Source organism: Empedobacter sp. 225-1 (assembly GCF_030328185.1).
GTDB classification, from domain to species: domain Bacteria; phylum Bacteroidota; class Bacteroidia; order Flavobacteriales; family Weeksellaceae; genus Empedobacter; species Empedobacter stercoris.
Map to the genome: position 1 here is coordinate 21,732 of NZ_JACALO010000009.1, position 52,856 is coordinate 74,587.

Annotated in this window: 45 protein-coding genes and 1 pseudogene; 13 read left to right on the plus strand and 33 right to left on the minus strand. The window is 29.9% G+C overall.

The window, feature by feature from the left end:
* Positions 1-1,266 precede the first annotated feature (1,266 nt).
* Genes HX088_RS04125 through HX088_RS04135 form a run of 3 tightly spaced genes read left to right on the plus strand, consistent with a single transcriptional unit; the run spans position 1,267 to position 3,345 of the window.
* Positions 1,267-1,476 carry a hypothetical protein gene (locus HX088_RS04125; protein ID WP_225542526.1) on the plus strand — a complete coding sequence of 70 codons (210 nt, stop codon included), beginning with the start codon at positions 1,267-1,269 and terminating at the stop codon, positions 1,474-1,476.
* A gap of 54 nt (positions 1,477-1,530) precedes the next feature.
* A complete protein-coding gene (locus HX088_RS04130) occupies positions 1,531-3,021 on the plus strand; it encodes a MauE/DoxX family redox-associated membrane protein (RefSeq protein ID WP_286483513.1) in 1,491 nt (496 codons plus the stop codon).
* 48 nt (positions 3,022-3,069) lie between these two features.
* On the plus strand, positions 3,070-3,345 hold the full coding sequence (locus HX088_RS04135) for a DUF6520 family protein (protein WP_286483514.1): 276 nt from the start codon (positions 3,070-3,072) through the stop codon (positions 3,343-3,345).
* Between the two features lie 33 nt (positions 3,346-3,378).
* Here HX088_RS04135 and HX088_RS04140 read toward each other — a convergent pair whose 3' ends face one another.
* From HX088_RS04140 to HX088_RS04150, 3 genes are read right to left on the minus strand one after another with little or no spacing between them, the layout of a single operon-like run.
* Positions 3,379-5,790 carry an alpha/beta hydrolase family protein gene (locus HX088_RS04140; RefSeq protein WP_286483515.1) on the minus strand — a complete coding sequence of 804 codons (2,412 nt, stop codon included), beginning with the start codon at positions 5,788-5,790 and terminating at the stop codon, positions 3,379-3,381.
* Entirely contained in the window at positions 5,777-7,141 is a 1,365-nt protein-coding gene (locus HX088_RS04145; protein ID WP_286483516.1) for a RagB/SusD family nutrient uptake outer membrane protein, read from the minus strand. Before HX088_RS04145 ends, HX088_RS04140 begins: the two co-directional genes overlap by 14 nt.
* An 11-nt stretch (positions 7,142-7,152) precedes the next feature.
* Positions 7,153-10,152 carry a SusC/RagA family TonB-linked outer membrane protein gene (locus HX088_RS04150; protein WP_286483517.1) on the minus strand — a complete coding sequence of 1,000 codons (3,000 nt, stop codon included), beginning with the start codon at positions 10,150-10,152 and terminating at the stop codon, positions 7,153-7,155.
* Positions 10,153-11,749: 1,597 nt separating this feature from the next.
* Between HX088_RS04150 and HX088_RS04155 the strand changes: the two genes are divergently transcribed.
* The 4 genes from HX088_RS04155 (at position 11,750) to HX088_RS04170 (ending at position 17,357) form a co-directional block, all read left to right on the plus strand.
* Positions 11,750-12,007 (plus strand): helix-turn-helix transcriptional regulator, encoded by a 258-nt coding sequence (locus HX088_RS04155; protein ID WP_180906609.1) that lies wholly within the window; start codon positions 11,750-11,752, stop codon positions 12,005-12,007.
* A 296-nt stretch (positions 12,008-12,303) separates the two neighbouring features.
* On the plus strand, positions 12,304-13,014 hold the full coding sequence (locus tag HX088_RS04160; protein WP_286483518.1) for a hypothetical protein: 711 nt from the start codon (positions 12,304-12,306) through the stop codon (positions 13,012-13,014).
* 276 nt (positions 13,015-13,290) lie between these two features.
* Positions 13,291-16,527 (plus strand): hypothetical protein, encoded by a 3,237-nt coding sequence (locus tag HX088_RS04165; protein WP_286483519.1) that lies wholly within the window; start codon positions 13,291-13,293, stop codon positions 16,525-16,527.
* Positions 16,528-16,772: 245 nt separating this feature from the next.
* Complete coding sequence (locus HX088_RS04170; RefSeq protein WP_286483520.1) at positions 16,773-17,357, plus strand: SOS response-associated peptidase; 585 nt, start codon at positions 16,773-16,775, stop codon at positions 17,355-17,357.
* Between the two features lie 26 nt (positions 17,358-17,383).
* On the opposite strand, the gene HX088_RS04175 is transcribed toward HX088_RS04170, so the two are convergent.
* Positions 17,384-17,608, minus strand: a complete 225-nt coding sequence (locus tag HX088_RS04175; RefSeq protein ID WP_286483521.1) for a hypothetical protein — start codon at positions 17,606-17,608, stop codon at positions 17,384-17,386.
* Between the two features lie 111 nt (positions 17,609-17,719).
* Between HX088_RS04175 and HX088_RS04180 the strand changes: the two genes are divergently transcribed.
* The 3 genes from HX088_RS04180 (at position 17,720) to HX088_RS04190 (ending at position 19,962) form a co-directional block, all read left to right on the plus strand.
* On the plus strand, positions 17,720-18,988 hold the full coding sequence (locus tag HX088_RS04180) for a Y-family DNA polymerase (RefSeq protein ID WP_353619280.1): 1,269 nt from the start codon (positions 17,720-17,722) through the stop codon (positions 18,986-18,988).
* Positions 18,989-19,447 carry a LexA family protein gene (locus HX088_RS04185; RefSeq protein ID WP_221854660.1) on the plus strand — a complete coding sequence of 153 codons (459 nt, stop codon included), beginning with the start codon at positions 18,989-18,991 and terminating at the stop codon, positions 19,445-19,447.
* Between the two features lie 65 nt (positions 19,448-19,512).
* Positions 19,513-19,962, plus strand: a complete 450-nt coding sequence (locus HX088_RS04190) for a hypothetical protein (RefSeq protein ID WP_286483522.1) — start codon at positions 19,513-19,515, stop codon at positions 19,960-19,962.
* Between the two features lie 137 nt (positions 19,963-20,099).
* Here the strand turns inward: HX088_RS04190 and HX088_RS04195 are convergent, their stop codons facing one another.
* The 7 genes from HX088_RS04195 to HX088_RS04225 form a co-directional block, all read right to left on the minus strand.
* On the minus strand, positions 20,100-23,267 hold the full coding sequence (locus tag HX088_RS04195; RefSeq protein ID WP_286483523.1) for a type I restriction endonuclease subunit R: 3,168 nt from the start codon (positions 23,265-23,267) through the stop codon (positions 20,100-20,102).
* 1 nt (position 23,268) lies between these two features.
* Positions 23,269-25,536 (minus strand): DUF262 domain-containing protein, encoded by a 2,268-nt coding sequence (locus HX088_RS04200; RefSeq protein WP_286483524.1) that lies wholly within the window; start codon positions 25,534-25,536, stop codon positions 23,269-23,271.
* Between the two features lie 11 nt (positions 25,537-25,547).
* Positions 25,548-27,455 (minus strand): DUF262 domain-containing protein, encoded by a 1,908-nt coding sequence (locus HX088_RS04205; RefSeq protein ID WP_286483525.1) that lies wholly within the window; start codon positions 27,453-27,455, stop codon positions 25,548-25,550.
* Between the two features lie 93 nt (positions 27,456-27,548).
* Positions 27,549-27,878 (minus strand): GIY-YIG nuclease family protein, encoded by a 330-nt coding sequence (locus HX088_RS04210; protein ID WP_286483526.1) that lies wholly within the window; start codon positions 27,876-27,878, stop codon positions 27,549-27,551.
* A 192-nt stretch (positions 27,879-28,070) separates the two neighbouring features.
* Positions 28,071-29,327 carry a restriction endonuclease subunit S gene (locus tag HX088_RS04215; protein WP_286483527.1) on the minus strand — a complete coding sequence of 419 codons (1,257 nt, stop codon included), beginning with the start codon at positions 29,325-29,327 and terminating at the stop codon, positions 28,071-28,073.
* On the minus strand, positions 29,324-30,922 hold the full coding sequence (locus HX088_RS04220; RefSeq protein WP_286483528.1) for a type I restriction-modification system subunit M: 1,599 nt from the start codon (positions 30,920-30,922) through the stop codon (positions 29,324-29,326). Before HX088_RS04220 ends, HX088_RS04215 begins: the two co-directional genes overlap by 4 nt.
* 104 nt (positions 30,923-31,026) lie before the next feature.
* Complete coding sequence (locus tag HX088_RS04225) at positions 31,027-31,236, minus strand: hypothetical protein (protein ID WP_225541534.1); 210 nt, start codon at positions 31,234-31,236, stop codon at positions 31,027-31,029.
* 149 nt (positions 31,237-31,385) lie between these two features.
* Here HX088_RS04225 and HX088_RS04230 point away from each other — a divergent pair, with 149 nt between their 5' ends.
* Positions 31,386-31,805, plus strand: a complete 420-nt coding sequence (locus HX088_RS04230; RefSeq protein ID WP_225541533.1) for a hypothetical protein — start codon at positions 31,386-31,388, stop codon at positions 31,803-31,805.
* Here HX088_RS04230 and ytxJ read toward each other — a convergent pair.
* The 4 genes from ytxJ to HX088_RS04250 form a co-directional block, all read right to left on the minus strand.
* Positions 31,794-32,120, minus strand: coding sequence for a bacillithiol system redox-active protein YtxJ (gene ytxJ / locus HX088_RS04235; RefSeq protein ID WP_225541532.1), 327 nt, complete (start codon positions 32,118-32,120; stop codon positions 31,794-31,796). The genes HX088_RS04230 and ytxJ overlap by 12 nt on opposite strands.
* A 117-nt stretch (positions 32,121-32,237) precedes the next feature.
* Positions 32,238-33,224 (minus strand): type II toxin-antitoxin system HipA family toxin, encoded by a 987-nt coding sequence (locus HX088_RS04240; RefSeq protein WP_286483529.1) that lies wholly within the window; start codon positions 33,222-33,224, stop codon positions 32,238-32,240.
* 1 nt (position 33,225) lies between these two features.
* On the minus strand, positions 33,226-33,546 hold the full coding sequence (locus HX088_RS04245; RefSeq protein WP_038330354.1) for a HipA N-terminal domain-containing protein: 321 nt from the start codon (positions 33,544-33,546) through the stop codon (positions 33,226-33,228).
* On the minus strand, positions 33,543-33,752 hold the full coding sequence (locus HX088_RS04250) for a helix-turn-helix transcriptional regulator (RefSeq protein ID WP_286483530.1): 210 nt from the start codon (positions 33,750-33,752) through the stop codon (positions 33,543-33,545). The genes HX088_RS04245 and HX088_RS04250 overlap by 4 nt, the downstream gene beginning before the upstream one ends.
* 561 nt (positions 33,753-34,313) lie before the next feature.
* Between HX088_RS04250 and HX088_RS13905 the strand changes: the two genes are divergently transcribed.
* Together HX088_RS13905 and HX088_RS04255 are read left to right on the plus strand one after the other, a co-directional pair.
* The gene (locus HX088_RS13905) at positions 34,314-34,427 is read left to right on the plus strand and encodes a DUF6088 family protein (RefSeq protein WP_353619281.1); all 114 of its coding nucleotides are present in this window, start codon (positions 34,314-34,316) and stop codon (positions 34,425-34,427) included.
* 144 nt (positions 34,428-34,571) lie between these two features.
* Positions 34,572-35,363 (plus strand): Fic family protein, encoded by a 792-nt coding sequence (locus HX088_RS04255; protein WP_286483531.1) that lies wholly within the window; start codon positions 34,572-34,574, stop codon positions 35,361-35,363.
* Positions 35,364-35,567: 204 nt separating this feature from the next.
* Here the strand turns inward: HX088_RS04255 and HX088_RS13975 are convergent.
* The 18 genes and pseudogenes from HX088_RS13975 to HX088_RS04340 form a co-directional block, all read right to left on the minus strand.
* Positions 35,568-35,807 (minus strand): annotated as a pseudogene (locus tag HX088_RS13975) (IS1/IS1595 family N-terminal zinc-binding domain-containing protein); the annotation flags it as partial.
* A 405-nt stretch (positions 35,808-36,212) separates the two neighbouring features.
* Positions 36,213-37,241 (minus strand): ferrochelatase, encoded by a 1,029-nt coding sequence (gene hemH, locus HX088_RS04260; RefSeq protein WP_225539244.1) that lies wholly within the window; start codon positions 37,239-37,241, stop codon positions 36,213-36,215.
* Between the two features lie 234 nt (positions 37,242-37,475).
* The gene (locus HX088_RS04265) at positions 37,476-38,774 is read right to left on the minus strand and encodes a cryptochrome/photolyase family protein (protein WP_286483532.1); all 1,299 of its coding nucleotides are present in this window, start codon (positions 38,772-38,774) and stop codon (positions 37,476-37,478) included.
* Positions 38,764-39,327 (minus strand): lipocalin family protein, encoded by a 564-nt coding sequence (locus HX088_RS04270; protein WP_286483533.1) that lies wholly within the window; start codon positions 39,325-39,327, stop codon positions 38,764-38,766. Before HX088_RS04270 ends, HX088_RS04265 begins: the two co-directional genes overlap by 11 nt.
* A complete protein-coding gene (locus tag HX088_RS04275; RefSeq protein WP_286483534.1) occupies positions 39,311-40,012 on the minus strand; it encodes a lycopene cyclase domain-containing protein in 702 nt (233 codons plus the stop codon). Before HX088_RS04275 ends, HX088_RS04270 begins: the two co-directional genes overlap by 17 nt.
* Positions 40,009-40,467: a sterol desaturase family protein gene (locus HX088_RS04280; RefSeq protein ID WP_225539248.1), complete on the minus strand. Its 459-nt coding sequence runs from the start codon at positions 40,465-40,467 to the stop codon at positions 40,009-40,011. Before HX088_RS04280 ends, HX088_RS04275 begins: the two co-directional genes overlap by 4 nt.
* 4 nt (positions 40,468-40,471) lie before the next feature.
* The gene (locus HX088_RS04285; RefSeq protein WP_225539249.1) at positions 40,472-40,930 is read right to left on the minus strand and encodes an SRPBCC family protein; all 459 of its coding nucleotides are present in this window, start codon (positions 40,928-40,930) and stop codon (positions 40,472-40,474) included.
* A 3-nt stretch (positions 40,931-40,933) separates the two neighbouring features.
* Positions 40,934-41,392: a hypothetical protein gene (locus HX088_RS04290; RefSeq protein ID WP_286483535.1), complete on the minus strand. Its 459-nt coding sequence runs from the start codon at positions 41,390-41,392 to the stop codon at positions 40,934-40,936.
* Positions 41,389-42,225: a phytoene/squalene synthase family protein gene (locus HX088_RS04295; protein WP_286483536.1), complete on the minus strand. Its 837-nt coding sequence runs from the start codon at positions 42,223-42,225 to the stop codon at positions 41,389-41,391. Before HX088_RS04295 ends, HX088_RS04290 begins: the two co-directional genes overlap by 4 nt.
* A gap of 6 nt (positions 42,226-42,231) precedes the next feature.
* Positions 42,232-43,704, minus strand: a complete 1,473-nt coding sequence (gene crtID / locus HX088_RS04300) for a bifunctional phytoene desaturase/3,4-desaturase (RefSeq protein ID WP_286483537.1) — start codon at positions 43,702-43,704, stop codon at positions 42,232-42,234.
* A 9-nt stretch (positions 43,705-43,713) separates the two neighbouring features.
* On the minus strand, positions 43,714-44,118 hold the full coding sequence (uraH, locus tag HX088_RS04305; RefSeq protein ID WP_286483538.1) for a hydroxyisourate hydrolase: 405 nt from the start codon (positions 44,116-44,118) through the stop codon (positions 43,714-43,716).
* 13 nt (positions 44,119-44,131) lie between these two features.
* Positions 44,132-44,785, minus strand: coding sequence for a MarR family winged helix-turn-helix transcriptional regulator (locus HX088_RS04310; RefSeq protein ID WP_286483539.1), 654 nt, complete (start codon positions 44,783-44,785; stop codon positions 44,132-44,134).
* A 1,376-nt stretch (positions 44,786-46,161) separates the two neighbouring features.
* Positions 46,162-46,419: a Txe/YoeB family addiction module toxin gene (locus HX088_RS04315; protein WP_171622163.1), complete on the minus strand. Its 258-nt coding sequence runs from the start codon at positions 46,417-46,419 to the stop codon at positions 46,162-46,164.
* Complete coding sequence (locus HX088_RS04320) at positions 46,420-46,674, minus strand: type II toxin-antitoxin system Phd/YefM family antitoxin (RefSeq protein WP_171622164.1); 255 nt, start codon at positions 46,672-46,674, stop codon at positions 46,420-46,422.
* 709 nt (positions 46,675-47,383) lie between these two features.
* Positions 47,384-48,193, minus strand: coding sequence for a GIY-YIG nuclease family protein (locus HX088_RS04325; protein WP_286483540.1), 810 nt, complete (start codon positions 48,191-48,193; stop codon positions 47,384-47,386).
* A gap of 77 nt (positions 48,194-48,270) precedes the next feature.
* The gene (locus HX088_RS04330) at positions 48,271-48,468 is read right to left on the minus strand and encodes a hypothetical protein (RefSeq protein WP_284583520.1); all 198 of its coding nucleotides are present in this window, start codon (positions 48,466-48,468) and stop codon (positions 48,271-48,273) included.
* A gap of 215 nt (positions 48,469-48,683) precedes the next feature.
* Positions 48,684-51,020, minus strand: coding sequence for a DUF2357 domain-containing protein (locus HX088_RS04335; protein ID WP_284583519.1), 2,337 nt, complete (start codon positions 51,018-51,020; stop codon positions 48,684-48,686).
* Positions 51,007-52,731, minus strand: a complete 1,725-nt coding sequence (locus HX088_RS04340) for an McrB family protein (protein ID WP_225540610.1) — start codon at positions 52,729-52,731, stop codon at positions 51,007-51,009. The genes HX088_RS04335 and HX088_RS04340 overlap by 14 nt, the downstream gene beginning before the upstream one ends.
* Positions 52,732-52,856: the final 125 nt, after the last annotated feature.

The window sequence follows — 52,856 nt, forward strand, 5'->3', positions numbered from 1 at the left end:
GGTAATGTGGTAATGTGGTAATGTGGTAATGTGGTAATGTGGTAATGTGGTAATGTGGTAATGTGGTAATGTGGTAAGCAAAATTAAAATTTTGAAGTAAGGTTTGTTTGTTTTTTCTTATTAATTTCTTCGTTCTCTTTCGTGATGGATTTTGTGATTCTGGGGTTGTCGAAGAATCTCTTCTTTTTTCATTTTTTATTCATGAACTATATTATTTTATGAATATTGAATTCATATGCTCTTCGGGGAAGTTTTGATACAAAAACATTTGAAATTAAAAGGAGGAGCCATAGTATGGCTTAGTAATCTTTTTCTTTAATGTCACTTTTTTATTCATTACTTTTCTATTTTTTTATTTGTATTCATATGCCCTTCGGGTAAGAGCATCCAAAAAAACATTTGAGATTAAGAGGAGGAGTCACGGTGTGGCTCAGGTAATACTTATTTCTTACTTTCATTTTTTTATTCATTACTTATCTATTTTTATTGTCGGTATTCATTTGCCCTTCGGGGAAACTCATCTAAAAAAACGAAACAAAAAAAGATGCCGACAGTAGATTCTCAATGATTCAACTTGCTATATTATTTCCATAAAGTTGGCAACTCGCTTCGCTCAAACACTCCAACTTTTTTATTTCAATAATTTCGAGTTGAATTACATTTTGATTCTAAATCGTCGGATTTTTAATTCATTTTTCAATATTCAAATTCACTTTTAACAATGGATTTTGTCATTCATTATTATCGTCTAAGTCTTCGATACAACGTTTTGTAAACGCCACTTTGACTGACGATAATAAGAAGCTGAAATGAATTCAGCTTGACGATTTATTTAGATTCATTCTGGGTTTGTCGAAGAATCTTATTTTCATTTTTGTCTTGACACAAAAACGAAACAAAAAAGTCAAGTCTTTGATTTTCGACGGTCAAAATTAGTTTCAGCCATTGAATGTTTTAGATCATTTGCTACGCAAACAGTAAAACATTTTAATCATGCCTCTCAACTTTTTGACACTCGCCTCCAAATCTTATGACATTTTCTATATCCTTTTTATTAATTCAAATTCGTTGTCATTTCGATTCTAAATCGTCGGAGTTTTAATTCATTTTTCAATATTCAAATTCATTTTTTAACCGCAAATCATTTAACATTTGGAGTGTATGAATTTATAAATTAGACATGCATTTTATGTTTTTGACGCATTGACATACCTCCTATTTATTACGCTAAACCTAATTTCGATACAAACTTTAAAATAATAAACTATGAAATCTATTTATTTAATCGTACTTGGGTGTTTTGTATTCAATAGCTGTATAGAAGATGAAAATATTCTTATTGAAACCCCGATTCGTTCAGAACGTATTACTATTACTTCTTCTAAAGATAGTATTAAGGATAGCATCCCTTTTAAAAACGACCCACCTCGTGATAAAGATCCCTATACGAGAACTATTGATGAAGATGAAAACTGATATTAGATGTTAGATGTTAAAAAGCTATTTTTTATGAATTAAAACTTCTAAAAGATGAGAAAAATTGCACCGTTTATACAAACATTCATCTGCTACCTATTTATTATTTTGTTTATTTACGCAGCAGTGAGTAAACTGATGGATTTTGAGAATTTTCAAATTCAATTGGCACAATCACCATTACTAAGTGCATACGCAGGATTTATTTCTTACGCCGTAATTATTGTAGAAATTGTAATTGTATTATTGCTTTGTATCAAGCGAACACAACAAATTGGGTTGTATGCTTCTTATGGTTTGATGCTCGCGTTTACAGTTTATATCTATCTGATTATTAATTACAGTGATTTTGTCCCATGTTCTTGTGGTGGAATTTTAGAAAAGCTTGGCTGGACAGAGCATTTGATTTTCAATATTATTTTTGTTGGATTAGCTGTAATTGCTATTTACTTGGAGGAATCAGCAATTTATCAAAAAATTAAACGAAAACTATTCGTTACTTTCTTTGCTATTTCGATTGTTTCAATTGGAAGTGTCATTATTCTATTTCTTACATCTGAACACATCATCAAACAAGAAAATAATTTTACCAGAAGGTATTTACAGCATCCAATTATCGAAGAAAAAGCGATTGATTTAGGTGCTAATTCTTACTATTTTGCAGGTTTTGAAAACAATACGCTATATTTAGGAAATCACACATCTCCTTTAATCATTACGAGTATTGATAGGGATCTTACTAAAATTGATATGCAAGCTATAAAATTAGATCAATTAGATTTTAATTTCAGATCTATTAGTCTTAAAGTATTTCAAGACGAATTTTATATTTATGATGGTAGTGTCCCAGTTATATTTAAAGGACGTTTACCTAATTACCATGCTAAATTAATTAGTTTAGGCACAGCTTACTTTTCTCAACTTATTCCATTAGGAAACAATCATTTTGCAATGAGAACACACAGTAATAAATTGAATTATCAAGTTTTAGGTTTAATTCATTTAGACACAGATGAAGTTAAATTAAAAAACAATATTCTTGAAAAACAAATTGATGGTGTATTTGATATAGATGGTCAACTCAACCATGATCCAATCAATAAAAAGATCATATACAATTACTACTACCGTAACCAATTTATTGTAATGAATGAAAACTTAGAAATACAGCATCGATTAAGTACTATAGATACCATACAAAAAGTACATATCAAATTAACTACATTAAAAGATGGAACAAAAAAAATGAGTGCGCCTCCTCTATTAGTGAATAAAAATATGAATACGTATCAAAACATCTTGTTTAACGAATCAAACTTAATGGGAAAATATGAATCCCAACAATTATGGAAGCAAGCATCAGTTATTGATATGTATCAAACTGATCGAAACCATTATATTGGTAGCTTTTATGTCCATCATCGACAAAATAAAAAGATATCAAATTTTCTGGTAACCGATACTCATTTTTATGCATTAATAGGTAATGAATTGGTTGGTTATAGAATGGCGCCTACTGTAACTAAACAATTCAAAATAGAGTAAACCGAAAATCTATTTTAAAAAGAGTAGGTAAATAAAAAACACATTAAAATGAAAAATTTTAAACAAATCATTTTACCAGCTGTCATTGTATTAATGGGAACTGGTGCTGCTTTTGCCACAAACAAAGCGAAGAAAGTTGGATGGGATCCAGGCGATCCTATATATCGAATTGATAATAATCAGAATTGTGTACTAGTAACAGAGAATCAAGACTGTACAACTGATGTTGGTACGATATGTACAACTTCAATGTCAGAAGAATTATTTGGAAAAAATAATGTGAATGACACAAGTTGTCCTATTATTTTATATAAAAATCATTAGATATTGATGGAAGGGGAATACTCCCCTTCCTTTTTATTTTAAATAAGAATTGAACCATTCTAAAGCCATATCCCTTAATACTCGTTTATTTTTCTCCTTTTTAATAACGTGATTTTCATCTGTAAATAATATTAATTTAGCTGGTTTATCTAATCTTTTTAAAGATAAAAACATTTCCAACGAATTATTCCAATCTACATGATTATCATTTTTCCCCGCCCATAATAACAAAGGTGTATTTACTTTATCAGAAAAATGAATTGGACTTTGATTAAAATACCTCATTTTATCATCATAAAAAGATGATTTCATTCGTATTTGATTATCCTCTAACATCGAAAATCGAGGCATATTAAACGAATTATTTATAGAATTATAAAATGATATTAAATTACTAATTCCTGATCCTGAAACCGCTGCTTTAAAATTTGAATCATTACCGACAATAAAATTAGTCAAATAACCGCCAAATGATATACCTATAATTCCTAATTTATTAGAATCAACAGATTTTAAATTTTCTTTAAAATAATCTATATATTTATTCAATGAGTTTACAGCCGATATTGCAGGGATACCGTCAATAAAATGAAGATCTGGCAAAAACACCATATACCCATTATTTAATAGATGTAATAAATTAAGCCCGTTATCATCTCCATAATTATGATATAGAAAATTATTGTATAAATACGATTGTTTATCATATATATGAAATACGGTCGGATATATCTTTTCTGGGTTATAATTTTTTGGGAAATATAAAATTCCTTTAAAAGTTACCCCTGATGAATCTTTAAATGAAACGAATAATGGCTTTTTTAATTCATAATTATTTTCTTCATTTTTATAAATTACCTTTATATTTTTACTCTTCAACGTATATTTTTGAATAGAAGGGTATATCAAATTGTCTTCGACTATATTATAGAATCCTTTTGAATAAGGTAATAAATTATAATTTTTCATCTCACTATCAAGCACATTTATTAAACTATAATTTTGTAATTTAAAGATTGTTGATCCTACATCTCTATAACCGACTAAATACACATTTTTATCTATATCAATCATTCTATCAGCATTGTAAAATCGATCTTCTAGTGCTATTTTATTATAATCATCTTTATCGAATTTATAAAGAATCTTATTTTTATTTAAGTCAATAATAAACGCTTTATTTCGATGAATAATCAAAACGCTCATTTTATCTGATAACCAGTAAGGCTTAATTAAACTTTGATCGTTTCTGTATTTATCCTCTTCTTCAAATACAAGATTACCTTGAGTAAGGTTAAACGATTTCCTTTGATCTACATCGTAACAATACCAATCTTTATCTTTAAAATATAGAAATTTCCTGCTGTATGGAGATAAAACAATAGAGTTAGGTAATAATTCGAATTTTTCAATAATCAATTCTTTTTCATTTCTTATAAAATCATAGATATAGATATCCGCTTCTTTATAGTATTTAGAATACGTAAACCATTTATCCTTATCTAATCCTAAAAAATAATGTTGATTCTTGGCATACATTGAATTAACATGGTCAAAATTTGGAATTTCCACAAGTTTATTCTTAACGCTATTAAAAACAAAGGTTGATTCTGAAGTATTCGTTAATGTTTCTTTTTTAGATAAATCCGTATAAAGTAGTTTTTCACTCGAATCCCATAGTTCATAATCTGGTTTTATATTTTGAGTATTTTCTACTTTATTATTGGTTTTTATTACTAAAACTGAATCACTGATTGAATTAATGTATTTAATACTTTTAGAAAAATCATCCATTTGTATTACTCTATTTCTATTTATTAAATTTATAATTAAATGATTAGTGTTTGTAGAAATTGTTAAAAATCCATTGATATCCTTCATCGTAGCCATTGAATCATAAGATGTAATACTATCGATTTGTTTTTTTTCTAAATTATAGTATTTTAAGTCTATTAACTTGTTGTTAGGATGTTTTTCGGTAAAATATAGACCATTAAATATTGCTGGTTTTATAATCGCATTTTCTGCTATTAGATTAGTGAGGATATTTAATTTATAGTCCATTATTACATATTCATTATTATCTTTTAGCTTGCCTATTAATCTTTTCTTAAACAAATACAATTCTTGATATCCCACTAGTTCTACTCCATCGCTATCAAAATTTTCGTAATATATATAAGTTCCATTTATATCAATAATGAAAGATTCGTTTTCTAATATAATTGTTTTATCCTTATTTATATTATCAAAACATTTATTCTTTTTAGAATTAGATATACACAAATCGAATTGATTCGCAGTAACATTCTTTCTATAATAAAACAGATTATCACCCTTATTGTCAGTGTGATGGAGGAAATATTTGTATTGTTCTAAATTTTGAGAAAATGTCATTACAGGTACTAATAATAATACTATTAATATGTTTTTAATAACCATCATTTTGAGGATTTAGATTAGGATTCAATAAAATTTCATTTTCAGGAATAGGAAAAAAAGCGTGATGTTTCTTATAATTAGGTTTTATATTTTGGAGTAATCCTAATTTATCTGTTCTTTTCAGGTCTAATAATCTGGTTCCAAACTCAGCAAACAGTTCAAATTTTCGCTCTTTTAAAATAGATAAATAAATGTCCTCGTCATTTTTAATAGAAACTAAACCTGCACGTGTTCTTATCAAGTTCAAATCATTCAGACTTTCCTCTCTTCTATTTAAATTAAAATAAGCTTCAGATCTTATTAAAAAAACTTCAGATAATCTGAATATTATTAACGATTCTATCCTATTGGTTGTAGTTGACCTTTGTTTATATTTATAGGGGTAATACTGTGTTATCGTACCATTTGTTACAGTATTCATCCATTTTGTTTTTCTTAAATCGTTGTTTTCAAACTCATTCACAAACTCGTTATTTAAGATAACTGTTGTTGATGGATACGATGATGGTATAAAAACTTGTGCTATAAAAGTATTTCCATTAATTGTTGATGCATCCAAACTCCATATACAACTACTACTAGCAATATTAAATTCTGAATCTAAATTTAGATTTAGTTTGAAATCACCTGAATTAATAATCTTACTAGAATACAACAATGCTTTATCCCATTGTTTATTTAGCAAATAATATTTTGAGAACACCATATAGTTACTATATCTATTTATTCTCGATTTATCTTTTAATACAGGTAACTTATCAAAATAAGATTCTCCTAATTTTAAATCACTTTCAATAAAATCATTAATTTGAGATTGATTATTTTTTTTAATTAGTTTGTTCACTTTATAATCGGAAGATTTTACATAAGGAATTTCATTAAAAAGCTGATTTAAATTGAGGTATATTAAAGCACGTAAAGTATAAGCTTCTCCCAAGAATTGTTCTTTATTTTTTGTAGAAATCGTTTGACTTAGTTGAATATTCTCTATAAAAAAATTAATCATATATAATTGTTCATAGCTTTTACTCCATAAGTAAGAAAAAGAGGTATTTCGAGAATTATGTGTCAATGAATTTATTTGTTGCAAATCAAAATCTGTCGATACATTATTCAATTCATCTGCATAAAGCCCTAAAACTATTGTTCCTCCTTTCATTTGACCAGAGAACAAACCATTATCTCTAAGATTACCATAAATATTTAATAATGCAGCTTGGGCTGTTTCATCGCCATTGTATACTACTGCACTTGTTAATTGATTGTTTGGAAGATCAACCTCCAATAAATTTTCACAGCTATTTAAAATAGGATTGAGTAAAAAAATATATAAAATGATATTTAAATTTTTCATAACAAATAGATTTAAAAAGTTAATTTGGTTCCAATAGAAATTGATTTTAAAGGAGGTAGAAATCCTATATTTAAAAATTCAGGATCATAACCAAAATAATTAGTATATGTAAAAAGATTGGTTCCCGTAGCATATATATTAAGTTGTAACTTATTACTTAGAGAAAGTTGATAATTGACTGTTATATTTTTAAGTCTTATGTAAGATGCATCAGTAATAGCTTGGTCACTTTCTTTATAAAAACCAAATGCACTCAAAGCCTCTGAGCGGTTTCCACTTGTATAGGCTTGATATTTTGCTGTTCGATTATCGGTAGACCAACTATCTAAGAACTCTACAGGTAAATTTAAATTATGTCCATATAAACCACTGTTACTAATAAAATTATAATTCAACCCCTTATAAAACTGAAATAAGAAGCTTAAAGACAGATTCTTATATGTTATGGTATTATTTAATCCACCATAAAATTTTGGTTGCAAATCAACAATCCCCTTTTTATCCCCTATTGAAGATATGGCTCCATCTGAATTATAATCTTTAAAAGTAAATAAACCTGTATTTTGATCTATTCCTGTGTAGGTATATACTTTCTTGATATAGGTAGACGATCCTATAATATAACTATTGGCATAGGTTGAACTTTCTAAATCTGGAAATTCGATTAGTTTGTTTTTTGGAAATGTTATATTAAAGTTTGTAGACCATTTGAATTTATTTTTGTGAATCAAATTAGAGTTCAATTCTATTTCTAGACCGCTATTTCTAACCTTAGCATTCAAATTATCTTGAATTGTATTAAATCCTGTTGTATAAGGAAGAGGTATGCCCACCAATTGATTCTTAGACAAATTAGTATACCAAGACAAGGAGAAGTTTAGTTTATTGTTTAGAAATGATACATCTAAAGCTGTCTCAAATTTTGTTGTTTTTTCCCAACTAAAATCAGGGTTATATAATCTGGTTGGAGCAAGTCCTAAGCTTCCATTATAAACCGCATTACGCAAAGTATACGTATCTAAGAACTGATAGTTGCCAATATTATCACTACCAGTAGTACCATAACTTGTTCTGATTTTACCGAAATTAATCCAATTGATATTTTTTATAAAATTTTCTTTCGAAAAAATCCAAGCTGCACCAACTGCACCAAAATTAGCAAACCTGTTATTGGGTCCAAATCGACTTGATCCGTCACGACGACCAGTTATATTTAGAAAAAGTTTATCTGAATAATTAATATTAAAACGTCCGAAATAAGCCAAATATTTGTATTCAGTTATACTATGATTGGATATTTTTTGGACATTGGCGGCAGAAATATTTTTCAGTACATCATTGGATAAGAAATCATTCCCATTCATGTCCAATGTTTCTCCATTTTGATTCTGATAACTCATTCCTACTAATCCGTCCATTTTAATTGTTTTTAACTCAGCTTTATATCTTAACTGAGGTTCAATAACATAGGATTCTAAATCATAGTTACTTAAGTAAAGTGAGGAATATTTACTACTAGATCCAGATGTTGAATTTGGGTTATAAATCGTATTAGGTTGTATTTTTTTTTCATTATTTATCGATTTATTAAATCCGAATTGATTCACAAAATCCAAATTACCTAATAAATTAACAGTCATTTGAATGGAAGAGTTTAAGGATTCTATTTTCGATAAATATTCGGCATTTAGATTTGCTAATGGATTTGTAAATGTTCCATTTTCCCAATTTAGGCTTCCATCATCATTGTATAATTTTGGAGCATTTGGAGAAAGCGTATATGCTGTTCTGGCCAAATCATTTAATGGTAAATTATTGTAATACACTCCATATAAAGTTTGTCCTATAAGTTGAAATTTACGATTAGTTGATTGGTGATTAATATTTAATAATACTGTAGATTTTTTATATCGAAAATTACCTGGATATACACTTGTTTCTTCTCTATGATTGGTTTGAAGCATAAAAGATGTATTATCGTTTCCGCCAGAGATACCTAATGTATTTTGATTTGTAAAAGCATTACCACCTATTAACTCTTTTTGCCAGTCCGTATTACGTGTTTGATCCCATGTTCCATTTATATCATACGCATTAGTGGGATATATAGAAATGCCATCATTTGCAAATGCTTTATATCTCATTTCTAAATATTGAGCACTATTCATCATCTCCAATTTATTAATCAATTTACCTATTGACATAGAAGATTCTACATGTGCTCTAATTCCTCCTTTAGATGTTTTTTTTGTTGTAATTAATATTACGCCGTTTGCACCTCGCGAACCATAAATAGCTGTTGCATCGGCATCTTTTAAGACTTCTACACTTTCAATATCACTTGTACTAATTGTATTCAAAGGATTAATACTTGCTCCAGACAGTATAGTTCCACTTAAAGAGCTATTAATAGATGATGCTATTGGTACACCATCTACAATATAAAGTGGTTCGTTTCCCTCTCGTCTTAGACTATTTCGTCCACGTATCTGAATGTCATAACCTCCACCTGCATTTCCAGAGTTTTGTACGATACTCACGCCAGCCATCCGTCCTTGTATAGCAGAAAGTACATTATTCACAGGTTGATTCTCAATTTCTTTAGCCGTTACACGTGCAATTGACCCCGTTCGTTCTTTGTCTTTTACGGAATAGTACCCTGCATTTATTACCACATCTTTCAGCTGAATTCCCTCCTCCTCTTTTGTAAAACTTACATTGATCACGCTTCTATTCAATACCTCTTCTTCTCGAATAGGGAAATCCAATTGCTCAAAAATTAGTTTAGCATTATCCTGTTGTAAAGTCAACGAATAGTTTCCATTATCATCGGTAAAGGTGGAATTATCGGTACCCTCCTCTTTTACCATTACTCCCACTATCGGGACTTGAAGTTCTTTTACCGTACCAGTCACGGTTTTTCCTGTTTGTGCCAACAATGATGTTGTACAAAACAATCCCAATAATACAGCAAATGACTGCCTACTGAGTTTGAAGTAAAATTTTTTCATAATTTTACATAAGTTTTTTAATTCAACATTTGTTTTAAAAGCCACTCCTTTTCCTGTACATCGCGCCAACTTTGTTTTGGGGAAAGGAGGTTTTTTATTTTTTACGTTATACGTTTTACACTTAAGGTTTTACGTCATTATTCTTATTAATATTCTAATTCATTTTTTACCAACGAATTTTAGAGTCGACATACGATTTGCAGACGAGTTTCAATCCATTGAAACAAGCGTAAAAAAGATTAGTGAGCGATAGCGAATCATTTAATCTTTTTAGTGCGTGAAATGGTAATTGAACGTCGAAAATCGCGGTCTTGACTTTTTTGGTTCGTTTTTGTGTCAAGACAAAAATGAACGTAATAAAATAATGAACTTCTAATTATCTTCTTATTATCGTAAATTCAATTTAGAATTTCATCTCTATTTTTCGCGCTTATCTGTTTATGCCTCCTAGAAAAATCCCCCTCCGACAGTTTTAAAAAATACATTAATAAATGAAAACTAAAAATTAACACTAATCATTTTATGAAGATCATTTATACTCTTTGAGTTGTCTTCGGGGGATGAGCTGTGAGTCTATATTCTTATATTCGTTATGTTTTTATTTTATTCAAATTCATTTTTAACACGGGCACTGAGGCACTCGAAGTGCAGAAACTTTCTGTTTCTTTTTCTTCTAACTTTTACCTTAATGCAAAGTCTGTGCTAACAGAGTATGTGATTACAAAACATCAATTCTTTGATTTTCGACGGTCAAAATAAGTTTCAGCCATTGAATGTTTTAAATCATTTGCTACGCAAACAGTAAAATATTTTAACCATTTACTTCAACTTTTTGACACTCGCCTCCAAATCATATGACATTTTTTTAATCCTTTTTCAAATACATAATACATTGTACTTTTTACATCGTACAACTCTAAAATCTCAATACTAAAATCTAACGTCTCACATCTAAATAATAGGTAGCAGAACCCCAATAAATTTGGAAAATGATATGAAAGGCATTACTTTTAGTGTGCGAAAAAAAAGAGTATAACCATGCTGTCAAAGTCTCCTTACCGAGGCTCTGATAGAGAGCGTGTAAAGAAAGGATAGCCCTTTGCTTTACGATCCGTGTTTTAAAAATGTTATAAAAACGGAGTATTGTTCTTTAAAAGAATTAGTAACACCAACAGACTTTGTCTGGTGGTTTTTTACGGATGAATGGAAATTGTTTCGTTCTCATTTTGTGTTGGGTTTTATGGAACGATGTCTTCTATTCTTGATAGAAGTAGAATAAAAAGTCAGAGAAACGATTTACACTCCTTCATTATCGTGAGGAAATCCGGTAAGAAAACCTTTAGAGTAAACTCTTGCCCAATGAAGTACAAACGCATAAATCGCCCTCTGGAATTATCGCAAATATATGAAAATCCCAGTGTATTGGGCGACTTTCTGTACTCTCTAGGGCTTATAATTTACCGGATTATTCCCGAATAGAGAGACATCATTTCGTTAAGTCAAATAGCCTTAACTAATTGTGTCGCTTTAAACATATATCAAATATACAATGTTTGACATTAAACGCCAAACTTTTTTAATAAATATTTTAAATTATATGAAAATTAATCGATTAGATATTGTTTTTAAAGAAAGAAATGTACAAAATAGAGTCATTGCTAAATTTATTGGTAAAACTGAATTTACAATATCTAAATGGCGAAATAACAAAAGACAACCTTCTTTGGAAGAACTAATTGAGATTGCAAAATTACTAAGAGTAAGTATTTATGATTTAATAGAACCAACAAACTGGGACAATGAAAAATCTGAAACTTACGAGGAGTTTGTGAAAAAAGTAAAAGACATTAAATAATTAAAAACGTTTAGTTTAAAATAAAAATCTTAAATTCGAAATGAATATAAGTCATAGGCATGACGTTCATTTATTACTCAGGTGTTGGTTTTAAGGTTAAATATATCCACCTGATTTTTTTATTATACATAAATACATAGATTAATATAAACAAAGGGTTCTATACAGAGCCCTTTGTTATTTATACAATAATGGTTATAAATTAGATTAATTTATATATTTGTTTTTACGAAACTAAAGCTATAGTAGTTTCGTAAAAAATAATAATGTGACGCAATTTTAAACAAATATTAATTATGAATAAAAAGAAAATTCTACTAAAAACTAGTATTTTTTTTTGTCTAGTATCTTTTTTAATTCCATTTTTTTTAAAGAGCAATAATGATTCTTGGGTTACAGTTTTAGGCACAGCTTTTACATCTTTAGGTGCAATTGCAACTTTCATAACCTTATTAATAGCTATATTTTTATTTAATAAATTTTCGCTAGATAATAAATTTTTAGAAAACCAAACACTTAAAGTTTTAGAGCTTGCTGATTATTTAAAAGGTAAAACAATTAAAATAAAAACTGAAAATTTCACATATTATCTAAGATTTAATATAGACGACCCTAAATTAGAAAAGGAATTATTTTATGAAAAAATGAAATCAAAAACAGTTGTTATAAATTTTGACGATTTCAGCTTATTTACCGACACTATTCTTGAAATGAAAAGAAGTTATTGGTTACCACAAGAAATAAAAGAAAAATTAGAATTTTTAAACATTTACGGAATCAAAGAAATACCTGATAATTTAGAAGAAGCTAATTTGGCAAAAGTATTCTTTAAAGACAAAAGTAATAATGAAGATTTTTATGTTACATTACCAAATTTAACTGTTGAAGAATTATTGTTGAAAAAAAATATACTTGTTAAAGAAATTCACAATTGGCTTAATAAGTATTCTGAAATTAAAATTGATTTAAAATTAGAAGAACCAGAAAAATATATAGATGAAAAATAAAACTTCTGCTAATAACTAAGCTTTTGTCTTGCCAGGAGGGCATGAGATGTATTGAAATCACTGAACACAAATAACAAATAAAATATATAACCTCGCTAAGTATTTTTTAGCAAGGTTTTATTTTTACACAATAAGGTGTTTAATGTAGTTTTGTTTGTATATTTGAGATTAATATAACGAAATGTAGATATAGGGAATATTTAACGAAATTTTTCTTATTATTTATTTCGTAAATAAAAAAAATTTGCGACATACTAACTCAACAATCGTATAAGAATGAATGAACGAAAATTTCCAACACCTTCACAATTTTATAGAAACCGAAGGCCTGAATTCTTCTCCGATTCAAAAATTGTTTCAAAAACTATTTTACCAAGAGAACAATTAGCTTATGAAATAAGTCAAATTTCAACTAATCAAAAGCATGATAGTTTTGAAAATTTATGTAGAAAACTTACCGAAAAATTAATTACTCCAAATTTAGTTCCTCAAGTTGGACCAACTGGTGGTGGAGATGGAAAAACTGATTCAGAAACCTATCCTGTATCTAGTTTTATTTCAGACAGATGGTATGTAAGCGGTAATAAATGGAATGAAAGTGAAAATTGGGCTTTTGCAATAAGTGCAAAAACAGTTTGGAAGCCAAAAGTAAAATCTGATGTAAAAAAAATAATTGATACTAACAGAGGCTATTCTAAAATATTCTTTTTCTCCAATCAAAAAATTTCTAGTAAAAATAAAAAAGAAGTTCAAGACCAAACTAAAAAAGAATATGAAGTAGAATTGATTATTTTGGATGCTGAATGGATTTTAGAAAATGTTTACAGCAATCAATTATTAAACGAAGTAATTGAATCTTTGAATCTTTCAAGAACATACTTAGAGGAAAAAATTGTTGGATCAAAGGATGCTGAAAGAATTAAAGAACTTGAAGAATTAGAAAGTCAAATTAATTCTCCAAATCGTTTTTTTGAAATCGACTTTCAGTTAGTCGAAGATTGCCTAGAAAGTGCAATAATTTCTAGAATGTTAGAGCTTCCAAAAGCGGAAGTAATTGGAAAGTTTGAACGTGCTTTGAAGTTTGCAAACAAACTCGATAATATTCAATTAAGAATTAGAATTCATTATCAACTTGGATGGACACTAATCAATTGGTACGACGAATACAAATTATTTTACAATGAATTCTTAAGTGTAAAAGAATTAGTAAACCTAGAACCAAACATTAACAATATTGAGTTTTATCTAAATCTATCCAATATTCTTAAAACAATATCAAATGTTGAAGAAGCTAAAGATGTACTTATAGTCGATTATGAAAAAGAAGATCAAGATTTATTATCATTTTTAACGAAGTGTAGTCATAATCAAAATAAGCCATCAACATCTCTACTAGCTAAGTTTTATTTAGCATTTTTTCAAATCAGAGTGAAATTAGAAAATGAAACATCTGTTTCTAAAGAATTAATAAGTCTAAAAGAATATTTTACACAAAGTAAAAGCCACTTAGATATCCCTTTTGAGCAATTAAAGGGATTTGTAGAGGTTTACAATAAAATACTACCTGATAGTAAAGAGTATGATAACTTAATTGATGTCATTGCAGAAATTGAAGCTGTTAGAATTTCTGACCTAACATCAGGACAAACATATCTAAAGAGAGGGGTTGCAAAATTAGAAAACAATTTAAATAAAGAAAGTTTAATCTATTTTGGTAAAGCTTCTAGAAAACTTGCTAAAGAAGAAACTCAAACTGAATTTTATTATTGTTTAATACTTTTAAGTAATGCCTATTCAAAATTAGACCTTTATTGGGCATCATACAATGCTTTAGTTTCTGCAACTAATATTTTTGCAAACAACTGGTTTACAACTGGAAGCTTAAACCCTAAATTTCTAAAAAGTGTTGAGAAAATTCTAAAGAATGAAGTAATAATTGGAAGAATACCTGTATTATTATGTTGGTATGAACTTTATTTGGTTTTACAAAGATATTTTCAGCAGGACGTTGAAGATAAAAACTCTGAAAGTATATCAACCGAGCATATTACAGATTCATGTTTGTCTGTTCGATTATTAAATCTGAATTTCAAAGAATTTGGCAACTTGAAATATTTACCAAAGATTTTAAGTACAAATGAACTTTGGTTAAGTGAAGACGCTTCCTTATATCTATTAGGTAACGAAGATTTGATTGAATTAGATGAAACAAAAACATCACTAAGGAAAGAAAACTTCCCAGAATACTTTAATAATTGTGCAAATCAGCCATTTGTTGAGCAAATAGCTTATGAAACAAATTTCTTAAACTCTCAAGAAGTTCATATTGAAAGTCAAATTCTTGGAATTCAGCTTAAAGTTATATTTAATCAGAATCCACAATTACTAATTTTAGCGGAAAATATTCTTGCATATTTTGAGTCTTTTTTAGCAACTTCATTCGAAGAAGCTTTTCCAATAGCTGAAAATATAAAAATCTATATTGATTACACGGAATTAAATGACAACTTCAAATTAGAAGTTGTCAACAAAAATCATTTCAAAATACATTTAAAAAATTCAGTAATTTATAATGGAGAAAATTTTAAAAATCTTATAGATGAAATACTTCCTCTAATACTTGGTGGAAATTATATGTTTAAGGATATTAAAGAATTCTTAAATAATCTATTTAAAAAAGATGAGGTTCATGAAAGATTATCTATAATTATAGAACATAATAATTTCCTTACAAATGTATTAACTAACAATCCTAAATTCTTTTTACAAGATTGGATAAATAATAATACATCAGAATTTAATTTACTAAGAACAGAGTCTCCAATAACTATAAATAAGGAATTGCAAAAATTACCAAAAAATGAAAAAGGAGAAAAAGAAAAACCAAATTTTCAAAACGTAACCCATAAAAAAATCAAAGCGGAAACAATTATTAATACTGAATTATGGGATAATGCCAAATGGAAAGCATTTGGATACTTTTCTTCATATAATATTCCTTTTGGTTTAATAATATCATTCGAGAATATTGATTACGGAAAAAAAATATTTAATGAGTGGATTGATAAATATGGGAAAGTCGATAATAATGAAGAAATTTCCATAGTAATTATCAAAGGAGTTGACAAAAAAAATCCATTTTGGTATAAAGTATTTATTAGTAAAAAAGTAGATAAAAGTAAAATGGTGGATGGTCAATTTATTTCTTTATCATCTCGTTTTCATCGAATGGAAGCTCAAAATAGCACAAACCTAGATAATCTTTTAAAGGGATATGATGCTTACAAAAAATTCATACTAATTCCAGCACATATTGATTCTAGCTTTCAAATGACACCTATAATTGAACTTGGAATATTGAAAACTGAACTCACTATAAAAAATGCATGGGAAATTGGAATTCATGACTTTGAAAAGGTTGTAATTACAGAAGATGATGATCCAATTATACCTGATAATATTAATGATGCGCCTATTCTGAAAGTCATAAAAGAAAAACCTTGGAATAGATAAGCATGGTCGCAGAACATTGCTAACTGTTACGCAACACTAATTTAAGTACAAAAACACAAATAGTATAAATAGTAACCTCTTTAGAAGCAATTTTAAAGAGGTTTTTTGTTTTAACGAGAAACTGTAGTACATTAAACTCTATATAAAAAACATTCGTTTTAATTCTTCTACAATCATTTTAATTGATTCAATTTTTGATTGTTCTTTTTAGTAGTAATGATTACCTTTATTCAAAAGTAGATGCTATGTGTTTTCATGTAAAAGTGACCAAAACAAAAGAACAGATTGAGAAGAAATCGAAGTTGAAATTCAAACCTGAGGTAACATTTACGCCAAATCCTCATTTCAAAGGTTTTGATCATCCGAAATTACCTGTGATAACCAATCAACAAGATTTTATTCATTTGTTGGAATGGGGTTTAGTTCCGCATTGGGCTGGAAATGATTTTAATTCGAATAATACACTAAACGCACGAATTGAAACTATTGATGAAAAACCATCTTTTCGTGATGCTTACACGAATCGTTGTGTGATATTGGTTGATGGTTTTTATGAATGGCGACACGAAGGCAAAGACAAAATCAAATATGATATCGGAATCAACAATAATTTGATCTGTTTAGCAGGATTGTATTCAGATGATACGTTTTCGATTGTTACGACTGAAGCTGTCGGAATTATGGATTATATCCACAATACAAAACATCGTATGCCTGTAGTTTTAAATGATGGTGAGAATTTGATGAATTGGTTAGATTGCAAACCTATTGTTCCATTTACAAATTTCAGCTATCAACGAGAAGATGGTCAAGTGAGTTTATTTGGTTAATCATTACCTACTTTTTTTCGAATTAATTAAATATCAATATCTCCAAAATACTGATTTGAAAACCAACCGAGCCAAAACATATCTGCATCGGTCTGAATTTCACCATCTTTTAATATAAATTCTACTGAAGAATTATCATTATTTAAAATTACGTTTATAGAATATTTTGTTTTTATTGCGATACCAATTGTAGTTTCGTTTAACGCTTCATTGATTGAATTAATAATTGAAGATTGAGCTGTTATTTTCATAAATTAAAATTCTTGATAAATGCTCATATATTATTACGGTTTTCCGTAATAGAAAATATTTAACACTTTTCGACGACACCTTGTAGCGCTTTATTTGCTCAACTTTGTAACATGATGTACGCTTTAGTTGACTGCAATAATTTTTATGCTTCGTGCGAACGAGTATTCAATCCGACGTTGAACGGAAAGCCAGTTGTGGTGCTTTCTAACAATGATGGTTGTGTAATTGCACGTTCTAATGAAGCCAAAGATTTAGGGATTCCAATGGGTGCCCCTGCTTTTGAATACGAGAATAATTTCAGATTAAATAAAATTAATGTATTCTCATCCAACTATGCCTTATATGCGGATATGAGTAATCGTGTGATGACGATTTTAAAATCATATTGTCCTGATATAGAAATTTATTCAATTGATGAATCTTTTCTTCTTTTCAAAGGCTTTGATAACTATGATTTGGTAAAGTACGCCCAAGAAATTAAACAAAAAATATATACCATTACCAAAATCCCTGTTTGTATTGGTATCGCTCCAACTAAGGCTTTAGCTAAAGTGGCGAATCGAATAGCAAAGAAATTTCCGAAACATCATAATGGAGTTTATATGATTGATTCGAAAGAGAAAATGGACAAAGCCTTAAAATGGTTAAAATGTGAGGATATTTGGGGAATTGGGCGACGTTTAGCTAAACGTTTAGCTTTTATTGGATGTAAAAATGCGTATGATTTTACGTTATTGAGTGATGAATATCTTAAACGTAATTTTTCTATTGTTGAACTGCGTTTGAAAAAAGAATTAATTGGAGAAAGTGTACTAAAATTAGATGAAGTTCAACGCAAAAAATCAATTGCGACTACTCGTAGTTTTGAAAAAACAATCAATGATTATGAAAATCTGAAAGAGCGTGTTTCTACTTTTGCTGTTTCTTGTGCCGAAAAGCTTAGAAAAGAACAATCTAAATGCAACATTATTACTGTTTTTGTGATGACCAATCGTTTTGATGAAAAGCAATCATTTGTTTCAAACTCATTAAGTACAACCTTAGATTTTGATTCGAATTCGAGCATTGTTTTGTCCAAATCTGCTTTATTTTTATTGGATAAATTGGTACCTACCGAAGGAAAAGTTCCTGATTATAAAAAAGCTGGCGTTATCGTTTCGGCTATTACGCCCGATAATCAAGCTCAAATGAATTTATTTCACGAAGATTCTCCAAAACATAAAGCGTTGATGAGTGTGATGGATAAATTAAATGCAAATTATGGCGATCATATGCTTAAATTAGCTTCTCAGGATGTGCGTAGAAAATGGAAAATGAAGCAAGAACGACTGTCACCTTGTTACACAACAAGATTTACTGATATTTTAAATGTGTATTAAATGGTACAGTTTATTCAAGTTCCGAAATTCTCAGAAGAGTTAATCAATATCCCTATCAAAACAGATGGTGAAAAACGATTTGTTCAATTTTTTGGTGATGTTTCGGCTGGTTTCCCCTCTCCTGCTGCTGATTTTGTACAAAATAATATAAGTTTAGATGAAATTTTACTGAATCATCCCGAAGCAACTTATCTTAATCGTGTGGGTGGCGAAAGTATGTATCCTGAATACCTAAAAGGTGATTTACTTATCATACGATCTGATATCGAACCAAGACATCATGATGATATTGTGGTATCAGTCAACAATTCCGAATATACCTTCAAGCGATATGATGCCATCAATAAACAGTTGATCTCTCTAAATCCAAAATACAAAAATTGCATTCAATTACAAGATGAAGATGTGGTCATTATTTTGGGAGTTGTTACTGATTTAGTGAGGCATAAGAGGAAATAAATCATTTCTAATGTTTTATTTATAATTTATTACATTTTATCTAACTTTAATAAAACCTCAAAATAATGGAAAGAAATTTTTATATTATAAATATGCATAAAATACTTTATCTGGCAAGAAATTTACATGAAAAAGGTTACAATAATTTGAGAGTTATTCCGTCATTGTCATCGTCAGGAATGTATTGGAGATGTATATTTCTAGTAGATGTTAATGGAAAAAGAAATAATCTTTATATAACAAATTGGATTCAAGAATTTTATGATGTTAATCTTAAAGAAATAGATCTTGATGAATTAACGAGATTATTTATATCAGAAGAAAAAGAATTTCTAAAAAATGCTAAAAGCGAAAATAATCAATATGTTGAATGGTTTAAAAATGTACTTGAAAAAGTAAAAAAAGATGAGTTACCATATGCTTTTTCAGATTTTTATTCATCAACTCATTATTGGAAAACTTCAATCGGAAATAAAATCAAAATTATTCCTGGAGAAGAAAAGTATAATTTTTAAACTAATAAATCAGCTTCTAAAAATTCATTTTAACGATAAAATCCAATGATGATTCAGTTTTTCAATAGTATCTGAATCAAAATCAGAACAGGTACAAAACGTGACATCAGCATAAACTTGGCACATAAATTTAAGTTTTAAAAATTAGAGTATGAATACACATGCTGATACACCTCTAAGCTTCGCAAACTGACTTCTTCATCTGTATATTTTTCTTCAGGTAGCCATAAAAGTTGATCATAAATTGTTGTTTTTACACCTGACCGTATTTCGCGACTTTCTTTCCAATTCGGAATATTTAGCTTTTCACGTTGAAGTGTTTCTAATGTTTCTATTGCTACTTTTTTAACCATTTCCTTCTCCCCATCTGTTAGCTTTTTTCCTTTTACTAAAAGATCGAAAATAGATAATGTAGGTTGGTCTAGATTCTCTTGAAAAGCACGCTTTTCTTCTCCGGAAAGCTGCTGGATAAATTGTGTTAGACTTTCAAAGCTACGCTGTAATTCAATATCGGATTTACCATTATTATACTCTTCTACAATTTCTTTGTAACGTTCGTAAAACTCTAAACGCAATGGATTCTCACGAAGCATTTGTTCTAATTTTTGTTCGACCGCCTTATTAAGATCATAAACCAACTCATTTTTACGTGGTAGTTTTTCAAAAGCTTTTTTTAACGCTTCAATATTGAATTTCGACAAATCAATATATACATCAGTAGGTTCAGACACTGCATCTATTGATACACTTTCATTCACTACTTTTTGCAATCGCATAATGACCTCTGTGACATCGGCTGATTTTACTTTTTGATTCAACCTAATATATAAAGCATCAATCGCATTGTATTCTTTCACAAATTGCTTTGCCTGTTTTTCAGGGAATAAAGCTTTGTATTTTCTAAACACATTACGAGCTGAAATTTCAAACTTAGCTCTTGTCCCGTCATTACGACAAATTGCATTTGCCCCATTATTAATGGCTGCTATTTTTGACATCGAATTTGCTTCTATTAATGTTTGAATATCAAAATCGAGTTCTAAAAGCATACTGACCACTTCATCAATTGCTTGTTTGATCTCATTACCCATAGCTTCTAATTGCTCAAAAGGTTTTTCTTCTTTATCACCAGATTTATTCCCCTTATCACCTTCTCCATAGATAGCATAAGCTTTTTCTAATTGCTGGTAAACATTACCGTAATCGACGATCAAACCATTTTCTTTTTCATCATCGTACACACGATTGGCACGAGCAATGGTTTGCATTAATGTATGACCTTTTATGGGTTTGTCCAAATAAACCGTAGAGACACAAGGTGCATCAAATCCCGTAATCCACATGGCGCAAACAATAGCTAAACGGAAAGGATTCTCTTCATCTTTAAATTCCTTTTCTAAATTTCGTTCTACCATTTTGCGACGATGACTTTCGATATCCAAATTCATTTTCTTGAATTTATCTACCTCATTTTGCTCCGAGCTTACGACCACACAAACTTCAGTTTCACTTACTTGTTTGTATTTACGTTGAAGCTCTTGTTCTTCTTGAATATCTTCTGCTTTATTTATTCGAGATTTCAACTCCAATAGATAATCAGGCCAATATTCCATTACGTAATCATACATACGCACAGCAGTAGGTTTGTCTAAAGCTACAAACATAGCTTTACCTTGATAACCACGTTCATTAAAATGCCACACTAAATCTTTGGCAATGGCACGAAGACGTGATTCTGAGGTAAGAATAGGATATTCTTTTTTGAATAGGTAAGCTAATTTCTTTTGTTGATCTTCATCCAAATCTTCATTCTCTAGAATTTCAGCCATTTGCTCATCTAGTGCTGGATTTTCGATATTTAAACGTTCACCTCGATTCAAGTATTTTAAAGGTAATGTAGCTTCATCTTCAATCGCACGTTTAAAATCATAAACCGAAACATATTCCCCAAAAATGTTTTTGGTTACTTCTTCTTCATCTTTGATGATTGGCGTTCCTGTAAAACCTAAATAAGAAGCATTCGGCAAACCATAAAAACGCATATTTCGCGCATATTTACCACCTTGTGTACGGTGGGCTTCATCCGAAATTACAATAATATTTTTACGATCGGTGATCAATGGATACTCGGTTTCCTTTTCAGGATCAATCGAGAATTTGTGAATCAAAGAGAAAACATAACGGTGATTTTCACTTAATAATTCACGCAAATGTTCACGTCCTGAAATACCACTCTTCTTTCCTGCTATTATATTCTTATTATTGACAATGCCTACTCCAGAGAATGTATCATAAGCTTGGTTTTCAAGCTCGGTACGGTCAACCACAATTAAGAACGTGTAAGCACCACCAAACTTGCGATGAATTTTTTCACATAAGAAAACCATAGAATACGTTTTTCCCGAACCTTGAGTATGCCAATACACCCCTAATTTACCTTCTAAATCTTCGATATTTTCGACATTATCCAATACACGATTCACACCAATAAACTGGTGATTCTTCGCCATTAGTTTGACGACGTTGCCACTGCTTTCATCAAATAGTAAGAAGTTCTCGAAAATATCCATTAAGTTCTGTTTAGAACAAACGCCTCTTAGCATAGTATCTAAACTCACCACACCTTCTGCCTCTTCGGTAATACGTTTCCAATCCAAAAAATATTTGTATGGACTGGTTACCGTTCCTACTTTGGCATCAGTTCCATTAGAAAGGATCACAAACGCATTGTGGTGAAACAAATGTGGTATGGTATCTTTGTAATCTTTGAAATTATCATCATAAGCGGAACGTAAATCCACTGCATGGGATTTGAGTTCTATAAAAACCAAGGGAATTCCATTGACAAAACCTACCACATCAGGTCTGCGATTGTGCAATTCTCCAGTAACTTCCAACTGACGAACGGCTAGGAAATCATTATTTTCATAGTCGTTGAAATCAAAAACACGTAAGGTTTTCTTCTGTGCTTTGCCTTCAGCGTTTGTAAACGAAACTTCAACGCCATTTTTCAACAACTGATATTTCGCCTTATTTTGTTGTGCAATAGTTTGCCCAGCTATCTTTTGAACGATCTTCTCGATAGCACGTTTGTATGCCAGATCAGGTAAATCAGGATTATATCGCTTTAAAGCAGCCAATAAATGACGCTCTAAAATTACTTCTGTCTTATTATCTCGCCCCAACAAACCTTCCTCACCAAACGATTCATTTTGCCAAGCCGTTACCACTTGCCAACCCAGCTCTTTCAGTACATCTTCTGTAGCTTGTTCTATCAATTGATCTTCTGAGTATTCGTAGGACATGTTAGTTGGTATTAATTACATCATTAATAAAATCTATAGCTATTTCAATTCTATCCTTATCATTTGTATCCTTTAAAAGATAATGAACCGCATATTCTTCAATATTGAATTTAGACAATACATCTTCATTTAAACCAACACTTCCTTTCATAATTCTCCAACCTTCAAATTCACAAAACATTTCTAAGCCATTCTTTAATTTTAATGGTGAAGTACCAGAATATTGCAAGTAACAATCGTGTTCATCACAAATAGATTTATCATTTATGAGTTTACAAATTGTCAGTACATAAGGATTGATATGATAAGCTACCAAAGGGTTACTACCCTCTGTTCCTAATAACCTTAAATTAAAATCGTTATCCCAAACAAAATAATTTAAATTAGATAAAAATTGAAAGTATTTAATAAAATAATATTTCCAAGAACGGTCTTGAGAATTAACCGATAACCAATCTTGAATAATTTCTCTCAAACGACTTTCTGTATCCCCTATTTTTTGTGAGTATTTCAATATCAATTCTTGCAATATTCCACTTATAGCTGGATCATCATTAGTTAATATATAATCCCAGTTTTCTTTTTTGCCAAAGTACCAAGATTCTCCCATCTTAGTATGTTTTACATATACTCCTCCGAAACCACTAGTAATTAGTGCTCTAATTTTTAGAGAATCATATACATCATCTGACCATATTGCATAAATTGTTTCAGTTATTTCATCTACATTATTGGTATTAATGAAAGGAAATAATTGTTGTATTTGACCACCAAAATATTTGAATTCTTCTAATTTATTTAGACAAATGCCCTTTTGACGCAATTGAGCTTTTTCATTCTCATTCGTTAAACTTTGGTCACTGATATCAGTTCCTTTGTTATTAATTTTATTTGATAATAATTGATCATATGGTTTATCAACTAATAATTGTGAGAACAATTTCCAATAATTACCAAAATCATTAATACGGACGTTAGTATTGTATTTTGTATTATTTTTTTGCCTTCTTGCTTGAAGCAAGTTTCTAGAAATTCTTAAATAGTCTCTTAAACCATCACCAACTAATATATCTTTATTAAAAACAAGATATTGTAAAAGATTAAACAATATAATTTTAGTTCTTGCATCTTCACCTCTAACAGATGGACTACTGATAATCTGTTTAAACAAATTATTGTATTCACAATTATTCCAGAATAGAGTGACATTATTATAATCTGCAAATTGGTTTATTACCGAGCTAAAGAAGTTATCTAATGAGGTCTGGGTATGAATTTCATATAGTTCATCTAAAGATTTAAATAAAAACAACAAATGCTCTTCTTTTGAATAAACCTGTTCATATTGACTAAAATGATTTGTAAAACTATCTGCATTTACATTCGTATGGTCAATGAAAAAGCACATTTGAGTAATAAATTCAAAATAGTTAAAGAATTCATCGTCAATAATCGTTTTATTTCCTCTATAATGCCAAAATAAATCAGTCCATTCTTTTTCAATGCGATAAGAAAAGTAACCAGCATAACTAATTTGACCTTTTACAGGATGAGATAGTTTTTTATCTTTATAGTATTTTTCTATCAGTTGAATAAAATTGGCTTTAAAATTTTCGAAAGTAGTAAGTTGTTTACCTCTCGCATTCATTTTGATATACAATTCATCAGTTAAATCAAAACCCTTAGCTCCAAGATTGAGGCACTCAAATGTAATTAATTCATCATTTGTTAGAAGATCAAATACATTAGATACTTTAACATCATGGAAAAAATCATGTATCGCCTGAATCATGACTAACATGGCTGAAATCGTAGGATCTGTTTCCCAATTACTCACAAACCAATTTTTATTTTTCAAGGAATCGATAAAACTATTGTCTCCGACCGTTAATGGAAGGACAATTTCATTTGTTACAATTGCTTTACAAAATTCTCTTGAACTTATTCGTGTATCGTATTCAAAACGCAATAATTCCTTAGGACATTTTTTTTGTTCTTTTAGAGAAAAGTACCAATGTATCAAAAAAAGAGTTGTCAATCTTTGTTGACCATCTATTGGATAAAAGAAATCATTTTCCACTTTCCCGTAAACAAAATCAAGGTGTAATTTTCTATTATTTTCTATATGTTCTTTTATATTCGTAAGAAAACGATTACGTTTTTCTTCTTCATTAATTCTACCCTGAGCGTAATCCCTCTGAATAATTGGTATGTTTATTTTATTCTTAGTTATTAACCCCCAAAAAGTATATGTATTATTAACTTCCATTTTACGCTAGATTAATGAACAAATGATTTATAAACTCTTTCTATAGCTAAAAAATAATCTTTCCGATCTTCATCAGACCAAAACAATAAATTTTTAGGAATAGCTGTATAATACTTTCCAAAAGCTCTTTCTGTACAGATAGGAATATATCTTTGTAAAACATTTGATTTAAGCAAATCTCGTTTTATATCAAAAAAAGAATTGTTTAACTTACTATTGGTATCCTTATCAACTAAGGCTAAATTATAGAGAGTGTGAACCTCACTTTCTTTAAAATCTGTAATGGTATTATAGAAATCTACAATTTGACTATAGAGATGAGTGAATTTATCTTTATCATACGCTTTACCTAGATTTTCCAAATCATTCAAAAATGAATCAATTTTAGGCAGTTCAGTCGGATCAATAGACATACTATTTTTCAACATATTTAATGATTGTATATGACTATCCATCCACTCTATCGCTCTTGAATCATCCGTATTAATTTCCTCTGGATTCTGAGGATGTATATGCTCAATACTTGTTATCTTTTCTTTCTTATAAAGGTGAAATGGGAAACGAGCGTTTTCTTTTTTATAGTGAATAATAGCCTCAATATTAAATAGTAACAATATATTGATTATCTCATTATTGTCTGAGCCATAAGCTAATTGGTTTAATGTTTTAACAACGTCTGTTTCTTTATCTTTCTTCGAAATTCTAATCTTATTACCAATTTTCTTCTTCAAATTCTGTAAGAAAACATCCTTATCATCCGTGCTCTGCATCAGTTCTAAAACTAACTTTTGCTTATTACGCTCAGTTGCAAATAAATAACCAACGTAATGATATAGCGTATGATCATTATACCAATTGTGAATAGTGGTGAATATATTTTTAACCTTTTGCCAAATCGTATTTACAGCAAAAAGTGCATCTTCATTTGGATGATTTAGACGTAACGTAGAAAGAAATTTATCAAATACAATAAATTCAAAATGCTTTGGTTTAACACGCTCTCCATTTTCTAAGACATAGGATACCAATTTTTCATTTCCATATTCATTCCACTCATCGGCTAACAAACTAAATATATAATCAATACGTGATGAAGGAATAGGTCCGGCATCATTTATAAACAGCCACAGTTTATCGTCTTGTAAATGAGCTTCTATAATATCCCATTCATTTGCAATTTCAAACAGTCGTTGTTTAACATATTTGATATCTGCTCCTTTGTATAAGTCAGACTGTAATAAAAGAGCTTTGATAAGTTCTGCATCAGTTAAGGCTATCTTGCCTTCATTCAATCTCGTAAATAATTCAATGGAAGACTTTTCTGAATTATTAATTGCTAGTTCATCAATAGCTTCGTACCAAATTACCGATACATTATATTCTTCTTTTAATAAAGTATTTAATATTTCATAATTTGAACCATTTTCATCAAACCAATTACTTATGATAGCATAAGCATTTGAAATATGAAAATAATCTACATTATCTTCATTGATACCATTTTTGAACAACTTTCGTTCAAAAAAATCTTCAGAATCTTCTCTGGTTTCAAAAAACAAACTATATACTTTCTCTTTATTAACTATGTGCTTAAACGTAACACTTTTACGTAGCGGTTCTAGATAATTTAAAATCAGAAATAACGTTGTTAATCTTTGTTGTCCATCAATAACTTCCCAACATTTAATTGTTTCATTATCTTTTAACCATTCCTTTTCTTTGACAACAACAGGTTGCAAGCAATAAAATTTACTTACCTTGTTCTCTCTATCAGAGATTAATTCACAATACTCTCTAAGGTCATTTAATAACTCAGTGATTTCTTGCTTTCCCCAACGATACCCACGTTGATATCTTGGTATGTAGAAATTCTCATCTAAAAGCTTGTAAATAGGTTTAATACAAAGATTAGCACTCATATTTTTTTAGTATTTTCATAATTAATAGTCGTTTTCTGGTTTTAAATTAGTTTAAATTCTAGTGGCTTCGGCAATTTCGGCCCTTCGAGAACCTCAGGGTCCGAAAAGGTGGCTGAGGCTCTCGAAGCCACCGTCTTTCTTATCTCTGTATGCAATTGCCAACTTAGGCAATAACTCAGGAGAGCCATTTATCAACGCCTCTTTCTTCTTCCTGCTCCAACCTTGCACTTGTTTTTCTCTATAAAAGGCTTCATCAATGCGACTGTATTCTTCATAATAGACCAATTTCACGGGCAATCGTTTCTTGGTATGATTAGCTCCTTCACCAGCTTGATGCTGTGCTAACCGCAATTCCAAATCAACGGTACTTCCTGTGTAATAACTATCATCCGAACAAAGTAATATGTACATATATCCTTTCATAGTTTGTAATTTAAATCGGCCCTTCAAGGTCATTTCGAGAACCTCAATGACCTCTCCACTCCCGGTGGCTGAGGCCCTCGAAGCCACAATTTATAATTCCATTTCTAGGACCCTTCGAGCCCTTCGAGAACCTCAGGGCCCGTAGGGTCCAAATGGTGACTGAAGTTCTTTCGGTGACTGAGGCTCTCGAAGTCACACCTCAATCATCCCCATCATCAACCTTGGTAACAAAATATCCCGCGCCTCACGTAAACGTTGGTTTTGATTGGTTAGATTTAATATTTGTTGGTCTATTTTTGAAGCAAAATCATTAAACTTAATTGCTAATTCTTCATTATAAATTAATTCTATTCTTTCAACATCTGTTTTAGTTACAGATGCGAATATGGCTCCGCCACCAATTAAATTATCTTCAAAAAATATTTTACGTAATTGGTAAAAAATGAAGCTATTCAATTCCTTTTTATGGTTGATTGCAGCTAATCCACGACCTAAAATAATTTCTTCAGCAGCTACATTTAATCTTCCAACAGGAGCTCTAACACTAAATAAAATTGAATTTGGTTTAGCTTTTTTATTACCTGCCGTACTCCAAGATGTGTTAATTGGAAATCTAAATCCATAATCTTTTACACCTTGATGAAATGGTAATCCTAATTTTTCATCATTATAAAATTCAGATTTTGGACTTTGACCCATCACTAAATCACAACAGTCTTTTAACTTCACCTTCTCCCAATCCTTCGGCAGGCTCAGGGCATCGCCCTCTGGCAGACTTCGACTACGCTCAGTCTCCGAAGTTTCCTCATTCACGGATGCTGAGGCACTCGAAGCATCGTGTCCAGGAAAACGCATACGCACAAACCACTCTTCGTAGGTTTGCTGTGCCATTTCTTCCAAAATTTTGATGCGCTTGAGGTTGTTCTCAATCAAATCATCATAACCCGATAAGATCGAAGCGATTCTCTTTTGGGTTTCGAGTGGGGGAAGATTAATTTTAATATTGACTAATGTGCTAATTGGTAATTGAGGTACCGCAGCACCAAAAGCAAATGTTCTAGTTCTTTCTCTAAAAATATCTGACTTTAAAAATTGATAGAGATAATCTGTATTGATATCTAAAGATTCATTTCTAATAATTAACATTCCAGAATTTATACGTACATTTTTAAAAGGAATTTTGTTATTATATATACAAACATTGCCAATAGTACCTCTGGTTGTAATTATTATATCATTATCTTCTAATTTACCCTTTCTTAATAGATTATCCTTTTCTTCAGTTATAAAAACTAAATCATTTAATTGAAATCCATCTGATGTAATATTTTTAGCTGATAAAAACAAGCAGTAACCTTTTTCTAATAAATCTTCTTGTTTTGGATAATTTTTACCTCGATCACCATCTATAAATTTAATATCCAAACTACCTAGCTTAACCTCTCTCATAATTTCACCGCTTGAATTTGGTTCATCAATTGGTTGGCTTCTTTGTTCAAGCTTGCTAATTCACTGTGGAGTTCTTGCATACGGCTTTTGTAATCAAAATCCATATCAATGTCAATATTCACGCCTACATAACGTCCTGGCGTCAAGCTATAATCTTGTTCGGCTACTTCGTCTAAAGTCACAATCTTGCACAAACCTTCGATATCGCGATAAGTTCCATCAGGGAAATGCTCGTTGAACCAAGTATTATCCGCAGCTACTTCGGGCGTTTCGCCTCTGTAAAGTGCCATCATCGCTGTTAAACCTTCTAATTGATCCTCCGAGAAATCGTTGATCGTCGTGGCTACCTTACGGTACACATTACGCGCATCAATCATTAAGATTTTATTCTTGTTTTCTGCGCGTTTACCTTTATCAAAAAACCAAACATGACAAGGTAACGAACGCGTATAGAAGAAATTGTTTCCGATAGAAACAATACAATCTACATTACCCGTTTTTACTAATTCTTCACGAATACGTTTTTCGGCATTTCCGGCATCGGTCGCCGAAGACGCCATCACAAATCCGGCACGTCCTGTATCATTCAGGTAACTCATAAAGTACTGAATCCACAAGTAATTTCCATTCCCAATGGTTCCTTTTCCTGTTAAAGGCGCACCAAAAGGCAAACGTTTATCTTCTGCCAAAAACTTGTTTTTCGCATCGACTTTATCCACGTTAAACGGAGGGTTAGCCATCACGAAATCACACTTTTCGTACAACTCATGTGGATCGGAATAAAAGGAATTGTTGTTGGCAATTTTCCCTTCAATGCCGTGAATCGCTAAGTTCATCTTCGCCAATTTGGTAGTTCCTGTTTTGTATTCGGTACCGTACACCGTAATGGCTTCGTTTACTTTTTTATTGAGATGATCTTTGATAAAATGCGCTGTTTGCACAAACATACCGCCCGACCCACAAGCGGGATCGTGGATAATACCATGATTGGGTTGAATGAAATTGACAATCAACTGTACCAAAGACGGTGGCGTAAAGAACTCGCCTCCCTCTTGTGCACCTGCTCCCATCATCGAGAGTTTCATCAAGAAGTATTCGTACACACGACCAAAAACGTCCCCTGTAGCATTGCGTACCGAATCGCTATTGAAAATACGAATCAGATTCGCCAACAAGTTGCTATCCGTATCATCTTCAGGTGTTAAATCGTGGAAGTTTTTCGGAAGAATACCTGCTAAATCTTCATATTCCGCTTCAATCAATTTCATGGCTGTATTTACCGCCTCCGCCAAATCTTCAGCTTCTGGTAAAGACGCTAAATAACTGTATTGTGCTTTTTCGGGCAAATACATCGCACCCATTGCTGCGTAATCATCTTTGGTTGCTTCGCGGCGTTGTTTGGTACGTGGATTGATCGGAAGTGTTTCTGCTAATTGTGCTTTGGCTTCTATGAATTTATTTTCAGCAAATCGTAATAAAATCAAACCCAATAAAGGGTCTTTGTATTCAGCTGCAGTCAGTTTCGAATTTGCACGCAATTCGTCTGCCGCTTCCCATAATTCTATTTCGAGTTGTTTGATATTTTGTTGTGTCATTTTTAAAAAAAATTGCTGTAAATTACTAATAAAGTACCAATAAACATCTAACAAATCTCATAAAAATAGAAACCTCATAAGATTTATTGATTTTTTTTAAAAATCTACTCCTTCGGAATCTCCACGAACACAGCACCAATATATTCTTCTTTATACCCTTTTACTGTCATCATGTGTATAAATGGAAGTAAATCCAACTCAATTGAACTTCCATTAAAAGTTTCTTCTTTCAAATCTAAATTACCATTATAACTCAGGGTTTCTTTCACTTTTTTTAATTGTTCATCAGACAATTCAATTGTAATTATAGGCATATTTTCTTGTTTTTAATTTATATTACAAAGGTCATAAACCATCCCGCCAAAACATGTCTTTTAGATATTTTTATAATTATTTTTTAGACTATCGTAATCTGATAGTTGTGTAGTCATAGGTTTGCTTCATAATTTTAAAATAGAAGATTATGAAATTAAAAGTTCATTATGAAGTCGAAACACTATTCGATCAAGAAACAAAAGAAGTAACAATTAATTCATTTTATAATGATGATCCGATTGTTGCTCGCGAAGAAGCTTTTTCGTTTTTAAGAAATTATATCAATGTTCTGAAAGAAGAAAATCAAGTAGAAGTTGAAACTAAATATTCGGGACCACGAAATCATGCCCAATTTAGATTTGATAGTCGTACCAAAAATTTCGATGATAATTTGAGTACATATTTTGTAAGTCATTTAGTGTTTAAAGACTCAAAGTTAAATAAGGGGTTAAAGATATATGTTGTCGTAGATGAAACTTTTTATACAGGTGAAGATTTTATTGATGAACACGAACGTAATTTAGTTTTCCTGTTAGGAAATCAAACCGAAGATTCTTTAATCGAATAAATCTAATTGTTTCTGAATTTCTTCATTTTTTATTTTACGATGTGATGCATTGTACACACATTTTCCATCTTTTATAATTAGGATTTGCGGTGATTCATGCTGAACATTGTATCGTCGTTCAATCTCATTAGAGAGTGTTCTATACGTTAATAAATCTAAATAATTCAGTTCAAAATCGCTTTCTTTTACAATATCCCAAATTATATCACATAACCCACAAGTTGTACTGTGTTTATAAATAATTTTTGGTTGATTAAAAGATGCTTGATCAATTTGATCTAAGTGATCTAAAGTTGTAATATCTATTTTTTTCATTTTTATTTCTATTATTTCGCTTCTAAAATTACGTTGAAAAGAAGGAATAACCTATTCTATTTTCCTTAATAGGATAAATTATAAAAAGTTTGTAAAGAAATCTCCTTGTTCATTTTTTTACTTTACAATTATTTTCAGTTTCTTCAATCGAAGCTGATAACTTTGCAAATAATTTCGTTTTAGCTTTTCTGATAAGTAAGATTTACCAATTAAATCTACCACTTGATCTTCTTTCGAAGTTAGATTTTGAATGACTTTTATGATCGATTTTTCTGTCATTTCTGCTTTTTCTCCCAATACAATGAATTGATCAATAACTTTTCCTTTTGAATTGGATTTTGGTAATAATCCATCTTTTAAAGCAAAATCAGCATCCTCGATATGAATTTTAGTATTTAGTAAATCATATGCTGGACTTAATTTAAAATCTCCTTGCTGAGTTTCTATTAAAGAAAAATTCTTTAAATGAGCATCTCCATTTGAAAACAGATAATTGAAAAGGATTAAAGTAAATAACTTTGGAGTTTCTACTTTCCAAGCTGGAACATATTTTTTTAATGCATCAAACAATTCTAAGTAATTACCTTCGTATTTATATTGTTCTCCATCTGTCGCAGGTGATTTCCCTAATAAAGAAGCGAAATCCTCTACTGCTAATTTATCTCCAATTTCATTGTAATCAAATCGTTTAGTAAGATATGCTGGACTTCCATCTTTAAAAAATACCAATGCATTATCAGCCGTTTCAATTTTAAAAATTTGTTTGGCAATTTGCATCGTCAAATGTTCGTTAGCTGGTGCAAATTCACTGTTTTTAGGTAAATCAGAAATCGGTTTCATTATATATTGACCGCTTTCCTTTTCATTCGTTAATCGTAATTCATTTCCATCAAGAATTAAAGAATATTTCTCTTGAAATCCCGAAATAGAAATATGTGTTTGATTTTGGTTAAAACTACTTTTATCCTTACGATCAGTTGGCGAAGTATAATTTAAAAATGGACTTACCTTTTTACCATTAAACATTTTCTTTAGAACAACAGGACTGTACGCATTAAAATTTTCTTTTAAAGAACCGGGACAATTAATTAATTCTAATTTCATTTTACACTCTTTCTATTGTTACTGCACCAATTGTATCTATTTTAGATGCTTTCAATAATATTCCAAAAGCATCATCTTCATCAATCTTATATGTTTTACAAATCATACGTTTATTTACCCCTTCTGGTAATAAATGATAGAAAAAAGGAAACAAAGTTTCAGAATCAAACTCTTTTTGATTTTTAGGCAACGTTAAACTTATAGAAGGCTTAGAATCATCATTTAACCAATCTTCATTATAGATAAAATGAAAGCGACCATTATCCAATTGCGTTAGAACTCCTGCCCTTTCTCCTTTATATAAAATTTGAGCAATTCTCATGATTCAATTGTTTTAACCTCTAATTTAATTTCTAATCCTAAGGCATCACACAACTTTTGAAGCGTTTCTAAAGTTGGATTACCTTTACCACTTTCAAATTGTTTTAACGTTCGTAAACCTACACCTGAAATCTCCGCTAATGTTTCTTGTGATATCGCTAAAACTTTACGACGTTCTTTTATCTGTTCGATTATTAATAGTGTCATATATTGCACTTTTATTGTAAATTTAGATATAAATCTTATATTAAACAAGAAAAGTGCAATGAATTGCACTTTCTAAAGAGTGTTGCTCGTTTTTAGTCTAAAAGCATATAAATAGTGCAATATATTGCACTTAATAAATCTTAATTTGAAAAACAGAACTAAATAATGGGGAGGTTAGATGGATTTGAAAAAGCTAACCCAAGCTATATTTGTAAACTTATAAACTTTAAATACAGTGCATTTTTAAAGAAATAGGTCAAAAAAACGTGAATGATGAATTCTTAAATCTAATACATTCTACTATGCTACAATTAAATAATGTAGTCATTCAAAAAACAATTAAAGTACACTCCTAGGTTTACAAGATGATATTTTCAAACTAACAGTAGATGAATGATGAATTTGGGCGAAAGTTACAAGATATAGAATTACTATAATTATATATAATGTCACAAATTTAGTAAAAATTTGTTACAAATATTACAGTATAAATATGACATAAACATCTAAAAATCAAATAGAAACAAATATTTAAAAATCTCCTTTTGGCGAAATATTTTTTTGGATGACTTTAATGATTATGGTTCTTCTGATAATGTTCTTAAAGTATTATTGCGCTTAGAACTAAAAATAAACGGAAAACGTTTAGCTCAAGGTATTTATCTTGAGTTCTAATAAAAATTCTTTTGACATTGCACAATTCTATTATATCTTTGCTTAGCGCTTCATCCTCTATCTAGAATGAGGAATTGTTTTTAGAATACATATTCCACAATCCTTTTAATTTTTTATAAAAAGTCAAGATAAGCTCAATTAAAAATGGAATCCTTAATAAAAAAATATAAAGAACTTGGAATAGATAGAACAATCGATCATGATAAGTTTTATCTAATTTCTGTTGTTTATCATTCAACAGTATTGGAGGGATCAACTTTAACTGAAATTGAAGCATCTGTTTTGATTAATGATGGATTAACTCCTAAAGGAAAACCTTTAGAACATTCTTTAATGGTAACGGATCATTATAAAGCTTTAATTTACATACTTGAACAAGCTAATAATAAGAGACCTATTTCTATAGATTTAATTAAAAATATTGGAGCATTTGTTTTAAAAAATACTAGATCAGTCTATGAGACCATGCTTGGAACTGTTGATGCTAGTAAAGGAGAATTTAGAAAAGGAAATGTAATGGCTGGAAATACTTATTTTCCTAATTATGATAAAGTCGAAAGGTTGATGAATGATTTGGTCATTAATATTCAAAATAAAATGAGTACAATTCAAACCATAGAAGATCAATTAAATTTATCTTTTGACGCTCATTTTAATATGGTGTCAATTCATCCTTTTTATGATGGAAATGGAAGAAGCTCGAGATTATTAATGAATTACATTCAACAATATTACAACCTCCCTCTAGCAATCGTTAATTCAGAATCTAAAGTAGATTATATCGAGGCTTTAATTGAAACTAGAGAAAAAGATGACATATCTATTTTCAGAGATTTTATGAAAAAAGAATACTCTTCTCAACTGAATGAAGAAATTGAAAAATTTGAAAAAGTAATTAAACCAAATAAGGGAATTGATTTTAAATTTTTATTTTAATTTATTTACTTCATACAAATATTAAAGACGAAAAGGTTATTCAAAAGCAATTGAAATATGCACCTGTTTGGATTCAAAAACAAATTATTAATATCATTAAAGAGCAAAACAAATCAAGAATTATTTAACCAATAATATTAAATTGTAATAAATAAGATTGATTCTTTTATCGGATATTACTAATATTTCGTTAAAATATGAATACTTTTTGTACACCATGGTTGTTGAGATTTTTAAATAACGAGTTGTACTTCTTATACCCAAACCTTCTTTTGTCAGCTGAACAATATTGTAATTTATTGTTGTGAGATAAGCATTGTAACTATAAATTTCAACTCTTGTTTTTTGACAATTTTTACATTTATAACGTTGGTTTCCATTGCTCGTTTTACCATATTTTATTAATTTATCCCGATGTCGCGGATTTGCAATCCGTGACTTTATCTATACAATTCTACTGTTGTTATGGTTATAAAATATACACTGCTACTATCGGTTGCTTTGTATTTTGTTGACATACTACGCCCGATGTCGCGGATTTGCAATCCGTGACTTTATCTATACAATTCTACTGTTGTTATGGTTACAAAATATACACTGCTACTATCGGTTGCTTTGTATTTTGTTGACATGATACTATTTTATTTCAATGAACTTATTTTCTATTTTTTTATAGCACGGATACCAAGTATAAAGAGAGGAAATTCTACAACTGTAATCGTAGCTTTTTTTTGGGGAAGATTACAGGACGTACCCACAATAATAACCCTACATTATAGAATCACTTATAACAATTAAAAGTCTATGTAGAATATTTGAATTTAATCTATAATTGTTAAATGTTTAAGATTATAATAAATAAAAATCATCTATTTTTTCTTCACATAAAGATTTGATTACATGTATCCATGAATCATTATCATTTAGACATGAAATATACTCATAAGCTTCTCCCCCATTATCAATAAATATTTCTTTTCCTTCCATTGCTATTTCCTCTAGAGTTTCCAAACAATCAGATACAAATGCAGGGCAAACAACTGCCAATTTTTTTATTCCTTTTGATGGTAAAACTTTTAAAGTAGAATCTGTATATGGCTCAATCCATTTATCTTTTCCTAGTCTAGATTGAAATGAAACAATTGTTTTTTCGCGAGATAAATTTAATTTTTCTATAACTTTTTTTGTTGTCTCAAAACATTGATGACGATAACAGAATTGATGACTTGGATTAAATTCTCTATCACAACAGTCACTTAAATTACAAGTCCTTGTAGGATCTGTTTTATAAATATGTCTTTCTGGGATACCGTGGTAAGAAAATAACAGCCCATCAAAATCATTCGAAAACTTGTCTTTTATACTTTCAACAAGACAATCTATATATATATCTTTATTATAAAATGGTTCCACATAATTTATTTTAATAGATGGAAATTTCTCTTTTCTTACTTTTTCTGTTTTTACAACTACAGATTCTGTTGTACTCATAGCATATTGAGGATACAATGGAAATAATACAATTTTATCTACACCTTTCTCAACTAGTTTAGAAATTCCATTTTCTATACTAGGCTCAGCATATCTCATTCCTATTTCAACAGGAATATCAATAATATTTTGTAATTTATTTTTTATTTTTTCAGTAATGACTATTAAAGGAGACCCCGCATCTGTCCAAATTTTCTTATATGCTTCTGCTGACTTTGAAGGTCTTGTGTTTAATATAATTCCTTTTACTAAAAGTGTTCTTAAAATCCAATTATAGTCAATAACTCTTTCATCCATTAAAAACTCTCCAAGATACTCTTTTACGTCATTTACGGATGTAGATTTAGGTGATCCTAAATTAACTAATAATATTCCTTTTTTACTCAATTTATTTACTTTTATGGTTACTAATTTTTTTTTAATCTAAATCTTTGATAGAAAGTTTTTACAAACCTCACTTTTACTAAAGACAATAAGGTGCTTAATTGAATCCAGCTTGAAATTTCAGTATGGATGTAGATACCTTCTAGTGAAGTTTTGATATTAATTCTTCAGAAGCAGAAAATGTGGAAAAATATATTATAATCGTTTAATATTTTAAATCATTATTATTCTTTCATTTTAATCCTTCAATGCATCGTTAAAAATGCTTAAAACTCTGTTTCGAGCAAAATTATGAGCAACTATAGGAGAAGGATAATCATCAGTTTCAAATTCTGAGACCCACTTTTTGATGTAAAGATATTCTTTATCAAATTTTTCTGTCTGAAGTGTTGGATTAAAGACTCTGAAATAAGGAGCTGCATCACAACCTGATCCAGCGACCCATTGCCAATTTCCGTTGTTTGCAGACAAATCATAATCGTTTAGTTTTGAAGCAAAATAAGCCTCGCCCCACCGCCAATCGATGAGTAGATGTTTGCATAAAAAACTTGCAGTTATCATTCTTACTCTATTATGCATAAAACCAGTTTGATTAAGTTCTCTCATTCCTGCATCTACAATAGGATAACCTGTTTTTCCATCGCACCACAGCTTAAATTCTTGTTCATTATTTCTCCATTTTATTTCATTGTATTTAGCTTTAAAAGGTTGGTGAACAACATATGGAAAATGGTAGAGTATTTGCATAAAAAATTCTCTCCAAATTAATTCATTGAGCCATGTTTCATTTAGCTCTATCGCTAACGCAACACATTTTCGTACACTAATCGTTCCAAATCTAAGAGCTATACCTAATTGGGTCGTACATTGTAAAGCAGGATGATCCCTATATTTATGGTAATTTTGAATAATTTCCTTATCTAGCTTTGGCTGTTTGAATAAAATTGATGTTTTTAAAAAACCAATTTCTTTGAGTGAAAGAATCGTTTTGAATTCTGTTTTCAAAAATTTGCTGTAATCAGGGTTATAACATTTATAATCTTCTGTTTTCAAAATTTGTTTCCATTTTTTTGCATACGGCGTATATACTGTATAAGGAGAACTATCTTTCTTTAAAATATCTTTCTTGTCAAAAATTACCTGATCTTTAAATGCTTTAAACGAAATGTTAAATAACTTAAAATAATTGTAAATCGAAGTATCTCTTTTAATTGCCAAAGGTTCATAATCACGATTACAAAATATAGAATGAATAGCAAACTCAGTAGAAAGTTGCTGAAAAATTTTGAGAGGATCACCATAATATACATTGAGACTTGTCCCAAAAGATTTTAATTGATTATTAATCTTTTGAAGCGCTTGATGAATATAATCCACCCTCCTATCTTTCTTGTCATCCAGTTGTCGTAGAATATCTTCATCAAAAATAAAAATAGGTAACACAGGAATTCCAGATGAAAGAGCGTGGTACAGCCCAACATTATCTTCTAAACGAAGATCTCTTCGAAACCAAAAAATGGAAATTTTATTTTTCATTTAAAAATGGATTATCATTTCGATTATGTTCTACCCAAATCAAATTGGATATATCATAACCAATTTCTGAAGCTAATGCAAGAAAGTTTGTTTTAATATTATCTGGAATATCTTTCGTCCGAGACAAAATCCATAAGTAATTTAGATTTTTACCTATAACCAATGCATATTGATAGTTTTCATCCAAAGCAATTACGTTATATCCAGCATAGAAAGGTCCAAAGAAGCTTACTTTTAGCTTTCCTATTTGCTTACCGTCTCTAAATTTTGCTTTACCTATAGCTTGCTTCCATACTTGTTTATCCTTATTAAATCCGCTATTTGAAACCACCAGATTTCCTTTTTTATCAAAAGTGTAGTTAGCGGAGACATTATCCAAGTTTTTCTCGAAACGAAAATCTAAACGAGCGATTTCAAACCAAGTACCTAAATATCGATCAACTTCAAAATTTTGAACAGCTTCTGCCTTTTTAGGAATCGAGGAACATGAATTTGAAAGTATCAGTAAGCCTATACATACTACAATTAATAGTGTTTTATTTTTTATTTTCATGTGATTTTGATTTAAATTGTTTAAAAAAATAAAGAACTAAAAGAAATTGAGTATATCCGTACACAGCATCTTCTACAGGTATAGTTCCCATTCTGATTCCCAAAAAATCATCAGGATTATAATTGACAATTGGCATTTCTAATCCCGTTCCTGTTAGAACTCCATTTACAGGAAAAAAACCAAGCATAAGAATAGTAAAAACATATGACGCTTTACCCAACCAATCGACACGACGAACAAAATGTAAATACAGTAAAACAACCAATGTTATAACAGCTGTTAACAATGTGTAAATTCTATCATAATAAAGTAAAGCGATGATTGAACAAACAATTACACTAAAAAAAACAATAAGGTTATTAAAACTCGAAAGCCAATCTAATTTAAAAAATTTATCAAAACAGAAATATGTAAATACACATGAAAACGGAATACAAATAAAAAATAACCACTCTTCTATGGGTAAGCCTCCTATTACAAAACCAAGTGTATAATCAGTATTAAACCACCATACACCCAAAGATGTAAACCAAATATCCCATGCTATAAATGGAATAGCTACTACACTTGCAGCTTTTATAAAAGAACCAAAATAACGGTTAAAAAGAATACGAGAGTCAAAGGATGATATGAAACAAATGATTATTGTAAAAAATAAAATCAAAATATAAGTATAAGACATCATTTTTGAGTAGAATTAAAATACATTTTAAAATATTTGAAAGGAACATAAAGAAATCCAAAACATTCACCATCTTCTTTAGTAAGGTGTTTATGATGTTGTTTATGAGCCCTTCGTAGCGCTAGAAAATAAGGATTTTTTACTCGACTAAAACATTTCAGTCGTTGATGAATAAAAACATCATGCACAAAAAAATACGCCATGCCATAAAGCATAATTCCTACCCCAACAAAAAATAAGTAATTATAACTATTGAGCGAACCAAAATACATCAAAGCAATAGTCGGAATCGCAAATATCACAAAAAAATAATCGTTTTTTTCAACTGATCCTTTATGGCTATGGTCATGATGATCTTTGTGGAGAAACCATAAAAATCCATGCATCACATATTTATGAATAAACCATGTAACAGGCTCCATAAGCACAAATACTAGCAACACCAAAAATAAATTCATACACCTACTTATTAAATAATTGCTTTAAGACTTGATGACGATAATCAAATATTTTATTCAATTTTTTTTTCACCAAAAGAGAATGAACAACATTTCCAAAAACTCCAAAAGGAAGCTCGTATTCTACTGTATCTTTCATTAAAATCCCCTTTTCATTGGGAATAAATTCATGAAAATGTTTCCAATATTTATATGGTCCTTTTTGTTGAAAATCTGTAAAGCTTTGCTGCAGATCTACTTGAATAATCTTTGTCTGCCATTTCAAAGGAATACCCAATAGTGGTGACACACTATAATTGATGAGCATACCTTCAAAAATTGGCTGATCCTGATCTTCTGACAAAACTGTAAAAGCCATATCTTTTGGTGTAATTTCCGAAAGATTCATTGGAGAAGAAAAAAATCGCCAAGCTGTATCAATATCACAATACAGCTGTTGTTCTCTATACAAACGGTACTTCATCACTTATTCGTTTAAAATTTTTTCAATATTTCTACGCAAATTTATAGACGATATTTTATGCCTGTTTTCCGATAAGATTTGCGTATCTTCTTCAACCTTTGAATAGTAGTTCAAAAATGAGGGTGTGTTTTTTTGTACTGATAATCTAATAAACCTCAATTCTAAATTTTCAGGTTCTATACGTATAGCCTCCTCTATATTCTTTTTACCTTTATTAAAAGTTTTAAGCTTATTTAATGGATTAGACACGTGCTTGGAATTAATTGTTTGAGCACCACCTAAATACCCCAAATAAATAGCAGATATATTTTTTATATGGTCCAATTCAACTATTACATTTGCACATAATTCTTTGTCATTAGATAACTTAGCATAATTAGCCCTTAGCTCTTCTAGAACTACCTCAGTGTGATTTATAAAACCTAAAAATCCCACCATGAGAAACCCTAAAATTTTAATCATAACCAAGCAGCTTTATATCTTATGTAACTTTTAAACGCAACAAAAACTTTTTCAGAATTAGCTATTCTAATTCTTCCATTTAAAATTTCTTTGGATGATTTTTTTTTGATCTTCTTAAACAAAGAAAGATAATATTTGTAAGCAAGATAAACACCAAAAATTGAAGAAGCTGGAAGTTTTTTAATCCCAATCAACGCTTCATCAAATTCTTCTTCTATTTCTTTTTCTATTGCGTATTTTATCTTATTATCAAAACCACTTATATCCACATTCGGAAAATAAGTTCTTCCCAAAATATGATAATCCTCTTTCAAATCTCGAAGAAAATTAATTTTCTGAAAAGCAGAGCCCAATTTCATCGCATAAGGTTTTAATTCTGCATACTTATCTTTATTACCATCTGTAAAAACCTGTAAACACATGAGTCCTACTACCTCAGCAGAACCTAAAATATAGGTTTTGTATAAGTCCGAGTCATATTCTATTTGTTGCAAGTCCATTTCCATACTACTCAAAAACTGATCGATAAGCTCTTTATCAATCTTATAATAATTTACAGTCTCTTGAAATGATTGTAAGATAGGGTTAAGCGATATCCTCTCATTTAATGCATGCAAAGTTTCTTTTCTCAATCTTTTTAAAAGTTTCTCTTTGTTATAATCATGAAAACTATCTACTATTTCATCTGCCAACCTAACATAACCATAAATCGCATAAATAGCCGATCGAATAGAAGGTTTTAAGGCAAGAATACCCAAAGAAAAACTTGTGCTATATTTTTGAGTTGTCATCTTACTCACCGAATAAGAAAGCTCATCAAATAATTGTTTCATACGGATTTAATTTTTTATTTTGTTGATCTCATTGGCCACTATTTTACCAGATATAATAGAGGGAGGAACTCCTGGTCCAGGAACAGTTAACTGACCAGTATAAAATAAATTCTTTAGCTTTTTATTTCTTATTTTAGGTTTTAGTACTGCTGTTTGATTAAGTGTATTAGCTAACCCATAAGCATTACCACCATAAGCATTATAATCGGACACAAAATCTCTAACACAATAACTTCTTTTAAAGTCGATTTTAGACTGCAAATCTTGAGTACCTGTATGCTTTTCTAATCGCAAGAGCATTTCCGTTAAATACTTCTGACGTACAAATTCACTGTCATTTATTCCTGTAGCAATCGGCATTAGTAAAAACAAATTTTCTTTACCATTAGGTGCTACTGAATGATCTGTTTTTGAGGAACAACAAGCATAGAACAAAGGTTTTTCAGGCCATCTTTTATCTTCGTATATACTATCTATATGCAGATCTAAGTCATGTTCAAAGAATAGTGTATGATGTTTTAAATGCGGAATGGTTTCGTTAAAACCTAGATAAAAAATAAGACAAGACGGTGCAAAAGTCCTTTCTCTCCAATAATCAGCGGTATAATTTCTGTACTCTTCGTTCAAAAGTGTTTCAGTATGATGATAATCAGAAGAAGCAATTACTTCATCAAATTCATGGATTTTACCATTTATAAGAAGCGAACTTACTTTTTGATTTTTTACATTTATTTTTTCAACATTCGAATTAAAATGAAAGTTCGCCCCTTGTTCTTCTGCTACTTTTTTCATTGCTAATACCAGTTGATAAAAACCTCCTTTGGGATAATAAGTACCTAGTACATAACCGCCATAATTCATCAAGCTATACAAGGCTGGAATCTTTTCAGGAGATGCACCCAAAAATATTACGGGGAACTCCATTAAAGCTCTCAATTTCTTATCTTTAAAATACCGTGCAACATAGGCTCTAAAATTAGATAGTAAATCTAATCTCAATGCACTTTTAGCAATTTTAAGAGAAATAAATTCACTCCAATTTACACAAGGTTTATGTACAAAATCCTTCATTCCTACTTCATATTTGAATTTGGCAGATTTCATAAATTTTTCTAATTGAAAGCCAGCACCTTTCTCTATTTTTTCGAAGGTTGCTTTTAGTGCTTCAAAATTTTCAGGTACATCTATTTTTTCATCGGAAAAAATCATCTCAAATTGAGGATTTAACGATATCAATTCAAAAAAAGAAGAAGTAGTATAACCAAAATCCTCAAAGAAATCTTGTATAACATCTGGCATCCAATACCAACTAGGTCCCATATCAAATACATAACCTTCTTCTGTTTTTAATTGTCTTGCTCTTCCGCCTGGCTGATTATGTTTCTCAAATACATGTACTTCATGTCCTTCTTTTGCTGTATAAGCAGCAGCTGATAAACCAGAAAATCCAGATCCAATAATGGCAATTCTTTTTTTCATATCTCGTTTTTAACTTCCTTTATATGTAGAATAACCATAAGGAGATACAGTCAATGGTACATGAAAATGATTATTCCCTTTAATACGAAAAACAATCTCGATAAAAGGATAAAATGTTTGCAATTTTTTTCTATCAAAATAAGATTCAATATGAAATACGAGTTTATAAACACCGTCATTATTCTGACCATAAGGTAAAAAATTCCCTATTCTACCATCTTTATCTGTAATTTGTGTACTTACCTTAGTCCACGAATTGTCCACATTCATTTTCTGTAATGTAACTGAAACAGATGGTGCAGGCTCTCCAGTAGAATTATCTAAAATATGACTGGACAATTGATATGTTTTCGTTTGTGAAAAACAGTACAAAGAACAACAGAAAATTAGAAAGAAAAATACACTCTTTTTCATAGTAGTTATTTTTTTAATTAATATATTTGTAAGCCTCATCTAATAAATCTTCTGTATCAAAATTCTTTTGATAAATATCTTGATGAAAAGCTTCAAGTTTGTTGAGTAGATTTATTAATTCTATTTTTTCAGCATAAGTTAAATTACCTGCTACAATTTGTGTTGCTAGTCTAATTTTTTCCATTTGTTCTTCTAAAATTTCTAAACCTACGGGACTAATCTTAATAACTTTGCTTCTTTTATCAAGCTCAGAAGAAGCTTGATCAACCCAACCCTTAGCAATTAAACGATTTATAATTTGCATCCCTACAGGTTTTTCATGTACATTTTTCTTAATCAAATCCATTTTTGTCATCTCCCCAAATGCCTTTAAATTGATTAAGTAAATAAAATCTTCTTGAGATGAAAAATCCGATCCTATAATAGCAGATTTTGAATAACTTTTCGCATACCTATTCATATGAACAAGTAATGTACTTATAACACTTTCAGGCGATCTCATTTTCTCTTTTCCGATCCAATGAGGTACATCACAATAACTTTCTAGAGGATTATTTAAAATAATCCACTTTTTAAAATCATCAATAGAAGCATTAGAAATAAACTTATTTTCTTTTTCAAATTCTTCTATTAAATCAACTACATCTTTGATTAATTTGAAATTCATTTCTTGTATTTAGTTTACAAATATACCATTTTAAAACAAATAAAGAATAATATTATACTAAATATTAAAAATAATATCCGAGCTTATTAAAAAACTATGTCATTTTATAATTATAATTCTAATTTATTTTAAAGATTTATTTTTGTGAAGTCGGTATTAACATTATAATTTAAATAATCGTTAAAAGTTTATAATTAAGAAAGGAATACATAGTTTCACTTTTTTATTTGATGTCTCAATTAAAATTCCATAGATTTAAAAGAAAAAAAAATCAAGTTAGAAGCTCAAGCACTATTATTTTATTAGTAAGTCAAACATTTTTTATAAAAATTAGTAAAGATATTTTATTTCAATATGTTAAATTTTTAATAAACTTAACTACACCAAAACTACACTACACCCCCTTACACCATTGATAAATAAAGACTTTTACACTTTCTGTATCGGCAAATAAGAGCCAAATACCGCCTTTGAATGCCACTTTAAAAATATTTTAAGTATGCGGATATGTTAAATCTTAATGTAGTAAAAACTAGAATATTGTAATTAAATTATCCAATAGTAGGGATTAGTCCACTATTGAGTAAAGTTTTTTTTATAGTTAAAGTATTGTTTGTGTGTTTTTTACGAGTCATCAACACATCTGATACACAAGGTTATCAAATGAATTGATTTTAGCTGTTTTAAGAGCATAAAAATACCCAATAGTAGAGATTATCCACTATTGGGTTAAGTTATTTAATGGTTAAATAATTGTCTTTGTGTTAGTTGTGTAATAACAACACATTTGGAACACTGCCGGTTGCATCTTTTCGTGCTTGTATCATAATAAGTTAATTATTTTTACGTTACTAATGTTGTGTATTAATCACATAGAATTTGTAAGATGGAAGGAAAACTCCTAAGTTAAACGATTTGAAATACTTATCCTTCACTCCTTTTTAAATTCTATATTTTTTTATGACTTAATTCCATTGGAAAAACATGGTATCGAAACTACTTTCTAAAAATAAAGACTTAAAAAATGCTCTTAAAAGCCCGATGTCGCGGATTTGCAATCCGTGACTTTATCTATACAATTCTACTGTTGTTATGGTTATAAAATATACACTGCTACTATCGGTTGCTTTGTATTTTGTTGACATACTACACTTTTATTTCAATGAACTTTCTTTCTTATGTAGCACGGATTGCAAATCCGCACGATCGGGATTACCTTTTTTTCCATTAAACATCTTCTTTACTACAATAGAACTGTAGGTATTAAAATTTTTCGTACTTCATCACTTCGTAGACAATAGAATATTTTTTATAAACTTAACAAAAACATTATTATACATAAAAAAATCCATACATATTCGCATGGATTTTATATTTTAATCATAATGAAAACGGCATTTAGCAATAAGTATTTGTCCGTCTTCATATTTATATATTAAACGATGTTCATCATCTATTCTTCGTGACCAAAACCCCGAATACTTATGTTTTAAAGGCTCTGGCTTCCCTATTCCTGTAAAAGGTGTTCTAGAGATGTCTTTTAATAGATCATTGATTCGTTTAACTTTTTTTTTGTCTGTTTTTTGCCAAAACAAATAATCTTCCCAAGATTCATCTACGAATATGTATTTCATTTATTCTTCGATTAATTCTTTTTCGAAAGATTGATTACTTTTTAATTTTTCAATGGCTGAATCAAGTCTTGATTCGTTGATACGAGAAGATAATTCATAGTTTGTCGCCATTAATGAATTGTATTCTTCAAGAGACATTACAACAATACCAGAATCTTTTCCTCTGTTGATGATTAAAGTTTCAAAATTTTTTGAAACTCTATCTAAATAAGATTTTAAATCTTTTCTGAAATCAGAAACACTTGCTATTAACATAATCATGTATTTTATTATGTACAAATATACGTACAAATTATGAGATATAAAAACATTCACTGAATTCATAATACGTTTTATTATATTTAAAAATTAATTATTTTTACATCAGTGATTTTATTTAAATAATTTGAATTCGAAACCAATTAGTTTAACATTGAATACTATATTTAATAAATTATTTAGTTCTAATTATTAAAATTGTTAAATAAATTAAGCATTTCTTATTTTATTTTATAATTTTATCAACTGATATTCGGGCATAAGTGTTAAACTTTTTATAAAATACACAAAACCAAAACTACACCACACCCCCTTACACCATTGATAAATAAAGACTTTTAAAATTTCTGTATCGGCAAATAAGAGCCAAATACCGCCTTTGAATGCCACTTTAAAAATATTTTAAGTATGCGGATATGTTAAATCTTAATGTAGTAAAAACTAGAATATTGTAATTAAATTATCCAATAGTAGGGATTAGTCCACTATTGAGTAAAGTTTTTTTTATAGTTAAAGTATTGTTTGTGTGTTTTTTACGAGTCACCAACACATCTGATACACAAGGTTATCAAATGAATTGATTTTAGCTGTTTTTAAGAGCATAAAAATACCCAATAGTAGACAACAGTCCACCATTGGGTAAAGTTACTTTATGGTTAATTTATTGTCTTTGTGTTTTTTATGATTCACCAACACATCTGATACACTACCATCGAGTTAATTCAGCTTTAAGGTGTCGAAATAATATTTTTCGTACATCTTTATTATCCTGTTTTAATTCGATACAAGATTTTATTTCATCAATGTTTTTAAGTAATTTATCACAATAACCAAAGCCTTTGTACACACCTTTTTCAATCAATACAATTCCTTTTTCATGTTCTGTACGCCCCTCTAATTCAAGTAAAATATCTTTTTTAGGCAAATGAACCGTTTTCAAATACTGACGAACTCTTTTGTTGTAAAGTTTCGCATCTTCTTGGTTTATGCAAGCGCCATTACATTCGTCTAAACTATATTGAAAACAACTTGATTTTGTTTTGTATAATCCATTTATTTTTTGACAAAGTTTATACTTATCTGTGATATAAAATAGATAATTCTTGGCTTCATTGAGCGATGTAAACGAAATGATTTCGTTTCCTGAATTATCTATTTTCTTTATGATTAATGCTTGATAACCATCCGAATTTATTTCTTTGTATAAGGCATAAAAAAACTTAATCTTGCGTTGAGCTCGATTAAAAATTGGTAGATTTTGTTTAATTAATTCAGATTCTCTCAACAAAGCAATTAGTTCATTTCCTGTATTTTCAAAACGAATAGAATGAGTGAAATGTTGCAACTTAACTTCCTTTTTATCAGTCGATTTGAAATGCTGAATCAGTCGTTTTCTGATATCAATACTTTTACCAATGTAGATAATAGCATGCTTGTCATTGTATAAATAATACACGCCACAACTATTTTTTGGTACTTCGTTCACCAACTTTTTCAATCTATCATTCAGTTGCATAGTGCAAATTTACGTAATCAATTGTTACTCATTCAATTTTCTATATTGAAGTCTTAAAAGTTACCAACAGAAGCATACTACGATTCATTTTCCATTAATTTTATTTTACCGCCATTAATCGCTTCAAGTTTATTCGCCCAAGTAAAATAATCATACGCAATTGCTGACCAAATCCCATTCTCAAATTCGAAACCATAGTTTAAATGAACTTGATCGTAGGTTATCGAAACTTTCAACCGATCTTTATCTACAACATCGATCACCTTATCAAACAAAGTATTGTTATTCAGTTTGGTAAGTACAATTTCGACTATATTATTTGGGTGAATTGTTTTAAGAAAATCATCTAAGATTATTTCGCCAACGTTTTACAAACATTATTCTGATTAATGCTAATGAGAAATTGAATTTAATTTAGTTTGACGATTCGATATTTTTATTGAAATATAGTTTTTCTTTAACTTAATTCTAATTGGAGGTATTATAATTCCTAACTCAAAATCTTATCTAACGTCACCACAAAAGGCTGTCCTGTTCGTGTATAAATAGATCCAGATAAACTCTTATAGGCGTCGAATTCCTTGAAAGAAATTTCTATATTTTCCCAATCTGTACAAGGTTCAATGCGTACAACTAAATAATCGGGTTGAGAAGGATTTGCATAACCTAATTGAACTAGTTTTTCTTTCGAATACACTTTAGGTCCTTTACTCGTAATTCTGAATAATTGAGTTGCTTTATCTTTGCCACTTTCTCTTAGCAACAAATATTTTGCTTGTACAACATCACTTGTCAGCTCCAAAGATCCTGTATTATCATTCATTCTAAAATTATACATGCCATTTATTAAACACCAATCTAAATGTTCTTGAGATTTGGTGTACCCTACTAAAACAAACGTATTCAATACATCTATCTTACTTTTTTCTAATTCTGCTGAAAGTGGTTTTAAAGTATTTCCGTATGTCAACAATGGTTCTTTTAGAATTTGATTCGAGGTATTTAAAATTCGTTCGCGTTGCGTTGTACGATCAACTAAATGCTGTATAATACGATGAATAAATGCACTTAGTCCACTTATACCTGTATCGTGTTTTGAGGGATTAATAGTAAAAGCACCCAAGCCTGGTAAAACCTCATGAAAACCATCAAATCGTTTTTCAACACTACCGGGATATAAAATATAAGCACCACCTGTACGACGAATTGCATCTTTGTAAGCATGCATTTTTAAAAGGTCAACATTCTTAAACGTTCCTTTACGTTCTCGTTCATCCATTCTATTCAACACCTCCTCATCTGTTGTTTCGGTGTACTGTTCTTGTATGTTTTGAATCTTATACTTCGCATCAAAATGAATATGCGTTATGACATCTTCTTTTTCTGCTTCATGTTCTGTGAAAGAACTTGGCCATATACTCAATGTATAATCAGGACGAAGCGTAGTCGTTATACTTCCTGCGTTCCCCGATACATAATCATTACCTCCTTTGAAAGTTCGGTTGTAACTAAATCGAATACTTAAGTTACGTGAAACAAAATCCGTTTCACCTTTAATCATTAATTCTTTCCCTGATTTTAGCTTTAAAGAAAGTCCAGAATCGTCCGTCTCAAATAAATGATCAAAATTTTGATTTTGGTAAACCTCTAAATTAAATTTATCTACAATTAGTTCATACAACTGAAAGAAAAGCCAATATTCGTACAAAGTGGCAATATCACGTTTTCCCGCTTCATAGACGTTCTCACCTCCTTGCCAAATTAATTTAGAAGCCAAATCAAATTGCAACCAACGGTTTAAAACTTCACGATAACCATTACGTTTTTGCAACAAAGGGCTATTTAATTTTAAAGTTGTCGCATCTAAAATCTCATTAAAAAATGAATAAGACAAATAACCATTTATTTTTTCAACCAAATGATTACTCTCTCTTAAAGCGAAATGGTATTTCTTCGCTGTTGAAAAAACAGCTTGACAGTCTTCGATAAAATGCAAAAATACCCCCAAAACATGTTTAATAAAACGATTTTCAGGTGTATCTACACTTTCTGTTCGGATATCCGATTGTATCGTTCGAGGCAAACTACTTAACCCTATATCATTCAAATAAGCCAACCCTGAAGTATCTACTCTACTTGATGCTGTTACAAATTGTTTAGAAATTGTTCGATTGACACGTCTAATTTGAGAAGTTTTAATCGATGTTTCCTCTGTTTTCCATAGAGTTGATGGATTGGAAATAATACGTATTATTGCTTCCTCAAAATCAACCGAATCTAAAAATGATTTGACAAAACAAAAACGTTGGTACAAAGTCTTGGTATCCGTTGAATAATCAATTGTAACATGTTGTGTAACTGGTGTGTTAATTTGCATCATAAGATCTGTACACTTATCGGTAATATCTTCCAACATTTGTCGATAATTCTCTCGATACGATACATCTTCTTTTTTATCAAATTTAGTCGCAATCACCTCTACTGAAATTGGAAAACTTTGTTCCGTTTCTGTATTCACTATTTCAAGTGGTAAGTTACCTACATAAATATTGGGTGTAATTCGACCACGATAAATATGACGATTTGATGGAACAACTACCCCATTAATTCTTGCTCGTAAAAGATAATTGACTTTATTGATCCCTTCAAATTCGTATTCATACGAATGTCCTTCAAACAATTGATAAACACTTTCATTATATTGCTCAGCAACAGCTTTATCCAATTGTCGAATACGAGAGTGTTGCTCTGGAAAGATTTCCAAAGTTAACCCCTCATCAATATGATGCAAATCAAATTGTAAAACTTTATCATTAGGCTTCTGCATAACTTGTAAATCCGTTACTTAAAGCATTTGCATACATTCTTTTTAGTTTATCAAAAGATACATTATATTTTATCTGATTTTCTTCAAGATCATCCAATTTCGAAAGATTGAATTCAGTTGCATCTTCTAAACACAACCTGATCAAGGCTTCTAACGATTTTACAATCTTCGAACGCGAACCATGTAATTTTGGTAACAGTTTTTGCATCACAGCAAAATCAATTTTATCCTCATCACTTAGAGAAGAATCTATTTTAGAAAATTGTGCAAACAGCAAATGAATTTCAAAAGCAGTTCGGTAACCAAATTCTGCACCGATCATTTTCAACTCTTTAAAGAATTCTACTAAAGTTTCATTTAAAACTTCATTAGACGCTGTATCATTCTGTTTAGATAATGTAATAAAACTCGATGCCATTGCAGCACCTTCCGAAGTTAATTGCGAAAGATCTACCTTTTTAGGTTCAGCTAAAAAACTTTTTAAATCATCTTCATCTAATTTAAACTCGATTACATTTGCACGATCAAGTACTTTTGGACTAAACATATATGTCGTTTCATCTATATTCACTGTTCCAATAATAAACAGATTTTTAGGCCAAGAAATTGTCTGAGGTATTTCTGTATCATTCGTAGATTTTCTTTCAGCCCCTGTATAAAGTTTAATCGAATCCTCCGATTCCATAATGCTTAAAAAATCTGCAAAATAACGCTCTACATGTGATAAATTCATTTCATCTAAAACCAAAAAATATGGTTTATCTTGATTCTCTATTTTACTAGCAGTAAGCATTAATTCTAACACCTCATTGTCTGGTGTCACATAATCTTTAGAGTTTAGACCATTCGGATATCCTAATAATGGTTCACGATTAATCCAATCGGCACCTACAGCTACTAGTTTATATTGTTCTTTGCTTTCACATATCCATTGAATAAATGATTGTGCCAATTTAGTTTTACCCGAACCCGCTAATCCCGTTAAAATCACAAAAGGCTTTGTGAGCAATGAAGCTACAAACCGTTGTACTAACTTATCGTTGAATTGGAGATTGGAATTTCTTAATGAATCAGAAAACTTATTAAAATCAAATCTAATTGAAGTTGTTTCTACATTCTCAATATCTGTGTTAGATTGTGTGTAGTCATTTTTTTTCAAAAACTCTATATACTTATTAAGGCTTGCTGAATAAAAATACTTTTCTCCATAAGAAGGTGCATCATTATTATAAATATAAGATGTTTTATCACGCTGAATTAATTTCGTTTCTTCGTGTAAATCTTTTAATAATTTAATGTCATCAATTTCGAATATACTTCTTTTACTAATTTTACCTACTTGAAAAAAACGTTCTGACAACCATTCTAAAGAAGTTATATATGCAGGACCAGCTCCCGATTTATTCGCTAATTCTTTAGAAATCCATTTTTTAAATTCTTCTTTTCTATTTAAATTTTTAGGATTTATCAAAAAGCCTTTATCTCTCAATATTTTAAATGGCACTTCGACACTATTTTTAAAATCTTTTAACAACAGTTCTTTATCACCTTTTAATTCATTTGCTTTCGATAAAACTAAAATTGGAGGATACTTTTTATCATCATATACTAAATCATATGTTGAAGACTCTCTTCCTTTAAATTCTTCTGGATGTTGATCTAAATACTCAATTGCATTTATCAATTCTTCTCTTGAAAAGCTATATTCCATTACAAATACTATATGTTGATAAAAATAATAAAAGTAACCTAAGTAAACAATGCCATGTTCAAGTTATAAGTGCAACTGGCCAAGTAGATTTTAGTTTTTCGATAGGGCTAATATAGCCAAACTTT

Bases quoted from the DNA above. Each gene is read 5' to 3' on its own strand.
- HX088_RS04125 (WP_225542526.1), top strand. From the start codon at position 1,267: ATGAAATCTATTTATTTAATCGTACTTGGGTGTTTTGTATTCAATAGC.
- HX088_RS04130 (WP_286483513.1), top strand. From the start codon at position 1,531: ATGAGAAAAATTGCACCGTTTATACAAACATTCATCTGCTACCTATTT.
- HX088_RS04135 (WP_286483514.1), top strand. From the start codon at position 3,070: ATGAAAAATTTTAAACAAATCATTTTACCAGCTGTCATTGTATTAATG.
- HX088_RS04140 (WP_286483515.1), bottom strand. From the start codon at position 5,790: ATGATGGTTATTAAAAACATATTAATAGTATTATTATTAGTACCTGTA.
- HX088_RS04145 (WP_286483516.1), bottom strand. From the start codon at position 7,141: ATGAAAAATTTAAATATCATTTTATATATTTTTTTACTCAATCCTATT.
- HX088_RS04150 (WP_286483517.1), bottom strand. From the start codon at position 10,152: ATGAAAAAATTTTACTTCAAACTCAGTAGGCAGTCATTTGCTGTATTA.
- HX088_RS04155 (WP_180906609.1), top strand. From the start codon at position 11,750: ATGAAAATTAATCGATTAGATATTGTTTTTAAAGAAAGAAATGTACAA.
- HX088_RS04160 (WP_286483518.1), top strand. From the start codon at position 12,304: ATGAATAAAAAGAAAATTCTACTAAAAACTAGTATTTTTTTTTGTCTA.
- HX088_RS04165 (WP_286483519.1), top strand. From the start codon at position 13,291: ATGAATGAACGAAAATTTCCAACACCTTCACAATTTTATAGAAACCGA.
- HX088_RS04170 (WP_286483520.1), top strand. From the start codon at position 16,773: ATGTGTTTTCATGTAAAAGTGACCAAAACAAAAGAACAGATTGAGAAG.
- HX088_RS04175 (WP_286483521.1), bottom strand. From the start codon at position 17,608: ATGAAAATAACAGCTCAATCTTCAATTATTAATTCAATCAATGAAGCG.
- HX088_RS04180 (WP_353619280.1), top strand. From the start codon at position 17,720: ATGATGTACGCTTTAGTTGACTGCAATAATTTTTATGCTTCGTGCGAA.
- HX088_RS04185 (WP_221854660.1), top strand. From the start codon at position 18,989: ATGGTACAGTTTATTCAAGTTCCGAAATTCTCAGAAGAGTTAATCAAT.
- HX088_RS04190 (WP_286483522.1), top strand. From the start codon at position 19,513: ATGGAAAGAAATTTTTATATTATAAATATGCATAAAATACTTTATCTG.
- HX088_RS04195 (WP_286483523.1), bottom strand. From the start codon at position 23,267: ATGTCCTACGAATACTCAGAAGATCAATTGATAGAACAAGCTACAGAA.
- HX088_RS04200 (WP_286483524.1), bottom strand. From the start codon at position 25,536: ATGGAAGTTAATAATACATATACTTTTTGGGGGTTAATAACTAAGAAT.
- HX088_RS04205 (WP_286483525.1), bottom strand. From the start codon at position 27,455: ATGAGTGCTAATCTTTGTATTAAACCTATTTACAAGCTTTTAGATGAG.
- HX088_RS04210 (WP_286483526.1), bottom strand. From the start codon at position 27,878: ATGAAAGGATATATGTACATATTACTTTGTTCGGATGATAGTTATTAC.
- HX088_RS04215 (WP_286483527.1), bottom strand. From the start codon at position 29,327: ATGAGAGAGGTTAAGCTAGGTAGTTTGGATATTAAATTTATAGATGGT.
- HX088_RS04220 (WP_286483528.1), bottom strand. From the start codon at position 30,922: ATGACACAACAAAATATCAAACAACTCGAAATAGAATTATGGGAAGCG.
- HX088_RS04225 (WP_225541534.1), bottom strand. From the start codon at position 31,236: ATGCCTATAATTACAATTGAATTGTCTGATGAACAATTAAAAAAAGTG.
- HX088_RS04230 (WP_225541533.1), top strand. From the start codon at position 31,386: ATGAAATTAAAAGTTCATTATGAAGTCGAAACACTATTCGATCAAGAA.
- ytxJ (WP_225541532.1), bottom strand. From the start codon at position 32,120: ATGAAAAAAATAGATATTACAACTTTAGATCACTTAGATCAAATTGAT.
- HX088_RS04240 (WP_286483529.1), bottom strand. From the start codon at position 33,224: ATGAAATTAGAATTAATTAATTGTCCCGGTTCTTTAAAAGAAAATTTT.
- HX088_RS04245 (WP_038330354.1), bottom strand. From the start codon at position 33,546: ATGAGAATTGCTCAAATTTTATATAAAGGAGAAAGGGCAGGAGTTCTA.
- HX088_RS04250 (WP_286483530.1), bottom strand. From the start codon at position 33,752: ATGACACTATTAATAATCGAACAGATAAAAGAACGTCGTAAAGTTTTA.
- HX088_RS04255 (WP_286483531.1), top strand. From the start codon at position 34,572: ATGGAATCCTTAATAAAAAAATATAAAGAACTTGGAATAGATAGAACA.
- HX088_RS04265 (WP_286483532.1), bottom strand. From the start codon at position 38,774: ATGAAAAATAAAATTTCCATTTTTTGGTTTCGAAGAGATCTTCGTTTA.
- HX088_RS04270 (WP_286483533.1), bottom strand. From the start codon at position 39,327: ATGAAAATAAAAAATAAAACACTATTAATTGTAGTATGTATAGGCTTA.
- HX088_RS04275 (WP_286483534.1), bottom strand. From the start codon at position 40,012: ATGATGTCTTATACTTATATTTTGATTTTATTTTTTACAATAATCATT.
- HX088_RS04280 (WP_225539248.1), bottom strand. From the start codon at position 40,467: ATGAATTTATTTTTGGTGTTGCTAGTATTTGTGCTTATGGAGCCTGTT.
- HX088_RS04285 (WP_225539249.1), bottom strand. From the start codon at position 40,930: ATGAAGTACCGTTTGTATAGAGAACAACAGCTGTATTGTGATATTGAT.
- HX088_RS04290 (WP_286483535.1), bottom strand. From the start codon at position 41,392: ATGATTAAAATTTTAGGGTTTCTCATGGTGGGATTTTTAGGTTTTATA.
- HX088_RS04295 (WP_286483536.1), bottom strand. From the start codon at position 42,225: ATGAAACAATTATTTGATGAGCTTTCTTATTCGGTGAGTAAGATGACA.
- crtID (WP_286483537.1), bottom strand. From the start codon at position 43,704: ATGAAAAAAAGAATTGCCATTATTGGATCTGGATTTTCTGGTTTATCA.
- uraH (WP_286483538.1), bottom strand. From the start codon at position 44,118: ATGAAAAAGAGTGTATTTTTCTTTCTAATTTTCTGTTGTTCTTTGTAC.
- HX088_RS04310 (WP_286483539.1), bottom strand. From the start codon at position 44,785: ATGAATTTCAAATTAATCAAAGATGTAGTTGATTTAATAGAAGAATTT.
- HX088_RS04315 (WP_171622163.1), bottom strand. From the start codon at position 46,419: ATGAAATACATATTCGTAGATGAATCTTGGGAAGATTATTTGTTTTGG.
- HX088_RS04320 (WP_171622164.1), bottom strand. From the start codon at position 46,674: ATGTTAATAGCAAGTGTTTCTGATTTCAGAAAAGATTTAAAATCTTAT.
- HX088_RS04325 (WP_286483540.1), bottom strand. From the start codon at position 48,193: ATGCAACTGAATGATAGATTGAAAAAGTTGGTGAACGAAGTACCAAAA.
- HX088_RS04335 (WP_284583519.1), bottom strand. From the start codon at position 51,020: ATGCAGAAGCCTAATGATAAAGTTTTACAATTTGATTTGCATCATATT.
- HX088_RS04340 (WP_225540610.1), bottom strand. From the start codon at position 52,731: ATGGAATATAGCTTTTCAAGAGAAGAATTGATAAATGCAATTGAGTAT.